General features: G+C 64.0%; 47 protein-coding genes and 2 pseudogenes (1 of these 49 running past the window's edge). 26 read left to right on the forward strand and 23 right to left on the reverse strand.

What is annotated here, in order from left to right:
• Positions 1–525 precede the first annotated feature (525 nt).
• Positions 526–1,776, reverse strand: a complete 1,251-nt coding sequence (locus AB4Y34_RS24035) for an acyltransferase family protein (RefSeq protein ID WP_368717419.1) — start codon at positions 1,774–1,776, stop codon at positions 526–528.
• A gap of 260 nt (positions 1,777–2,036) precedes the next feature.
• Between AB4Y34_RS24035 and AB4Y34_RS24040 the strand changes: the two genes are divergently transcribed.
• Together AB4Y34_RS24040 and galU are read left to right on the forward strand one after the other, a co-directional pair.
• Positions 2,037–2,180, forward strand: a complete 144-nt coding sequence (locus tag AB4Y34_RS24040; RefSeq protein ID WP_368717420.1) for a hypothetical protein — start codon at positions 2,037–2,039, stop codon at positions 2,178–2,180.
• A 289-nt stretch (positions 2,181–2,469) separates the two neighbouring features.
• The gene (gene galU / locus AB4Y34_RS24045; RefSeq protein WP_176377778.1) at positions 2,470–3,387 is read left to right on the forward strand and encodes a UTP--glucose-1-phosphate uridylyltransferase GalU; all 918 of its coding nucleotides are present in this window, start codon (positions 2,470–2,472) and stop codon (positions 3,385–3,387) included.
• 72 nt (positions 3,388–3,459) lie between these two features.
• Here the strand turns inward: galU and AB4Y34_RS24050 are convergent, their stop codons facing one another.
• Together AB4Y34_RS24050 and AB4Y34_RS24055 are read right to left on the reverse strand one after the other, a co-directional pair.
• On the reverse strand, positions 3,460–5,634 hold the full coding sequence (locus tag AB4Y34_RS24050) for a malate synthase G (RefSeq protein ID WP_368717421.1): 2,175 nt from the start codon (positions 5,632–5,634) through the stop codon (positions 3,460–3,462).
• 80 nt (positions 5,635–5,714) lie between these two features.
• Complete coding sequence (locus AB4Y34_RS24055; RefSeq protein WP_176108535.1) at positions 5,715–6,119, reverse strand: heme-binding protein; 405 nt, start codon at positions 6,117–6,119, stop codon at positions 5,715–5,717.
• A 260-nt stretch (positions 6,120–6,379) separates the two neighbouring features.
• On the opposite strand from AB4Y34_RS24055, the gene AB4Y34_RS24060 reads away from it, so the two are divergent.
• Positions 6,380–7,261, forward strand: a complete 882-nt coding sequence (locus tag AB4Y34_RS24060; protein ID WP_368717422.1) for an MOSC domain-containing protein — start codon at positions 6,380–6,382, stop codon at positions 7,259–7,261.
• A gap of 38 nt (positions 7,262–7,299) precedes the next feature.
• Here AB4Y34_RS24060 and cobA read toward each other — a convergent pair whose 3' ends face one another.
• Positions 7,300–8,103: a uroporphyrinogen-III C-methyltransferase gene (gene cobA / locus AB4Y34_RS24065; RefSeq protein WP_368717423.1), complete on the reverse strand. Its 804-nt coding sequence runs from the start codon at positions 8,101–8,103 to the stop codon at positions 7,300–7,302.
• Between the two features lie 589 nt (positions 8,104–8,692).
• Between cobA and nirB the strand changes: the two genes are divergently transcribed.
• The 6 genes from nirB (at position 8,693) to AB4Y34_RS24095 (ending at position 18,298) form a co-directional block, all read left to right on the forward strand.
• Positions 8,693–11,233 (forward strand): nitrite reductase large subunit NirB, encoded by a 2,541-nt coding sequence (nirB, locus tag AB4Y34_RS24070; protein ID WP_368717424.1) that lies wholly within the window; start codon positions 8,693–8,695, stop codon positions 11,231–11,233.
• Positions 11,234–11,272: 39 nt separating this feature from the next.
• Positions 11,273–11,638, forward strand: coding sequence for a nitrite reductase small subunit NirD (gene nirD / locus AB4Y34_RS24075; protein ID WP_176108531.1), 366 nt, complete (start codon positions 11,273–11,275; stop codon positions 11,636–11,638).
• A 50-nt stretch (positions 11,639–11,688) separates the two neighbouring features.
• Entirely contained in the window at positions 11,689–15,870 is a 4,182-nt protein-coding gene (locus AB4Y34_RS24080) for a molybdopterin-dependent oxidoreductase (protein ID WP_368717425.1), read from the forward strand.
• 170 nt (positions 15,871–16,040) lie between these two features.
• Positions 16,041–17,408 carry an MFS transporter gene (locus AB4Y34_RS24085; protein ID WP_368717426.1) on the forward strand — a complete coding sequence of 456 codons (1,368 nt, stop codon included), beginning with the start codon at positions 16,041–16,043 and terminating at the stop codon, positions 17,406–17,408.
• Positions 17,409–17,487: 79 nt separating this feature from the next.
• The gene (locus AB4Y34_RS24090) at positions 17,488–17,949 is read left to right on the forward strand and encodes an SRPBCC family protein (protein WP_176377771.1); all 462 of its coding nucleotides are present in this window, start codon (positions 17,488–17,490) and stop codon (positions 17,947–17,949) included.
• Positions 17,933–18,298, forward strand: a complete 366-nt coding sequence (locus AB4Y34_RS24095) for a helix-turn-helix transcriptional regulator (protein WP_176367277.1) — start codon at positions 17,933–17,935, stop codon at positions 18,296–18,298. The genes AB4Y34_RS24090 and AB4Y34_RS24095 overlap by 17 nt, the downstream gene beginning before the upstream one ends.
• A 179-nt stretch (positions 18,299–18,477) precedes the next feature.
• Here AB4Y34_RS24095 and AB4Y34_RS24100 read toward each other — a convergent pair whose 3' ends face one another.
• The gene (locus tag AB4Y34_RS24100; RefSeq protein WP_176108526.1) at positions 18,478–18,843 is read right to left on the reverse strand and encodes a hypothetical protein; all 366 of its coding nucleotides are present in this window, start codon (positions 18,841–18,843) and stop codon (positions 18,478–18,480) included.
• 249 nt (positions 18,844–19,092) lie between these two features.
• Positions 19,093–19,890 (reverse strand): trans-aconitate 2-methyltransferase, encoded by a 798-nt coding sequence (gene tam, locus AB4Y34_RS24105; RefSeq protein WP_176377770.1) that lies wholly within the window; start codon positions 19,888–19,890, stop codon positions 19,093–19,095.
• Between the two features lie 95 nt (positions 19,891–19,985).
• Between tam and AB4Y34_RS24110 the strand changes: the two genes are divergently transcribed.
• The 3 genes and pseudogenes from AB4Y34_RS24110 to AB4Y34_RS24120 all read left to right on the forward strand — a co-directional run bounded on the left by AB4Y34_RS24110 (position 19,986) and on the right by AB4Y34_RS24120 (position 22,096).
• Positions 19,986–20,885 (forward strand): LysR family transcriptional regulator, encoded by a 900-nt coding sequence (locus AB4Y34_RS24110; protein ID WP_176377769.1) that lies wholly within the window; start codon positions 19,986–19,988, stop codon positions 20,883–20,885.
• Between the two features lie 84 nt (positions 20,886–20,969).
• A pseudogene (locus AB4Y34_RS24115) lies at positions 20,970–21,593 on the forward strand (glutathione S-transferase family protein).
• Positions 21,594–21,817: 224 nt separating this feature from the next.
• Positions 21,818–22,096 carry a hypothetical protein gene (locus AB4Y34_RS24120; protein ID WP_246392042.1) on the forward strand — a complete coding sequence of 93 codons (279 nt, stop codon included), beginning with the start codon at positions 21,818–21,820 and terminating at the stop codon, positions 22,094–22,096.
• 86 nt (positions 22,097–22,182) lie between these two features.
• Here AB4Y34_RS24120 and fabV read toward each other — a convergent pair whose 3' ends face one another.
• Positions 22,183–23,379, reverse strand: coding sequence for an enoyl-ACP reductase FabV (gene fabV / locus AB4Y34_RS24125; RefSeq protein WP_368717427.1), 1,197 nt, complete (start codon positions 23,377–23,379; stop codon positions 22,183–22,185).
• 134 nt (positions 23,380–23,513) lie between these two features.
• On the opposite strand from fabV, the gene AB4Y34_RS24130 reads away from it, so the two are divergent.
• Entirely contained in the window at positions 23,514–26,045 is a 2,532-nt protein-coding gene (locus AB4Y34_RS24130; protein WP_368717428.1) for a penicillin-binding protein 1A, read from the forward strand.
• Positions 26,046–26,097: 52 nt separating this feature from the next.
• Here AB4Y34_RS24130 and AB4Y34_RS24135 read toward each other — a convergent pair whose 3' ends face one another.
• Positions 26,098–27,450, reverse strand: coding sequence for an MFS transporter (locus tag AB4Y34_RS24135; protein WP_368717429.1), 1,353 nt, complete (start codon positions 27,448–27,450; stop codon positions 26,098–26,100).
• Between the two features lie 295 nt (positions 27,451–27,745).
• On the opposite strand from AB4Y34_RS24135, the gene AB4Y34_RS24140 reads away from it, so the two are divergent.
• On the forward strand, positions 27,746–28,153 hold the full coding sequence (locus AB4Y34_RS24140) for a hypothetical protein (RefSeq protein ID WP_176377764.1): 408 nt from the start codon (positions 27,746–27,748) through the stop codon (positions 28,151–28,153).
• Between the two features lie 72 nt (positions 28,154–28,225).
• Here AB4Y34_RS24140 and AB4Y34_RS24145 read toward each other — a convergent pair whose 3' ends face one another.
• From AB4Y34_RS24145 to AB4Y34_RS24165, 5 genes are all read right to left on the reverse strand, one after another.
• A complete protein-coding gene (locus AB4Y34_RS24145) occupies positions 28,226–28,672 on the reverse strand; it encodes a cupin domain-containing protein (protein ID WP_368717430.1) in 447 nt (148 codons plus the stop codon).
• Positions 28,673–28,676: 4 nt separating this feature from the next.
• Positions 28,677–29,360 carry an FMN-dependent NADH-azoreductase gene (locus AB4Y34_RS24150; protein WP_176377762.1) on the reverse strand — a complete coding sequence of 228 codons (684 nt, stop codon included), beginning with the start codon at positions 29,358–29,360 and terminating at the stop codon, positions 28,677–28,679.
• 116 nt (positions 29,361–29,476) lie between these two features.
• The gene (locus AB4Y34_RS24155; protein WP_368717431.1) at positions 29,477–30,547 is read right to left on the reverse strand and encodes a DNA-binding protein; all 1,071 of its coding nucleotides are present in this window, start codon (positions 30,545–30,547) and stop codon (positions 29,477–29,479) included.
• 713 nt (positions 30,548–31,260) lie between these two features.
• Positions 31,261–31,434 carry a hypothetical protein gene (locus tag AB4Y34_RS24160; protein WP_176377760.1) on the reverse strand — a complete coding sequence of 58 codons (174 nt, stop codon included), beginning with the start codon at positions 31,432–31,434 and terminating at the stop codon, positions 31,261–31,263.
• Positions 31,435–32,020: 586 nt separating this feature from the next.
• Positions 32,021–32,554, reverse strand: a complete 534-nt coding sequence (locus AB4Y34_RS24165; protein ID WP_368717432.1) for an OsmC family protein — start codon at positions 32,552–32,554, stop codon at positions 32,021–32,023.
• Positions 32,555–32,710: 156 nt separating this feature from the next.
• Between AB4Y34_RS24165 and AB4Y34_RS24170 the strand changes: the two genes are divergently transcribed.
• The 4 genes and pseudogenes from AB4Y34_RS24170 to AB4Y34_RS24185 all read left to right on the forward strand — a co-directional run bounded on the left by AB4Y34_RS24170 (position 32,711) and on the right by AB4Y34_RS24185 (position 36,966).
• Positions 32,711–33,703, forward strand: a complete 993-nt coding sequence (locus AB4Y34_RS24170; protein ID WP_368717433.1) for an acyl-CoA dehydrogenase family protein — start codon at positions 32,711–32,713, stop codon at positions 33,701–33,703.
• Positions 33,704–34,031: 328 nt separating this feature from the next.
• Positions 34,032–35,240 (forward strand): LLM class flavin-dependent oxidoreductase, encoded by a 1,209-nt coding sequence (locus AB4Y34_RS24175; RefSeq protein WP_368717492.1) that lies wholly within the window; start codon positions 34,032–34,034, stop codon positions 35,238–35,240.
• Between the two features lie 65 nt (positions 35,241–35,305).
• A pseudogene (locus AB4Y34_RS24180) lies at positions 35,306–35,878 on the forward strand (ABC transporter substrate-binding protein); the annotation flags it as partial.
• Between the two features lie 38 nt (positions 35,879–35,916).
• The gene (locus tag AB4Y34_RS24185; RefSeq protein WP_368717434.1) at positions 35,917–36,966 is read left to right on the forward strand and encodes an aldo/keto reductase; all 1,050 of its coding nucleotides are present in this window, start codon (positions 35,917–35,919) and stop codon (positions 36,964–36,966) included.
• A 32-nt stretch (positions 36,967–36,998) separates the two neighbouring features.
• Here AB4Y34_RS24185 and AB4Y34_RS24190 read toward each other — a convergent pair whose 3' ends face one another.
• From AB4Y34_RS24190 to AB4Y34_RS24205, 4 genes are read right to left on the reverse strand one after another with little or no spacing between them, the layout of a single operon-like run.
• Positions 36,999–38,735, reverse strand: a complete 1,737-nt coding sequence (locus AB4Y34_RS24190; RefSeq protein ID WP_368717435.1) for a dipeptide ABC transporter ATP-binding protein — start codon at positions 38,733–38,735, stop codon at positions 36,999–37,001.
• 45 nt (positions 38,736–38,780) lie between these two features.
• The gene (locus tag AB4Y34_RS24195; protein WP_368717436.1) at positions 38,781–39,761 is read right to left on the reverse strand and encodes an ABC transporter permease; all 981 of its coding nucleotides are present in this window, start codon (positions 39,759–39,761) and stop codon (positions 38,781–38,783) included.
• Positions 39,762–39,796: 35 nt separating this feature from the next.
• Positions 39,797–40,777, reverse strand: a complete 981-nt coding sequence (locus AB4Y34_RS24200; RefSeq protein ID WP_368717437.1) for an ABC transporter permease — start codon at positions 40,775–40,777, stop codon at positions 39,797–39,799.
• Between the two features lie 13 nt (positions 40,778–40,790).
• Positions 40,791–42,398 (reverse strand): ABC transporter substrate-binding protein, encoded by a 1,608-nt coding sequence (locus tag AB4Y34_RS24205; protein WP_368717438.1) that lies wholly within the window; start codon positions 42,396–42,398, stop codon positions 40,791–40,793.
• Positions 42,399–42,693: 295 nt separating this feature from the next.
• Here AB4Y34_RS24205 and AB4Y34_RS24210 point away from each other — a divergent pair, with 295 nt between their 5' ends.
• Complete coding sequence (locus AB4Y34_RS24210; protein WP_368717439.1) at positions 42,694–43,524, forward strand: VOC family protein; 831 nt, start codon at positions 42,694–42,696, stop codon at positions 43,522–43,524.
• Positions 43,525–43,564: 40 nt separating this feature from the next.
• Here the strand turns inward: AB4Y34_RS24210 and AB4Y34_RS24215 are convergent, their stop codons facing one another.
• The 4 genes from AB4Y34_RS24215 to AB4Y34_RS24230 are packed head-to-tail and all read right to left on the reverse strand — an operon-like array spanning position 43,565 to position 48,241.
• On the reverse strand, positions 43,565–44,365 hold the full coding sequence (locus AB4Y34_RS24215; protein ID WP_368717440.1) for an ABC transporter ATP-binding protein: 801 nt from the start codon (positions 44,363–44,365) through the stop codon (positions 43,565–43,567).
• Positions 44,362–45,231: an ABC transporter ATP-binding protein gene (locus tag AB4Y34_RS24220; RefSeq protein ID WP_368717441.1), complete on the reverse strand. Its 870-nt coding sequence runs from the start codon at positions 45,229–45,231 to the stop codon at positions 44,362–44,364. The genes AB4Y34_RS24215 and AB4Y34_RS24220 overlap by 4 nt, the downstream gene beginning before the upstream one ends.
• An 11-nt stretch (positions 45,232–45,242) precedes the next feature.
• The gene (locus tag AB4Y34_RS24225) at positions 45,243–47,066 is read right to left on the reverse strand and encodes an ABC transporter permease (protein WP_368717442.1); all 1,824 of its coding nucleotides are present in this window, start codon (positions 47,064–47,066) and stop codon (positions 45,243–45,245) included.
• Entirely contained in the window at positions 47,063–48,241 is a 1,179-nt protein-coding gene (locus AB4Y34_RS24230; protein ID WP_176377755.1) for an ABC transporter substrate-binding protein, read from the reverse strand. The genes AB4Y34_RS24225 and AB4Y34_RS24230 overlap by 4 nt, the downstream gene beginning before the upstream one ends.
• Before the next feature lie 337 nt (positions 48,242–48,578).
• Between AB4Y34_RS24230 and AB4Y34_RS24235 the strand changes: the two genes are divergently transcribed.
• The 5 genes from AB4Y34_RS24235 to AB4Y34_RS24255 all read left to right on the forward strand — a co-directional run bounded on the left by AB4Y34_RS24235 (position 48,579) and on the right by AB4Y34_RS24255 (position 53,548).
• Positions 48,579–49,589: a LysR family transcriptional regulator gene (locus tag AB4Y34_RS24235; protein ID WP_368717443.1), complete on the forward strand. Its 1,011-nt coding sequence runs from the start codon at positions 48,579–48,581 to the stop codon at positions 49,587–49,589.
• Positions 49,586–51,091: an NAD(P)-binding domain-containing protein gene (locus AB4Y34_RS24240; protein WP_176377753.1), complete on the forward strand. Its 1,506-nt coding sequence runs from the start codon at positions 49,586–49,588 to the stop codon at positions 51,089–51,091. Before AB4Y34_RS24235 ends, AB4Y34_RS24240 begins: the two co-directional genes overlap by 4 nt.
• Before the next feature lie 14 nt (positions 51,092–51,105).
• Positions 51,106–51,672, forward strand: coding sequence for a CMD domain-containing protein (locus tag AB4Y34_RS24245; protein ID WP_176377752.1), 567 nt, complete (start codon positions 51,106–51,108; stop codon positions 51,670–51,672).
• The gene (locus AB4Y34_RS24250; protein WP_176377751.1) at positions 51,669–52,244 is read left to right on the forward strand and encodes a peroxidase-related enzyme; all 576 of its coding nucleotides are present in this window, start codon (positions 51,669–51,671) and stop codon (positions 52,242–52,244) included. The genes AB4Y34_RS24245 and AB4Y34_RS24250 overlap by 4 nt, the downstream gene beginning before the upstream one ends.
• 128 nt (positions 52,245–52,372) lie before the next feature.
• Positions 52,373–53,548, forward strand: coding sequence for an ABC transporter substrate-binding protein (locus AB4Y34_RS24255; protein WP_176377750.1), 1,176 nt, complete (start codon positions 52,373–52,375; stop codon positions 53,546–53,548).
• Between the two features lie 53 nt (positions 53,549–53,601).
• Here AB4Y34_RS24255 and AB4Y34_RS24260 read toward each other — a convergent pair whose 3' ends face one another.
• On the reverse strand, positions 53,602–54,924 hold the full coding sequence (locus tag AB4Y34_RS24260) for an LLM class flavin-dependent oxidoreductase (protein WP_368717444.1): 1,323 nt from the start codon (positions 54,922–54,924) through the stop codon (positions 53,602–53,604).
• Between the two features lie 290 nt (positions 54,925–55,214).
• Here AB4Y34_RS24260 and AB4Y34_RS24265 point away from each other — a divergent pair, with 290 nt between their 5' ends.
• The gene (locus AB4Y34_RS24265; RefSeq protein ID WP_368717445.1) at positions 55,215–55,505 is read left to right on the forward strand and encodes a co-chaperone GroES; all 291 of its coding nucleotides are present in this window, start codon (positions 55,215–55,217) and stop codon (positions 55,503–55,505) included.
• A gap of 13 nt (positions 55,506–55,518) precedes the next feature.
• Complete coding sequence (gene groL / locus AB4Y34_RS24270; protein WP_368717446.1) at positions 55,519–57,159, forward strand: chaperonin GroEL; 1,641 nt, start codon at positions 55,519–55,521, stop codon at positions 57,157–57,159.
• A gap of 132 nt (positions 57,160–57,291) precedes the next feature.
• Here groL and AB4Y34_RS24275 read toward each other — a convergent pair whose 3' ends face one another.
• A protein-coding gene (locus AB4Y34_RS24275) for an LLM class flavin-dependent oxidoreductase (protein WP_368717447.1) crosses the window boundary here: on the reverse strand, positions 57,292–57,671 show its 3' end. Its footprint extends 976 nt past the window's final position; 380 of the gene's 1,356 nt are visible here — the last part of the coding sequence; the start codon falls outside the window, past its right edge — the gene reads right to left on this strand; the stop codon is at positions 57,292–57,294.

Consider the following 57,671-nt stretch of genomic DNA (forward strand, 5'->3'; position numbering starts at 1 on the left):
TGGCGTGAGTTTCATTTGAAGCCTCCGGTTGGTTTGGCCTATGAACCCTCATGATCCGCCAGATGAGAATCCGCCGTCCTTCTTTGTTTCCACCGCCATCTCCGGCGGGAGGCGTTCATTCCATTTTCCGGTGTCCTCTGGAGTTATTGGGCTGCCACGCTAGCAGGCAACTACAGGGAGATCGAATGGGCGACGGATGATTTTATTGGCTCAAAATGAGACACCCGGAAACAATCGTGAACATTTGTCAAAAAGTCTTAATCTCAAATTAAAGATGTTGACGAAAAACATTTGAAGATTAATTCGTTGGGTGTTTTCTGGAAAATCAGAATGGGTCGCATGGAAAAAACCGAAACAGGGCAATGCCGTGGACGAGCTCCGACTATCTGATAGCGACAGGAGCCAAGGCATACCGATGAGAGTCACTCCGATACTGTTGGCGGCTTTGGCCGCCCTATCGGGCAGCGCACATGCCGACCACTCCTACGACAGCTATGAAGCCTTCTACACTCCGATGTCAAAGTTCTATCGGCGCCGTCCAGGCTTGAAACTCGCCGACCACTTCATCGCAGGCAACTCAACCAGCCGATAGAACACATAGGCGGCGGGCACGGCGACCAGCATATAACCAAACGACGGCCAGATAGACATCTGCAGCGTCGAACGAAACAGCCACGCCGACAGCAGCACGAAGATCGGCAGATGGATCAGATACAGCGAGAAGCTGAAGTCGCCGACGCGCGACAGCATGCGCGCTACCGCATCCGACCCGGCACGAAGCATTGCGCGCACGCCGCCCGTTTCTCGCCGGGGGGCGTGACGCCCATCGAGCGCCTTGTACAGATAGCACGCGAAGCCAAGCGCCCAGATCTGGAACGCACCATACTGCCCGAAATGAAACACGACGCAGCCTGCCGCGATCAATCCCGCCGCGAGAACGTACAGCAATGCGGGCGCGCGCGCCTCTCGCGCGTTGCGCGCCCTGACATCGGCGATCCACGCACCGAGCATCCACGAGAACCAGTACGACGTGAAGAACTGCAGATCATGTCGTTCCAGCCCATACGCGGACGCAACGTTGATCAGCGCGACGAGCGCGAGCACGGCGTTCATGCCGATGCGCCGCCGCAGCGCGAACAGCAGCGGATAGATCGCATAGAACTGCACTTCGAGCGACAGCGTCCACAGCGCACCGTTCGAGCCATACGTTTTGCCTGCCACACCCTGAAGCGAAAACAGATTGACCAGAAACGGCTGCCAGCCGATCTCGCGAATCTTGTGACTGACGGGCGGCAATTGCAGGCTCAGCGAATCGAGCGCGAAGGTCAGTACCAGCGCCGCGAGCAGCACCGGATAGATGCGCGCGAAGCGGCGCAGCCAGAAGTTGCCTGCATCGAGCCGGTAAGCGGGATTGCCCGCGAGCCGCAGCGCGCCGCCGCGATGGATGCAGTAGCCGCTGATCACGAAGAACATCGGCACGCCGGCCGAGCCCCATGCGATCGGAAATGTCAGATACGCAGCGAGACTGCCGGGACTCAACGAATGTCCGACGCTCTGATGAAACGCCTGCATGCCGACCCACACGATCTGGCGGCAATGAAAATAGGCGACCAGCAGCGCGGCGAAACCTCGCATCGCGTCGATCACATGCTCCTTGCCGACGCTATCGGTACGCGCGTCGCCGCGAGCGTGCGCCGCGGCCGGGTTTTTCTCGGGGCGCGGCAGCGGGGAGAGGGGCAGGGATGAGCCGGCGGCATCCAATGCTGGGTCGCTCATACGCGGTCCTTATCTGAAGCGGGAAAGAGAAAAAATCGACGCGGAATCGGGCCTTCGAGCGGGCGTCCTTGCGCACTCCGCGACGCATCCATGCTAGAGCACCACAATCCCACAAAATGATTAAAAAATTGCGTTTTGAATTGAATCGGCATCTATTTTGTGACGAATTGTAATTACGCAGCGATGTATGGAGCGTCGAATTATTTATCGCTTTTGTCGTGCTAATTTAGATCAAGGATTCTCTGACCCGAGGTGAAGTCATGAACCTGCATTTACTGGCCGGCATCGCCGTCCTGCTGATCCTGGTGGCCGCCTCCGCCTACCGCGATGCCTTGCGCAACGAGCCGATCCGTCGCTACAGAATGAACCCAGGCAAGCTGCCGCCCGTTGACGACCAGGACTGACGTGCTGCCGAAACCGGTCGCCAGATCGCCAGACGGGCCACGCCAGGGGTTGTCCGAAAGCTAAGACTTTCGGATTTTGTCATTCGCCTCCTGGCAAATATATGCGTAACAATTTGCTCTCAATTTTTCGCAATATCGCATTGCGATCAATGCATGAATTATCCGAATTAAATCGGAGAAAGACCGTTTCCGTGAACCTCGCAGATTGTTCTGCTAGTCTTGCGCCGACATCGATGGGCCGCCAGGTCCGCGAACACACCAACTTCTAACCGATGTGGGAATGCCTACCATGCTGAAAGTCACCAAAGCCGTGTTTCCCGTAGCGGGCCTCGGGACACGATTCCTGCCGGCTACCAAAGCAAGTCCGAAGGAAATGCTGCCGATCGTCGACAAGCCGCTGATCCAGTACGCGGTCGAAGAAGCGATCGCCGCCGGCATCACCGAGATGATCTTCGTGACGGGCCGCAGCAAGCGCGCGATCGAAGATCACTTCGATAAATCCTATGAGATCGAGTCCGAACTCGAAGCGCGCAACAAGCAGAAACTGCTCGATCTGGTTCGCAGCATCAAACCGGCCAACGTCGACTGCTTTTACGTTCGTCAGGCCGAAGCGCTCGGTCTCGGCCATGCGGTGCTGTGCGCCGAAAAACTGGTGGGCGACAGCCCGTTCGCGGTGATACTCGCCGACGACCTGCTGCATAGCTCGAAGCCTGTGATGAGCCAGTTGGTCGATACCTTCAATCACTATCACAGCTCGGTGATCGGCGTCGAAACGATCGCACGCGAGGACAGCCGCTCGTACGGCGTCGTCGACGGCCGCGAGTGGGAAGACAACGTGATCAAACTGTCGGGCATCGTCGAGAAGCCGGCGCCGGAGCAGGCGCCGTCGAATCTCGGCGTGGTAGGGCGCTACGTGCTGATGCCGACGATCTTCAAGCATATCCGCGCGCTCAAGCCGGGCGCGGGCGGCGAGCTGCAACTGACGGACGCGGTGCAGTCGCTGCTGACCGAAGAGCAGGTGCTCGCGTATCGCTACTTCGGCACGCGCTTCGATTGCGGCAGCAAGCTCGGCTATCTGAAGGCGACCGTCGAATTCGCGCTGCGCCACCCAGAGGTGAAGGCTGAATTCGAGGCGTATTTGCAGGCGTATATGCAGAACGAAGCGCCAGCCGGCGAGGCGGGGCAGTTGACGGCCGAAGCCGCGTGAACTGACGAGGCCCTGAAATAAACAACGGGCGCCGCGTTGCGCGGCGCCCATTGTCGTTTCAGCAGGACGGCCTCAACCTTGCTGCTTCACCTCGAGCCGGAACTTGTGCAGCAACGGCTCGGTATAACCGCTCGGCTGCCGGCGCCCCTCGAATACGAGCGCTTGCGCGGCCCTGAACGCAATCGTGTCGAAGCCCGGCGCCATCGGCTGGTAGAGCGGATCACCGGCGTTCTGCGCGTCCACGACCTTGGCCATGCGCTTGAACGTCTCCTCGACGAGCTCGCGTTCGATCACGCCGTGATACAGCCAGTTGGCGATGTGCTGGCTCGAAATACGCAGCGTCGCGCGGTCTTCCATCAGGCCGACGTTGTGAATGTCCGGCACCTTCGAGCAGCCGACGCCCTGATCGATCCAGCGCACCACGTAGCCGAGAATGCCTTGCGTGTTGTTGTCGACCTCGGCGCGGATTTCTTCGTCGCTCCATTGCGCCTTTTCGACGACCGGAATCGTCAGCAGGCCATCGAGCAGTTCGTCGTACACCTTCGCGTAGTCGGTGCGTTCGAGTTCCTGCTGGACCGCCTGCACGTCGACCTGGTGATAGTGCAGCGCGTGCAGCGTCGCCGCGGTAGGCGAGGGCACCCACGCGGTATTCGCGCCAGCCTTCGGATGGCCGATCTTCTGCTCGAGCATCGCGTGCATCAGGTCGGGCATCGCCCACATGCCCTTACCGATCTGCGAGCGCCCGCGCAGGCCCCCGCTCAAACCGACCAGCACGTTGCTGCGCTCGTACGACGTGATCCACTTGCTCGACTTCATGTCGCCCTTGCGGATCATCGGGCCTGCTTCCATCGCGGAGTGCATCTCGTCGCCGGTGCGATCGAGGAAGCCCGTGTTGATGAACGCGACGCGCGCCGACGCTTCGGCGATACACGCCAGCAGGTTGACGCTGGTGCGGCGCTCCTCGTCCATGATGCCCATCTTGAGCGTGTTGCGCGGCAGCTTCAGCAGGTCTTCGACGCGCGCGAACAGCTCGCTCGCGAACGCGACTTCGGCCGGGCCGTGCATCTTCGGCTTCACGATATAGATCGAGCCGGTGCGCGAGTTTAGCTTGTTCTGACGGTCTCGCAGCGCGCACAGCGTCGTGATTACCGCGTCGAGAATGCCTTCGGGAATCTCGTGGCCGTCTTTGGTCAATACGGCCGGGTTGGTCATCAGGTGGCCGACGTTGCGGATGAACAGCAGCGAGCGGCCATGCAGCTTGAGCTGCGACTTGCCGTCCGCGCCGGTGTACTCGCGATCCGCGTTGAGCCGGCGCGTGAAGGTCTTGCCGTTCTTCGTGACCTGTTCGGTCAGGTCGCCGTTCATCAGGCCGAGCCAGTTGCGATAGAGCTGCACTTTGTCGTCGGCGTCGACGGCCGCGACCGAGTCCTCGCAGTCGATGATCGTCGTGACGGCCGCTTCGACAACGACGTCCTTCACATGCGCCGCGTCGGTCTTGCCGACCGGATCGTTCGCATCGATCTGGATCTCGACGTGCAGGCCGTTGTGCTTGAGCAGCACCGCCGACGGCGCGCTCGCGTCGCCCTGATAGCCGACCAGTTGCGCGGGTGTCTTGAGCGCGGTAGTGCCGTTCTTCAGCGCGACCAAGAGCTGGCCGTTCTCGACGCTATAGCGCGTCGCATCCGCGTGCGAGCCGTTCGCGAGCGGCGCGGCCTGATCGAGGAACTTGCGCGCATACGCAATCACCGCGGCGCCGCGCACCGGGTTGTAACCCTTCTGCTTTTCAGTGCCATCCGTTTCGGGGATCGCATCGGTGCCGTACAGCGCGTCGTAAAGGCTGCCCCAGCGCGCGTTCGCGGCGTTCAGCGCGTAGCGCTGGTTCGACAGCGGCACGACGAGCTGCGGGCCGGCCTGCTCCGAGATTTCGCTGTCCACGTGGTCGGTCGTGGCCTGGACGCTGGCGGGCACGGGCACGATGTAGCCGATGCCTTCGAGAAACGCACGATACTCGCGCAGATCCCGCACCGGGCCGGGATGGCTCCGATGCCAATTGTCGAGTTCGCTTTGCAGGCGGTCGCGCTCGGCGAGCAACGCCCGATTTTTTGGCGCCAGCTCGTGCACGAGGGCGTCGAAACCCGACCAGAAGGCGGCGCTGTCGATTCCGGTGCCGGGCAGGGCTTCGGTTTCGACGAACTGGTCGAGGTTGGCGGCGACCTGCAGTCCGCCGCGCGGGTTCATCTGAGTCATCGACTGCTCCATCTGTTATGGGACCGATGAGGGGGCATCGGTCCGCGTTGAGCCACGGGATTGCTGTGACGCGCGGCGCCTTAAACGCCGAGCGCCTGAATGCCGGCCTTCGCGATCTGCGCATCCTGCTCCGACTTGACGCCCGACACGCCGACCGCGCCGACTACATGGCCGTCGACGATCACCGGCACGCCGCCTTCGAGCGTGCCCTGCAACGGTGCGCTGAGGAATGCGGTGCGGCCGTTGTTGATCATGTCTTCATACACCTTGGTTTCGCGCCGGCCGAGCGCCGCGGTGCGCGCTTTCTCGGTCGCGATATACGAGGTGGCCGGCGCCGCGCCGTCCAGACGCAGCACCGCGAGCGGATGGCCGCCGTCGTCCACGACCACGATCGCGACGGGCCACCTGTTCTTCTCGGCTTCCGCGCGCGCGGCATCGACGATGCGGGTCGTCTCGGCGACGGTCAACACGGGTTTGGTCAGCATAATGAATGTCCTGTCTCGGTGAGGGGAAGGTGGCGTCTTCGGCTTCTCTCGGTAACGGGTCGATGCGGCGCCTGCGCGCGCGTTTCGCAGCTCTGTCGCATGCCGGATGCCGCGCGCCGGCGCCTGCCTGATCTGAAGATTCTACTTCCCGCCGCCCCAGCGCGGAACGGCAGCTTCCCTGGTCGCCATCACCGATACACGCGGAGCGCTTTACAATCGCGTCTCAACCTGAAAAACGCGCTTCCCCGAGACCTAAGACCATGCCAACCATCAGCGAACTCTTCGTCTATCCGATCAAATCCTGCGCGGGCATCCCGCTCGATGCGGCGCGCCTGCTGGCGACCGGCCTCGAATACGACCGCAACTGGATGATCGTCGATCCCGAAGGCGCGATGTTCACGCAGCGCGCGTATCCGCGCATGGCCCTGATCAAGGTCGAACTCGGCGCCGAGGATCTGATCGTCAACGCGCCGGGTATGGGTGAGCTGCGCACGCCGCTCGATGCCGCGCGCCTGGCCGGCGCGACCCGGGTCGATACCGCGGTGTGGCGCGACGCCGCCTACGGACTCGATACCGGCGAAGCAACGGCGGCGTGGTTCACGGAGTTCCTCGGTCTGCCCGCGCGCTTGCTGCGCTTCGATCCGGAGCGTGAACGCATCGTCGATCCGGACTACACGGACAGCACCGGCGGTGCGACGACCTTTTTCGCCGATGGTTTTCCGCTGCTGGTGGCGGGCCAGGCCTCGCTCGACGATCTGAACGCGCGCCTGAACCGCAAAGGCGCGCCGTCGATCGGAATCGATCGCTTTCGGCCCAACATCGTGCTCACGGGCCTCGATGCCTATGAAGAGGACTATGTCGAGACGCTCGCCGTCGACCCGGATGCGGACTCGAGCGCGCGGGTCGAGTTGCGTCTCGTCAAGCTGTGCTCGCGCTGTCCGATGCCGACCGTCGATCAGGCGCGCGGCGCGCCCGATCCCGACTGGCCGAACGAGCCGACCGACACGATGCTCGGTTATCGCGTCAGCGAACGCTTCGACGGCGCGGTCACGTTCGGCAACAACGCGCTGGTCGCGAGCGGGGCGGGGGCGTGGCTGCGGGTCGGGCAGCAGGTCGATGCGGAGCTCGGGTTCGGCGATTGATTGGATGAAAGGCGGGCGAGGCCCGCTTCGATCGGATCTCAGGCCGCCCGCGCAATCGCCGGCGCGGGCAGCGTCTTTTCCCCACCTTGTTCGCCGCGACCTTCGCGTTCCCAGCAAGGCGCTTCGGCGCTCTCGCCAACCGCATCGCCCACCAGAATCACCGCCGGACTGCCGAAGCCCGCGCCGAGCGCGTCGGCGGCGAGCCGATCGAGCCGCGTCAACAGACGCCGCTCGTCGCGGCCGCCGGCCCACTGCGCGACCGCGGCCGGCGTGTCGGCCGGCAGGTGCGCGAGCAAGGCAGCGGCGATGCCGTCGATGCGCCGCATGCCCATATAGATCGCCAGCGTCGTGCGCGTCGCGGCGAGCGCGGCCCAGTCCGGCTCGCCGTGGTCTTCCGTGTGCGCGGTGACGAAGCTCACGCCGTGGCAGTGCCGCCGATGCGTGAGCGACATGCCGAGTCCCGCCGCGGCCGCGAAGCCCGACGAGATGCCGTTGACGATCTCCACCGCGAGGCCCGCGTCGCGCAACACCGCGAGCTCCTCGCCCGCACGGCCGAACAGCAGCGCTTCGCCGCCTTTGACGCGCACCACGTGCAGCCCCTTCAGCGCATAACGCCGCATCAGCCGCTCGATGAACGCCTGCGGCGTCGAGCGGCAGCCGCCGCGTTTGCCGACGCGGATCACGCGCGCCCGCGGCGCGAGCGTCACGATGTCTGGATTCGCGAGGTCGTCGAGCAGCACGACGTCGGCGGCCGCGAGCGTCTTGACGGCCTTCAGCGTCAGCAAGTCGAGGTCGCCTGGGCCCGCGCTCAGCAGCGTGACCTTGCCGGTGTTGGTGTTCATGTTGTGTCCTTGTGCCGTGGGTTTCTCGTGGCTCGAAACGAAAACGGCGTCCGCCCGTGAAGATCACGAGGGGACGCCGTTGTCCATTGCATTGCCGGTTGACGGTTGAGTCTGCGCATCGCGACGACGTTGCCGCGACGACGTTGCGGAGGACCAACGCAAGGACCGCGCCATCGATCGAATAGCGGCACGCAAGACGTTGCCACACGCTGCGATTCACGCGGAAAACAGCATCACGATCGCACCTGCGTGCACCTTGGTTTCGCACGTCCACAGTGCTGCGTCGCACCATCCCTGTGCCTTGCCGCATCAAAACGCGTCGCGCTCGGGGTGCGGGCCGAAGCCGAGCGAATTGCCGCAAAGCCCCGCCACACCGTGCTTTCCGGCGCATCTATCTAAATTGGCACAGCCTTTGCAATAAGCGTTGCCATCGGACCAACGTGGGTTCGTCGCGCTTGCAGCACAAAGCAGCGCCCCGCAGCAACCAACAGGACAACGGCGTCCCCCGGATTCAGCCTCGGCTGGATTCGCGGGACGCCGTTTTTATTTCCGCAATCGCTTTCGCCAAACACCAGAGGACAGCGCGCTCATGAAAATCATCGTTATCGGTCACGGGATGGTCGGCCACAAACTGGTCGAATGCCTGGCGCTTCAGGACGCGCACGATCTCGACATCACGGTGCTGGGCGAAGAATCGCGACCGGCCTACGATCGCGTGCATCTGTCCGAGTTCTTCTCGGGCAAGACCGCCGATGACCTGTCGCTCGTCGAGCCCGGTTTTTTCGAGCGCCACGGCGTGCAGCTGAAGCTGAACGCGCGGGCCGTCGCGGTCGATCGCGACGCGCGCACGGTGACGGTCGCGAGCGGCGAAACGCTGACGTACGACCGCCTCGTGTTCGCGACCGGCTCCTATCCGTTCGTGCCGCCGGTGCCGGGCCGTGAGCGCGGCGACTGCTTCGTCTACCGGACCATCGACGATCTCGAAGCGATGCGCGAATGCGGCGCTCGCTCGAAAACGGGCACGGTGGTCGGCGGCGGGCTGCTCGGTCTCGAATGCGCGAAGGCGCTGCGCGATATGGGCCTGCAAACGCATGTGGTCGAATTCGCGCCGCGCCTGATGGCGGTGCAGGTCGACGACGGCGGCGGCCGCGTATTGCGCGGCCGGATCGAAGAACTGGGCGTCACCGTGCATACGCACAAGAACACGACGGCGATCGTCGACGGCGAAGCGGGCACGCACCGCATGCAGTTCGCCGACGGCAGCCATCTCGACACCGACATGATCGTGTTCTCCGCGGGCATCCGTCCGCGCGACGATCTGGCCCGCGCATGCGGCCTCGAACTCGGCGCGCGCGGCGGCATCGTCATCGACGACGCGTGCCGCACCAGCGATCCGCACATCTACGCGATCGGCGAATGCGCGCTGTGGGGGGGGCAGTTGTTCGGCCTCGTCGCGCCCGGGTACGAGATGGCGCGCGTGGTCGCGAAACAGCTGCTGGGCGACTCGGCCGAATTCGCGGGTGCCGACATGAGCACCAAGCTGAAGCTGATGGGCGTCGATGTGGCCAGCATCGGAGACGCACACGGCAATACGCCCGGCAGCCGCACGTACCAGTTCAGCGACGAGCGCAAGCAGATCTACAAGAAGCTCGTCGTGTCCGATTGCGGCAAGTATCTGCTCGGCGGCGTGATGGTCGGCGACGCGAGCGAATACGGCACGCTGCTGCAGATGATGCTGAATCGCATCGAGCTGCCCGCGTCGCCCGAATTCCTGATCCTGCCGCAAGCGGACGGCAGCGCGAAGCCCGCGCTCGGCGTCGAGGCGCTGCCCGCGGCCGCGCAGATCTGCTCGTGCAACAACGTGTCGAAGGGCGAGCTGTGCGCGGCCGTCTGCGCGGGCGCGACCGACATCGGCGCATTGAAGAGCGCGACCGGCGCGGGCACTTCGTGCGGCGGCTGCGTGCCGCTCGTCACGCAAGTGATGAAGGCCGAGATGAAGAAGCAGGGCCTCGCGGTCGACAATCACGTCTGCGAGCACTTCCCGTATTCGCGCCAGGAGCTTTACCACCTCGTGCGCGTCGAGGGGCTGCGCAGTTTCGGCGCGCTGCTCGCGAAACATGGCCGCGGGCTCGGCTGCGACATCTGCAAGCCGGCGGTCGCCAGCATTCTCGCGTCGTGCTGGAACGAATTCGTGCTGAAGAAGGAGCACGCGTCGCTACAGGACACCAACGACTACTACCTCGCGAACATCCAGCGCGACGGCACCTATTCGGTCGTGCCGCGCATGCCGGGCGGCGAAGTGACGCCCGATGGCCTGATCGCGGTCGCGCAGGTCGCGAAGAAATACGGCCTCTACACGAAGATCACCGGCGGTCAGCGGGTCGATCTGTTCGGCGCGCGCGTCGAGCAATTGCCGTCGATCTGGGAAGAGCTGATCGCGGCCGGCTTCGAATCGGGCCACGCGTACGGCAAATCGCTGCGTACCGTGAAGTCGTGCGTCGGTTCGACGTGGTGCCGCTATGGCGTCGGCGATTCGGTCGGCCTCGCGGTCGAACTCGAGAATCGCTACAAGGGGCTGCGCACGCCGCACAAGATCAAGTTCGGCGTGTCGGGCTGCACCCGCGAATGCGCGGAAGCGCAGGGCAAGGATGTCGGCGTGATCGCCACCGAGAAGGGCTGGAATCTGTACGTGTGCGGCAACGGCGGCATGAAGCCGCGTCACGCGGAACTGCTCGCCGCGGACCTCGACCAGGAAACGCTGGTGCGCTACATCGACCGCTTCCTGATGTTCTACGTGCGCACCGCCGACCGGCTGCAACGCACCAGCGTGTGGCGCGACAACCTCGAAGGCGGTCTCGACTATCTGATCGACGTGGTCGTCAACGATCGCCTTGGCGTTGCCACCGAACTCGAAGCGGAGATGCAGCACGTGGTCGACACGTACGAGTGCGAATGGAAGAAGGCCGTCACCGATCCCGAAACACGCAAGCGCTTCCGCCATTTCGTCAACAGCGACGAGTCCGATAGCAACGTCGCGTTCGTCGAGGAGCGCGGACAGAGCCGGCCGGCCACGCCCGCCGAGCGGCAGGCGCCGCGCATCGAGATTCCCATTGTCGTCGAGACGGTTTGACCTCAACCGATTCCCGCTTAACTCAAAAGGAGCCCAGTCATGAAGAACGAACGCTTGCCCCGCGCCTGGACCGCGATCTGCGCACTCGACGACATCGTGCCGAACACCGGCGTTTGCGCGCTCGTCAACGGCGAGCAGGTGGCCGTGTTTCATGTCGAAGGCGGTGAAGTGGAGTCGCCCGCCGAGCCCACGGTGTACGCGATCGAAAACTTCGATCCGGGTTCGCACGCGGCGGTGCTGTCGCGCGGACTCGTCGGCAGCCTCGGCGAGCGCATCGTGGTCGCGTCGCCGATCTACAAGCATCACTTCGATCTGCGCACCGGCGAATGCCTCGAAACGCCGTCGTATTCGGTCAGCGCGTTTGCCACGCGCGTCGAAAACGGCCAGGTGTGGGTCGCGGTTTGACGGTAACAGCCTCGCTTCATCGTTCAGAGTTCTAACCAGATCATTCGCGCATGTCTGATACCAGCGTAAAGAGCGTATGTCCTTATTGCGGCGTCGGTTGCGGCATGGTGCTGCACGTCGAGGACGGCCAGGTCGTGAAGATCGCTGGCGACAAGGAGCATCCGGCCAACTTTGGCCGGCTCTGCACCAAGGGGCAGTCGGCTCACGTCGCGCTGCGCAAGTCGGGGCGTCTCGAAGGCGCGTTCGTGCGTCATGCGCGCGACGAAGACCCGGCGCCGCTGCCGATGGCCCAGGCGTTGAGCGACACCGCAGCGCGTCTGCGGCGTGTGATCGACGAGCATGGTCCCAATGCGGTGTCGTTTTACGTGTCGGGGCAGATGTCGCTCGAAGCGCAGTATCTGGTCAACAAGCTCGCGAAGGGCTTTATCGGCACGAACAATATCGAAGCGAATTCGCGCCTGTGCATGGCGAGCGCGGCGAGCGGCTACAAGCTGTCGCTCGGTGCGGACGGCCCGCCCGGCTCGTATGAAGACTTCGATCACGCGGATCTGTTTTTCGTCAGCGGCGCGAATATGGCCGACTGTCATCCGATCCTGTTCCTGCGCATGATGGATCGCGTGAAGGCGGGCGCGAAGCTGATCGTCGTCGATCCGCGCCGCAACACGACCGCCGAGAAAGCCGATCTGTTCCTGCAGATCAAACCCGGCACCGACCTCGCGTTGCTGAACGGTCTGCTCCATCTGCTGCACGAAAACGGCGCAACGGATACGGCTTTTATCGCCGAACACACCGAAGGCTGGGACGCGATGCCCGCGTTTCTGGCCGAGTACACGCCGGAGAACGTGGCACGCATCACGGGCCTTGCCGCCGGCGACATCCGTCGCGCCGCGCAGATGATCGCGTCGGCCAAAGACTGGATGAGCTGCTGGACGATGGGCCTGAACCAGAGCACGCACGGCACGTGGCACACCAATGCGCTGTGCAATCTGCATCTGGCGACGGGCCGTATCTGCCGGCGCGGCAGTGGACCGTTCTCGCTGACGGGCCAGCCGAACGCGATGGGCGGCCGCGAAATGGGCTACATGGGCCCCGGTTTGCCCGGTCAGCGTTCGGCGCTGGTCGCCGAAGATCGCGCGTTCATCGAAGCGCTGTGGGGCATCGCACCGGGCACGCTCAAAGCGGACGCGGGCAACGGCACGATTGACCTGTTCGCGCGCATGGCCGCGGGCGACATCAAGGCGTGCTGGATCATCTGCACGAATCCGGTCGCGACCGTCGCGAACCGGCAGACCGCGATCGCCGGATTGCGCGCGGCCGAACTCGTGATCGCGCAGGACGCGTTCCTCGACACCGAAACGAATCGCTACGCCGACGTGCTATTGCCCGGCGCTTTGTGGGCCGAAGCCGAAGGCGTGATGGTCAACTCCGAGCGCAATCTGACGCTGATGCAGCAGGCGATCCAACCGCCCGGCGCGGCGTTGCCCGACTGGCAGATCATCGCGCGCGTCGCATGTGAAATGGGCTTTGCCGATGCGTTCAGCTATGCGAGCGCCGACGAAGTGTTCGCCGAACTCACGCGCGCGGCGAACCCGGCGACCGGCTACGATCTGCGCGGCGCGAGTCATCGCCGCTTGAAGGACGCACCGCTGCAGTGGCCGATCGCGTCGGCGGATTCGTCCGAGCGCAATCCGCTTCGCTATCTGAATGACGGCGTGAGCCAAACGCTTAGGGAGGCTGAAGATGGCAGCCGCCCGAGCATCGCTTTTCCGACCGCGAGCGGCAAGGCGAAGTTTTTCGCGCGCGCGTATCAGCCCGCGGCCGAGTTGCCCGATCGCGAGTTTCCGATCGTGTTGAACACGGGCCGCGTGCAGCATCAATGGCACACGATGACCAAGACCGGCAAGGTCGCGATGCTAAACAAGCTGAACCCGGGACCCTTCGTCGAGATTCATCCGCACGATGCGGCCGAACTCGGCATTCGCGCGAAAGACGCGGTCGAGATCCGTTCACGGCGCGGCCGCGCGGTGTTGCCCGCCGTCGTCACCGAGCGGGTGATCGCGGGTCAGTGCTTCGCGCCGATGCACTGGAACGACGTGTTCGGCGACGAGCTTTGCATCAACGCGGTGACCAACGACGCGGTCGATCCGGTTTCATTGCAGCCCGAACTGAAAGTCTGCGCGGTCGCGCTGAGTCCGGTAACGGCCGATCGCATCGCGGATACACGCAACGACGACGCGCTCTCTACTCCCGCCGACGCAGCGGCTTTTGCGCCCAGCGCCAAGGATCAACCCATGCCTCGTATCGAAGCCCTCACGACTTTGCTGCAATTGCCGCCCGAGCCCGTACCGATGCCCGCGCTCAGCGATCCGGAGCGCGCGTATCTGGCCGGGTTCGTCAGCGGCCTGCGTTCGTCCGAAGCGCAAGGCCTCGACAACGTGCCGGTGCTGCCGCACAGCGCACCGTTCGATGCGGTGAAGCGGCTCTATGTCGATGGTCTGCTTGCCGGACTGTATAGCCGCAGCGCGACGACGGCCCGGGCTTCAGGCGCTGCATCGCCGCCGAATGCCGCGCAGGAAGAGGCCCGCGAATCGGGCGTGCGTATCGTGCGCACCCGGCCGAAGGTCACGCTGTTGTGGGCCTCGCAAACCGGCAACACCGAATCGCTGACCGAGCGTTACGCGACGCGTCTGATGGAATCGGGCTTCGAGATTCGCACCGCGTGCATGGCCGACTATCCGTTCGCGGCGCTCGCGAAGGCGCAGTACGTGTTGCTGATGACCAGCACGTTCGGCGACGGCGATGCGCCCGACAACGCGCAGGACTTCTGGACGCATCTGAACGCCGCCACGGCGCCGCGCCTCGACGGCGTGCGCTTCGCGGTGCTCGCGCTCGGCGATCGCAACTACGATCAGTTTTGCGGTCACGGCCGTCGGCTCGATGAACGGCTCGCCGCGCAGGGCGCGCTGCGTCTCACCGAGCGCGTCGATTGCGACATCGAATATCAGTCGAGCGCAGATGCATGGCTCGAACGCGTGATCGTCTGTATCAAGCAGGCGGATGCCGCGCTGCATGCGGTGCCGCCGGGCGGCATGATCAACGCGGTGGTGGGCGCGGTGCCGACCAAGGCCCGGCCTGCCGCGTCGCGCATCGTCGGCAATTTGCGGCTAAACCGGCAGGGCGCCGTGAAGGATACGCGCTACGTGTCGCTGCAAACGGGCGATTCGAACCTCGAGTACGAAGCGGGTGATGCGCTCGGCGTGTGGCCGAGCAACTGCCCCGAACTCGTCGACGAACTGATCACGCTGAGCGGCCTGCACGCTGACGCATCGGTGCACGTCGCGGGTATCGGCGACATGCGCCTCGCCGATGCGCTCACCAAACACTACGAGATCGCGCGGCCGAGCGCCGAAGCGCTTGCGCTGGTCGCCGCGCGCAGCCGCAACGGCGCGCTGGGCGATCTGCTCGCGCCCGAACGCAAGGCGGATCTGAAGCAATGGCTATGGGGACAGCAGCTCGCCGACGTATTGCACGAGTTTCCGGTGAGCCTCTCGGCCGCCGAACTCACCGGCATGCTGAAGCGCCTGCAGCCGCGCCTGTATTCGATCGCATCGAGCCCGAAGGCGCATCCGGGCGAGGTGCATCTGACGGTATCGGCGGTGCGTTACAGCAATGGGCGGCGGCACCGCAAGGGTGTGTCGTCGACGTTTCTCGCGGATCGCGCAAGCGACACCGACGTCCCCGTGTTCGTGCAGAAGTCCGCACACTTTCGTCCTCCTCATCAGTCGGACACGCCGATGATCATGGTCGGTCCCGGCACCGGCATCGCACCGTTTCGCGGCTTTCTGCACGAACGGCAGGCACGCGGCGAACGCGGACGCAACTGGCTGTTCTTCGGCGAACAACATGCCGCGACCGATTTCTACTATCGCGACGAGCTCGAAGCGATGCGCACGAGCGGTCTCTTGACCCGACTCGACGTCGCGTTCTCGCGCGACCAGGCCGACAAGATCTATGTGCAGGACCGCATGCGCGAGCACGGTGCGCAACTGTGGGCATGGCTCGAAGACGGTGCGCATTTCTATGTATGCGGCGACGCGAACCGGATGGCACGCGATGTCGATGCGGCGCTGAAGGACATCATCGCGACGCACGGTGGCATGAGCGAAGAGAAAGCACTCGAATACGTGAGCCGTCTGACGCGCGAAAAGCGCTATGCACGCGACGTGTATTGAGCCGCCGACGCGTTTCGAAAAAGGCCTTAAAAAAGGCCTCAAAACGCACAGCATGATGGCATGACGCTTGCATATCGAGTCCCGGTTAAAACTCCGGGCGACATGCCGGTGCAAAACACAAGTAACGCAGCAACCGGACTACCAGGCATTTTATTTACCGAGGATCTCTGATGAAAAACGTGATGCACTCCCTGCGAAGCGGCGATTGGCGCGCACTGGTCGCCTGCTTTCTGTATTTCGACACGGGCTTCACCGTCTGGGTGCTGTATGGGCCGCTCGCGCCGTTCATCAGCAAGAGCATCGCGATGACGCCCGCGCAGCAGGGTCTGCTGGTCGCGGTGCCGGTGTTGTCCGCGGCGATTCTGCGCGTGACGCTCGGCAATCTGTATCAGTCCGCGCATGGCAAACGCATTGCGTTGATGGGCGTGTTGCTATCGGCGGTACCGACGATCGTGCTGCCGTTGCTGCAATCGGTGCCGTCGTACGAAATGCTGCTGGTGCTCGGCGTGTTCCTCGGCGTCGGCGGCGCCAGCTTCGCGGTCGCGCTGCCGATGGCCGGCAGCAACTACCCGCCGAAGGTGCAGGGCCTCGTGCTGGGCCTGGCCGCGGCCGGCAACATCGGCGCGGTGCTCGACGGCTTCCTGTTCCCGCAACTGGCGACGCGCTATGGTTGGCAACTCGCCGCGGGCGGCGCCTTGCCGCTGCTCGCGATCGCCGCGATCACGCTGTACTTCTGGGCCAACGACGCGGGCGTCAAAACCGGCAGCGTGCTGCGCGCGTTCGGCAGCTTCGCGACGACGCTCGCCGGCCTGATCGTGCTCGTGCTGCTCGTCGAAGCGGGGCTGTTCGGTGCGGGCAAGACCGGCGTGCTGCTGTTGCCGGTGGTCGGAGCGCTGCTCGCGATCGCGGTGCTGCCGCAACGCTACCGCTCGGTGCTCGCCGAGCGCGATACGTGGGTCATCATGCTCGTCTATAGCATCACGTTCGGCGGTTTCGTCGGCATGTCCTCGTATGTGTCGCTGCTGCTGACCAACCTGTATCAACTGTCGAAGATCGACGCAGGTCTGTTCATGGCGCTGCTCGCCGCGACCGGCGCGATGGTGCGTCCGCTCGGCGGCCTGATTGCCGACCGCGTGTCGGGCGTGCGCGCGCTGACCGTGCTGCTCGCGATCATCGCGATTTGCGACTTCCTGTTCGCGACGGCGATGCCGTCGTTCGCGGGCGGCATCGCATTGCTGCTGTGCATGTACGTGGCGTTCGGCCTCGGCAATGGCGCGACGTTCCAGCTCGTGCCGCATCGCTGGGCCGGCCGCACCGGTCTGATGTCCGGCATCGTCGGCGCGGCGGGCGGCATCGGCGGCTTTTATCTGCCGGTCGTGATGGGCATCGCGAAGGAGAGCACCGGCAGCTATCAGATGGGCTTCGCGACGTTCGGCGCGCTGTCGGCGTGCGCGTTCTTTGCGATCGTCGCGCTGCGCCGGCCGTGGATGGCGTGGTCGATGCAGACGGGCGTCATGCATGCGCATGCGACGGAGTGAGGCACGGCGCTGACAAAAGCGCAGTCGAATGCTTGCATATCGGTCGCGGCGTTTCTAATATGCAGCCAGGAGGCTGCATATGAACTCATCGACCGATCGCATCGAAAAGCAGATTCTGTTGAAGGCGCCGCGCCCGCGCGTCTGGCACGCGCTGGCCAACGCCGAGGAATTCGGCAAATGGTTCGGCGTGGACCTCGCCGGCAAGCAGTTCGTCGCCGGGCAATCCACGCAGGGGCACATCACCTATCCGGGCTACGAACACCTGGTGATGGACGTGCTGGTCGAGCGTGTCGAGCCCGAGCATCATCTGTCGTGGCGCTGGCATCCGGCCGCGATCGACATCACGATCGACTACACGCCGGAGCCGACCACGCTCGTCGAATTCGATCTGAGCGAGGTCGAGTCCGGCACGCTGCTGCGGGTCGTCGAATCGGGCTTCGACCAGTTGCCGGTCGGGCGCCGCGCGGAAGCGTTCCGGCTGAACGACGGCGGCTGGGGACAGCAGATGGTCAATATCGAACGATATGTCGGCGCGAGTTAAAGCGGGCTCCGCGAAGGCGGGTCTCAAGGCGGCGACGCTGCGCAGTTCGGCGGCGGTGTTCGCCGCGCTCGGTGACGAGACGCGCCTGCGTCTCGTCGCGGCATTGTGTGCGGGCAGCGCGATGTCGATCGCGCAGCTGACGGCCGGCACCGACATCACGCGGCAGTCGGTCACGCAGCATCTGCAGGTGCTGGCCGACGCGGGGCTCGTCCACGATGTGAAGGTTGGACGCGAGCGCCTGTGGGCGTTCGAACCCGCGCATCTCGACGCGGCGCGCCGCGCGCTCGACGCGATTTCGCGGCAATGGGATCAGGCGCTGCTGAAGTTGAAGACGATGGTCGAGGAATAAAGGGCGGGGCGGTCGCGGCGATTGCGCGAACCGAATAAAGATGACGCGCGACGGCGCGTACCGCATTTTTTACCGACTGCAAGCGACGCATCCTGCCCGGCAAGGGCGGAACAACGCAAAAGGGGCCAATCATTGGCCCCCAAACCACCGCAAAAAAAGGAAGAAAAACCAGCCCGCGGCTAATCGGCGATCCGCTTGTCGGCCAGCGCGCTCTGGCAGTCGGCTATCACCTGCCGGACGAGCCGGGCTTGTGGGTCGAGTTCGTCGGTATCGAGAATTTCCTCGACCGCGTCGCGCGCCCAATCGGCATCGACGAAGCGCGCGTGGCGCCGCGCGATTTCGACGGCGGTGGCAGACAGCTTCGCAATGCACAGCCAGTCGGCTTCGCGCGCGCGGCGGTCGAGCCACTTGTGCGCGGACTGCACGTGAAACGCCGCGTCGGGCCAGTCTTCGTTCAGATAATAAGCGCCGAGGCTTCCGCATGTGAGCCAGCACAACAGCTCCAGGCGGTCACGGGGACTCAGATGTTGGCGTACATCACTCATGGCGACGCTCGCTGCAGTAAATGGCTTCCCGGTGAGGCCGGCGGGCGCCGTCCTCCGCTTTTTATAAACATTAGCATGCGGAATTCCCGGGCGGCAATTCCTGACCAACCCTAGCGTGCGGCACCGCAACAGGCGGGCTTTCGGGCGATGCATCCGCGACGTGCGCCGGCCGCCCCGATCGAGCTCGAAGCATCCGCCGGAGCCCGCCGCGCGGCGCTCAGCGGCTTGTGGCGGTTTCCGGGCGCGGACTCAGCGTTGGCCACGCGTCGCGACGATGAAAAGCCGCGGAAATGGCAGTAGCACCGTGCCATCGGCGAGCGCCGGGTAGGCTTTGGCGATTTCGTCGCGATAGCGTTGAAGAAACGCGCTGCGTTCGGCGTCGTCGAGCGCGGCCAGAAACGGCCGCAGCGCGCTGCCCTTGAACCATTCGACCACTGCGTCGGGGCCCGCGAGCGGGTGGTGATAGACCGTGCGCCACACGTCGACGCGCGCGCACAGCGGCTTGAGCAGCGCGTAGTACCAGTTCGCGTCGTGGCGCACGGTGCGCTCGACGCCCGTCAGCCTGGGCGCCCAAGGCCCGTCGGCGGCGATTTCGCGCAGCAGCCGGTGCGCCGGTTCGTCGAGATTGACGGGCATCTGCACGGCGAGGCTGCCGCCCGTGGCGAGTTTTGCGACCAGCGCGGGGAACAGCCGCTCGTGGTCGGGCACCCATTGGAGCACCGCGTTCGCGAGGATCACATCGAAGGGGCCGCGCGCGTCCCACGTCGACACGTCGCCGACGTCGAAGCGCAATTGCGGCAACCGCCGACGGGCCGCCGCGATCATGTCGGCCGAGCTGTCGATGCCGCTGACCGACGCGCCCGGCACGCGCTCGGCCAGCACCTCGGTCGAGTTGCCCGGTCCGCAGCCGATATCGACCGCGAGCCGCGCCCCGTCCAACGGCACCGCCGCAAGCAGATCGCGCACCGGCCGAGTGCGCTCGTTCTCGAATAGGGTGTACTGCTTCGCGTGCCAATCGCTGTGCTCGTTCGTGGTTTTGTCGGTCATCTTCTGGCTCCTTTGCAAGGTTCGTTGCGGCCATTCTCGGCCGCTACCAGTCCCGAGTAAAATGAATTTATGATTCCGATTACTTCATTTTTCTAATGAAAATCGACACGCTCGGCGTGCAGGCATTCGTCGCGATTGCCGATCGCGGCAGCTTCCAGGGCGCGGCGGATTCGCTGCACGTCACGCAAACGGCGATCACGCAACGGCTGCGCAAGCTCGAAACCTATCTCGGCGTCACGCTGATCGAGCGCACCACGCGGTCGATGGCGCTCACCGAAATCGGCCGCAGTTTTCTGCCGCAGGCGCGCCGGCTGCTCGGCGAACTGGCCGACGCGCTGGTCGAAATCCGCGAAACGGGGATCGCGCGACGCGGCGACGTGTCGATCGCGTGCGTGCCGACCGTCGGCGTGCAGTATCTGCCGCGCATCTTGCAGGCGTATTCGGCGCGCTATCCGCACAATCGCATCAAGATTCTCGATCATGCGTCGTCGGCGGTTGAGGAGGCCGTGTTGCGCAGGGAGGTCGAGTTCGGCATCAACATCGCGCGCGAGCATCATCCGGATCTCGCTACCGTGCCGCTCACCGAAGACCGCTATGTGCTGATCTGCCATGAAGACCATCCGCTCGCGAAGCGGCGGCGCATCGCGTGGCGGCAATTGCAGGCGTTCCCGCTGATTTTCGCCGGCGAGGTCAGCGGCAATCGCGCTCTGCTCGACGTCGCGTTGGCATCGAGCGAACTTGCGCTGCGGTCGTTCTACGAGGTACAGCGCAGTTCGACCGCGCTCGGGCTCGTCGCGCAGCGTGTCGGCGCGGCCGTGGTGCCCGCGCTCGCGCTGCAGAAGGGCGCGTATCCGAGCGTGCGCACGGTCGAGCTCACGCAGCCCACCGTGTCGCGCACATTGGTGCTGGTCGCGCGCAAGACCGCGCAGTTGTCGCCGGCCGCGCAGGCGCTGTACGACATGATCCGCGAACAGGCGACGCTGAAAAGCGGATGACGCCGCGCCGTGCGCAAGGCAAACTCACTGGCTGCTAAGTTTGATCCCTCCAACCCGTTCTACCGACGCGACACACAACAACCGATGCTGCAAATACTCGGCAAGACCACCTCGATCAACGTGCGCAAGGTGCTGTGGACCTGCGCGGAACTCGGACTTGCGTTCGAACAGGAAGACTGGGGCTCGGGCTTTCGCTCGACCGATGTCGCCGAATTCCGCGCGCTCAATCCGAACGCGATGGTCCCCGTGATTCGCGACGGCGACTTCGTGCTGTGGGAATCGAACTCGATCATCCGTTACCTCGCGAACCGTTATCGCGGTGACGCGCTGTATCCGGCCGATCCGGTCGAGCGCGCGCGCTGCGATCAATGGATCGACTGGCAGGCGAGCGAATTGAACCGCTCGTGGAGCTACGCGTTTCTCGCACTCGTGCGGCACTCGCCGGAGCATCAGGACCCGCGGCAGATCGCCGCGTCGTGTGCGAACTAGTCGAAGCATATGGCGATCGTCGAGCAGCAACTCGCGCGCACCGGCGCGTATATCGCGGGCGACGCGTTCTCGCTCGCCGATATTCCGATCGCGCTGTCCGCGAACCGCTGGCTCGAAACGCCGCAGCAGCACGACGATTTGCCGGCGCTGGCCGCGTATATGGCGCGCCTCGCCGAGCGCGACGGGTATCGCAGGTATTGCCGCAACGGCACGCCGTAATCGTTGATTCGCGCGCGCGTCGGCAAACCCGCCGATGCTGGCAGCTGCCGCCTTGAATGCTTACGTATTGCTTTCGAATTGCCGTGCTCGACGGCTTCTGCGCGGTGCACCCGCGTCGCCTACAATGGCGCCCATTTAGCGACATTGAAGGTCCAACGATGCGGGTAACTAAATTCGCGCTGGCTGCGCTGACGGCGTGTTTCACTCTGAATGCGAGTGCCGAGATGACTGCCGCCCAGTACAAGAAATGGGCGCACGCCGACAACAACTCGATCTATGCGGCGTACATCACCGGCACGATCAACGCGTTCGGCTGGGCGAACGGCGACCTGGTCTCGCGCAAACAGCGGCAGCTGTTCTGTCCGCCAGAAACTCTCGCGATCGGCAACCAGACGGTTTATCCGCTGCTCGATGCGTTCTTCGCGAACCACCCGGGCATTTCCGACGATTTTCCGATCGGGCTCGCGATTCTGCGCTCGTTGCAGGGCGCGTATCCGTGCTGACGTGTGGATGGAAGAAGTGAGGGGAGGGAGTCGAGCGGGGGTAACAGCAGGGGCGAACTCGCGATGCGGGGCCGCCCCTCGGGGGATCAAACCTGAACGAGATTCGGAATCTGCACGTCCGGATTGACGTCCGCGTCGTAATCGACGCCCTTCATTTCAAAGCCGAACAGACGCAGGAAATCGGTCTTGTAGCCGGCGAAATCGGTGAGTTCGTAGATGTTGTCGTTGCTCACCTGGTTCCACAGCTCCTGCACGCGGCCTTGCACCTGCGGATCGAGTTCCTTGTAGTCCGCGCGCAGACGGCCTTCGTCGTCCAGATGCGGCTGGCCGCCATAGAGGCTGTCCTTGTACAGGCCGTAGACCTGTTCGATGCAGCCTTCGTGCGTACCTTTTTCCTTCATCACCTTGAAGAGCAGCGACAGATACAGCGGCATCATCGGAATCGCCGAGCTTGCCTGCGTGACTACCGCCTTCAGCACCGCGACGCGCGCGTCGCCGCCGTTGGCCGCGAGCTTTGCGCGGATGCCGAGCACCTTCTGGTCGAGATCCTTCTTGGCCGCGCCGATCGAGCCGTTCCAATAGATGTCGTGCGTGATCTTCTCGCCGAGGTAGGTGAATGCGGTGGTCTTCGCGCCGTCGGCGAGCACGCCGGCTTCGCCCAGCGCGTCCATCCACATCTGCCAGTCCTCGCCGCCCATCACCGCGACCGTCTGCGCGATTTCTTCCGGCGTCGCCGGTTCGAGCACGGTTTCCTTGATCACTTCCTTGTCGGTGTCGATGCCGCGCAGGTTGACTGCCTTGCCGATTGGCTTCAGCACCGAGCTGAACACCTCACCGGTTTTCGGATGCTGGCGCTTCGGCGCCGCGAGGCTGTAGACGACCAGATCCACCTGGCCGAGATCGCGCTTGATTACTTCGATGGTGCGCGCCTTCACTTCGTCGGAGAACGCGTCGCCGTTGATGCTGGTCGCATACAGGCCCTCGGCGGTGGCGAACTTCTCGAACGCCGCGGTGTTGTACCAGCCGGCCGTGCCCGCCTTGGTTTCGCTGCCGGCGCGCTCGAAGAACACGCCGAGGGTCGACGCGCCCGAGCCGAACGCGGCGCTGATGCGCGCGGCGAGGCCATAGCCGGTAGACGCGCCGATCACGAGCACCTTCTTCGGCCCGTTGGCGATGGGGCCGTGTGCCTTCACATACTCGATCTGTTCCTTGACGTTGGCTTCGCAGCCGGTCGGATGGGTCGATACACAGATGAAGCCACGCACACGCGGTTTGATGATCATGAAGCACCTCTTGTCGGAATTGGCGACATTATAGTGGCCCCGCCGGGGCCGCACGCCATACCGCGAACGGGGCAAAAATCAGCGCACTCCCCACATCTTGATACGATTGCGCCTTTCCCAGCCGACGACAGCACGTGAAGCGCCTCTTTTCCTCCTTTCTGGCGGCCCTCGACAAAGGGCTGACCCTCGCGAACCCGCTATTCGCGAAGGCCGCGTGGCATCTGCGCCACCCGACCCGCCGCACGTTCGCGTGGGGGCTCGCCGCGCTGCCAGTGCTGTTCGTGCTGTACGTGCTGCTGCTGATTCCGTTCACGCCGAGCATCGGCGACATCCGCAAGGCGAAGATCGAGCAGCCCGCGCAGATCCTGTCGGCGGACGGCAAGCTGCTCGCCGAGTTCAAGCCGTCGAACCGCGAGTGGGTCAAGCTGACGGACATCTCGCCGAACGTCGTCAACGCGCTGATCGCGACCGAGGATCACCGCTTCTATCAGCATTTCGGGCTCGACTGGCGGCGCACCGCGTCGGCCGCGCTGCACACGTTCTCCGGCGACCGCCAGGGCGGCTCGACGATCACCCAGCAGCTCGCGCGCAATCTGTATCCCGACGAAATCGGCCGCGCACCGACTCTGACGCGCAAGCTGAAGGAAGCGATCACCGCACTGAAGATCGAGGCGTTCTACACGAAGGACGAGATCCTCGAAACCTACCTGAACACGGTGCCGTTCCTGTACAACGCGTACGGCATCGAAATGGCCGCGCGCACCTATTTCGACAAGTCCGCGTCCGAGCTGAACGTGCTCGAAGCGGCGACGCTGACCGGCATGCTGAAGGGCAACGCGTACTACAACCCGGTGCTGAACCCCGAGCGCGCATTGCAGCGGCGCAATACGGTGCTCGCGCAGCTGGTCAAGTACGGCAAGCTGACGCCCGCGCAGTACGACGGGCTCGCCCGCAAGCCGCTGCGTCTGGACTTCGAGCGCCAGATCGAGCCGCCCGGACCCGCGCCGCACTTCACGCAGCAACTGCGCAAATGGCTGGTCGCGTGGGCCGATCGCAACGACTACAACATCTATTCCGATGGGCTCGTCGTGCGCACGACGATCGACTCGCGCCTCCAGGCAATGGCGACCCAGGCGGTCACGCTGCAGGGCAACCAGTTGCAGAACATCGCGAACTCGGCGTGGGGCACGCGCGCCGGCTGCTCGGCCGACAAAGACCTGCTGCGCACGTTCCTGCGCGAGACGCCCGACTTCCGCGCGGCCAAAGATACGGGCCTGTCCGACGACGACGCGCTCAAACACCTGCTCGCCGATCGCAAGCTCGTGCAAAGCGTTTGCGATACGAAGACGCGCGTGCAGGCCGACTTCCTCGCGATGGACCCGCGTACCGGCGAGATCAAGGCGTGGGTCGGCAGCCGCGACTTTGGGGTTGATCCGTTCGACCACGTCCAGCAGGCGCGCCGTCAGCCGGGCTCGACGTTCAAGCCGTTCGTCTACGCGGCGGCCTTCGAGGCCGGCGCGAAGCCCGACGACAAACTGCCCGACAACCCGGTCCAGATTGAACTCGCCGGCGGCGAACTGTGGAAGCCGAACGACGAGGACGAGCCGAGCGGCCGCATGATCAGCCTGCGCGATGCGCTCGCATATTCGCGCAACCGCATTACCGCGCAGGTGATGGAGTCGGTCGGTCCGAACCGGGTCGCGAGGCTCGCGCGCGCGATGGGCGTGCGCGACAGCCTGCTCGACCCGGTGCCGTCGCTCGCGCTCGGCACGAGCCCGGTCACGCTGAAGGAAATGGTGTCGGCGTACGGCACGATCGCGAACCTCGGCGGCTACGTCGAGCCGCTGATGGTCACGCGCATCGAGGACCGCAACGGCAACCTGCTGGCCGAATTCAGCCCGGCCACCCCGAAGCGCGAGTTGCCCGCCGACGCGGCGCGCACGCTCGTCGACGTGATGCGCGACGTGGTCAGCCGCGGCACCGGCGCGAGCATCCGCACGCGCTTTGGCGTGCGCGGCGACGTCGCGGGCAAGACGGGCACGACCCAGGGCAACGCGGATGGCTGGTTCATCCTGATGCAGCCGCAACTGGTGGCGGGGGCGTGGGTCGGCTTCAACGACAGCCGCGTGACGCTGCGCAGTGACTACTGGGGGCAGGGCGCGCATAGCGCGCTGCCGATCGTCGGCGATTTCTTCCAGCGCGCGCAGCGCTCGCGGCTCCTCGACAGCCACATGAAGTTCGATACCGCGCAGCAGCCCGGCTGGTTCGCGGAGCGCGCCCAACGCTTGCGCAACTGGATCGAGAGTCTGTTCACGCGCACGCCGGCGCAGCCGGACAAGCAGGTCGTGGCGCGTGCTCCGGCGCGGCGCGCGCCGGTGGCGCCGGTGCAGCCATCGGCGTCCACCGTGGCTGCTCCGGCGGCGTCAGAGGCAGCGGGCGCGTCCGCGGTGCAGGGCGAGGCGCGCGAGTTGCCGCCGTTGCTGCCGGCGCCTTGGTCGGGGTCGGAAGGGGCTCCCACGACGCCGCCCGCTAATGCCGTCGACGGTGAAACGCATGGCGGCGGTGCGGCCGCGCTCGCGCCGACCCCGACGCCAGACGACGTCGTACCGCCCGACGCGGGCGGTCAGGGCGGCGCAGGGTCGAATAACGGCAGCGGGGCGAACTGAATGCGACCCGGGCGCGCTGCCCGGGTGCGAATCGAAGCGGGGAGCCAGAAGGCTAAGGCCTAGCGACGCCCGTTTCACCGGGCGGCCGCGCATGCGGATTGCCATGCGCCGTCTCGAGCGACGTGTCGTGATGCAGCAGCAACACCGCCGCCACACCGATCAGCCCCGCACCCGCGAGGCATAGCAGCCCGGCGCCGAAGCCGCCGGTGCTGTCCTTGATCCAGCCCATCGCGAACGGGCCGAAGAAACCCGCCAGATTGCCGAGCGAATTGATCGCGGCGATGCCGCCCGCGGCCGCGGCGCCCGACAGGAACGCGGCCGGCAAGGTCCAGATCACCGGCAGGCAACCGAAGATGCCGAAGCCGGCAATCGATAGCGCAATCATCTTCAGCACCGGATTGTCGAGTCCGGCCGAGACCGCGATGCCGCCCGCCGCAATGAACAGCGCAATCGCGACGTGCCAGCGGCGCTCGAGGTGGCGATCCGAATGCCGCCCCCACACGATCATGCCGATGAGCCCGACGACGTACGGCAGCGAAGTGACGAAACCCGTCTGCAGATTGGTCAGACCGAATGCTTTCACGATCTGCGGCAGGAAGAAGCTCAGGCCGTAGTTGGTCGCATTCGCGCCAAAATAGATCAGCGCGATGGCGAGCACGCGCGGATTGATCAGCGCTTCCTTCACGCTGAAGTGGCGCACCGCCTCGCGATGCTCGCGCTCCTGCTTCTGGCGCGCGATCAGCCATTCACGCTCCTCGGTGCTGAGCCAGGTGGCGTCGGCGGGCTTGTCGGTCAAATAGAGCAGCACTGCGACCGACAGCAATACTGCGGGCGCCGCCTCGATCAGATACAGCCACTGCCAGCCGCCGAGTCCACCGATGCCGTCGAGCGACAGCAGTGCGCCGGAGATCGGGCCGCCGATTACAGTCGACAGCGGAATCGCCGCCATGAAATAGCCGACCACCCGCCCGCGATACGCGGCCGGAAACCACAAGGTCAGCAGAAAAATGATGCCCGGGAAAAAACCGGCCTCGGCGACGCCAAGCAGAATGCGCAGGCCGAAAAACACGTGGGCGGGCGATAGTCCGGTGAAGCGCGAGATGTCCGGGATGAAGGCCATCGCGCCCGCGAGTATGCCCCACGAGAACATGATCCGCGCGATCCAGCGGCGTGCGCCGAATCGTTCGAGCAGCAGGTTCGACGGCACTTCGAAAAAGAAGTACGCGAGAAAGAAAACGCCCGCGCCGAAGCCGAACGCGCTCGCGGACAGATCGAGCGCCTTGTTCATCTGCAAGGCAGCGAAGCCGACGTTGACGCGATCCAGATAAGCGATGAAGTAGCAGAGCATCAGAAACGGTATGAGCCGCATCGTGACGCGATGAAGGGTACGTGATTCGAGATCCATATGTGTCTCCTCCGGTTCGGCGACCGGTGTATGCCGCTATGTGGTGGGGTCCGTCCGCGGTTCGATATGCCTGTCTGTCGAGCAGGCATCGCTACAGACTAAACGCTCACAAGGGATTCCGGAAGTCTTTTGTGAACCACACGGTCCGCTCATTGCCGATGTGGTCACGGCATTGTGGTCATGTCCATTGTTAAGAGCCGCGCAACAGTGTTTTCGGTTGTATCGGCTGATCTTGCGCGAACGATTCCGGATAATCACTGCCTGATTAATCGGTTAAAAATGCAGGTGATCCACGATGTTGAATCAGAGTTCGGACGGTCTTGCCGAAGCGTGCACAACGGTGCGCGTATGCGAAGCCGACGGCGTCGCGCGAGTGGCGAGCGCAGCAAGGAAGAGGGCGCCGCTGCTCACGCGTGTGCGCGGAGCGCTCGCGGTGGCGCTCGCGTGCGCGAGTCTCGTCGGCTGCGCGTCGAGCACGGATGTGGTCGCGAGCGACAAGCCCGGCAGCTACACGGTTGCCGCGAGCGCGACCGGAGGACGCATGGCCTGGGCGCGCGCGCACGAACTCGCGATGAACGAGGCGCGCGACTACTGCGATCGTCGCGGCATGCAAAGCAGCGTGAATAGGGAGACGGTCAGCGGTGTCAGCGCGATGACCGAACACGCGTCGTCGGTCAGCTTCGAGTGTCATCCGCGCTTCTGATGCCGCGTTGCGCGCAGCTCGTTGCACCTGCATCGATGCGCGCGGGCGGCGAGCGCCGCCGCCCGATGACGATTACTTTTTATCGAACGTCACCAGGTGCTGGTCGTTCGTATCCGCGACGAAAATCGCGAGCAGTTTTGCCGGCTCGGTCGTGCTCGCGTTCTCGCTGACCGTGTGATGCGCGCCAGGCTTCTCGGTCCACGATTCGCCCGCATGGTAGACGCGCTCCCCGCCGTTATCGACACGGCTGCGGATCGCGCCCGACAGCACATAGCCCACCACGAACGCCTGGCCATGCCGATGCGGCGCCGACTTGCCGCCCGGCGCATAGTCGACGATGAGCGCGGTCATCATCTTGCCCGGCACGTTCGCGATCGGGACGGCGAAGGCGGGGGCGATGGTCTCGTGAGGGGCTGCGCTCGCCTCGGCGGTGTCGGCGGCATAGGCGGACTGCCACGTGCCCGTGATCGCGGCGCCGGCGAACAGCGCCGACGCGAATAGAGTGCGGATCGTGTTCATAGCTTCACTCCGCGTCAGCCTGGCACAACGCCTCGGCTTGCCGGTTTGCCACGCGTTCGCCTTGTGCCCACTGCACCGCAACCCCGGCCAATTCTCCACGCGCGCGTTCGAGCGCCGCGGCCCGCGCTTCGGGATTGGCGAACTGCAGCGGCTGCGCATCGACGAAAGTCGGCGCAGCGACGCCAAGAAAACCGAATGCAGCCTTCAGCGCCGGCGTCAGCGCATCCATCGATTCATACGGCGAGCCCGCGCGCAGATCCGCGCCGCGGCTCGTGATGAACACCACCTTGTGCCGGGCCAACTGCCCGACGATGCGACCGTCTTCCGCGTGCAGGTAGGTCACGCCGGTCCGCGTGACGCTATCGATGAACGCCTTGAACGCCGACGGCATCGACCAGTTGTACATCGGCATGGCGAACACCAGCGCGTCGGCGGCGAGCAGGCGCGCGCATAGCGCATCCGATGACGCCAGCGTCGCTTTCGTCGCCGCTGTGCGCTCTTGCGCGGCCGTGTAGGTGGCGATCGCGAACGCTTCGGAGACGTGCGGTGGTGTGTCGACTGTCACGTCCAGATAGTCGACGTCGAACTCGACGCGCTCTTCGCGCAGGCGCTCGAGAAAATAGCGGGCGAGCGCGCGGGAATTGGATCGCTCGCGCTTCGCGCTGGCGTCGACGTGCATGATCTTCATGGGGACCGTCCTTGCGGTGGGTTTAGCGTGAGCTCAGGTTAGACGGCCGACTGGCGTGGTGGAATAACCGGTTTTGTTGAATTCGAGGTGGCCACTTATGCCGCTTATGCGCGTTGTTACGACTCGCGTGATTTGGCCTTGGTCGAGCGTTTGACGAACGGTCCGCCTGAGAAACCCGCCGTTGCGCGGCCTTGCGCGGATGATTTTTCGCGGGCGCGGCGGGCAGGGCGCGCGGACGCTTTTTCTGTTCGCGCCGTCTCGATCTGCCGCGACAGCGTGTCGATGCGCTGGCGTAACTGGTCGGCCGCAGCCACGCGTTCAGCCAGCAACGCGTCCTTTTCCGCAAGCTGTCCGCGGGTCTCGGCATGCCGCGCAGCCGAGGCAGCCAGTTCCGCCTTTATTGCGGCCAACTCGTTGCGCAGCGCGTCGCGCTCGGTTCGCGATTCGGCTTCGAGCGTCGCCGCCCGCTCGTGACTCGCCTGAAGCTCCTTGCGCAGACGTTGCGCCGCGGCCCGTTCACCGTCGATTTCGAGCAATGCGCGCTTTTCCGCAGCGGCGAGCCGCTGCTCGTTCTGCTCGTGCGAACGGCGCAGCTTTGCGAGTTCGTCGGCGAAATCCCGGCGGGCAGCGGCGAGCGCGGCGGCGCCTGCCGCGATTTCTTCCTTCGATGCCGTCAGCTGCGCCGTCAACATATCGTTGGCGGTCTGCAGTTCGACGATGCGCGCCTCGAGCCCGGCGAACCGCGCGCGCAGGGTCGCGGCGTCGTTGGCCGACTTTTCGGCCTGCTCGACGGCTTCCTGACGCTGCCTGTCTAGTTGCTCGGCCTGTTTTTGCGCCGCGGAGATTTGGGCGTCGGCGTCCTGCCTGAACACGTCGAGCGCAGCGTTCGCGGCGTCGCTCGACAGACGCCACAGCTGCGCCGCGAACTCGCCGGCGGCCGTTGCGACCTCGGCCGGCAAATCCGGACGACCGACATCGACACGCGTTCTATCACGCACGTCGGTCCAGAAATCGCGCAACGCCTTGGCCGGCGCGCTCATGCTGCCTTTACGCACCAGTTGATACAGGCGGTTCGCGGTCGGCGTTTCGCCGTAGCGGAAAAACAGCAACGCGCAGACTTCGCGATAAAGCGTCTGCGTGTCGGACGCATTTTGGCGGGCGACTTCGATGTCGGCTTCGAGGGTCATGGTGGTACCGGCCGGAAATATGGATTGCGTTGATAATACAACGTAAAACGCAAGACACGCTACGCACCCATGCCAGAAACACGACATTAGTACTATAATGTCGTGTGTACCTTTATTGAACTTTGTCGAAATTTGTCAGGTTCTCTAACCGGTGATAACGGCCTTCGAATCCACAGCCGGAGAACCTTAACTTCAATTTTGCGCCTCAAGGCAGTTTTGCACTTCGATAGTGCATTACTTGAGCGAGTTGACGAGTTGCGTCCGGGAATTGCCTCCCCGCGAGAATGCTGCACTTTTGCGTCCGGCAACACATAACCTCAAATGGTCTTCCAGTCAAATAACTCAAAAATGCATTAACTTTGGAGCGTGTCGAATCTCGCGGTCGAGCGGCCCGACTTACGGTGATTGGCGACTTTTGAGTGGGACATCTCGAGGTTGTACAAGCCGGAGATGTCTGAGACGACGCGGCGTAGCAGCGACAACAACCAACGTGCAAACACGGCGGCACCCGCGGTGGCGGGCAGACCGTTGCCGTTTGAAGAGCTCGCTGAAGCATCAACTCGCGCTTACGAGAAGGACCCGCACGGCTACAACCGCACCCCTTCTCGAATGTGCACGCTCGATGATGCACTAACCGACGTGAACGCTCTCAACGCTTGGCTTCGCACCTATGACGAGGGGTCTCGTGGTGCGGCAAGCGCAACGGGCGGCGGTCAAAAGGTGACTGGCACCCGTTCGAAGGTCCGCTGTCTGAGCGCAGCAGGTCGTATGCCCGCAGGGTCATCGGTGGTTTCTTTGGATGGCTCGTCGCGATAGGTAACCTCGTCAGAGATCCGTTTGTTGTCAGTGCCCAGCATCACCGACAGAAGAATGATGCGGTCCGCCATGAAGCGGCATCCACCACGAGCGTTCTAACCCTATCTACGTTTCGCAGATTCGCGAACGTCATCCGCTTTGCAGGACACGACTATTCCGGCAGGAGCGTATTCTCTATCAAACGCTGACCCGCGCTACAGCCCGCCATAAGTGCAGTCGCTTCCGTCCCGAAAGGCTTCCAGGTGTCTTTCATCAGGCGGATAGGTGATATCAGCGAAGTTGGCACCCCGTTAGCGCCAACGGATACGATTGCGACAAACCCCCTCGGCGGTGACAGCACAGCGCTGCCTGACGCCTCCCACACGGGCTCAAGTTCGACGGTTATTTCGAAACCTTTGTACGGGTAAGTCCTTTGCATACGGTGCGGCGGATTGGTTCTTCGGCGGGCTGGAGCATACGCATTATGTGTCTCTCTAACCTGAAGAGAGCCTTAAGAAACAGATCCACAGAAATACGTGAAGAACTCTCTTTCAGCGCGCAGGTCCGGTTTGTGACGATATGATGCATTGCTGGTGCGCTCGATACCTCACACCCCAATAAGTATGGCTACTCGCGCAAAATACTGGGCTCCGCTCGTTGCCCCGCACCGAACGATTGCTACGCCGCGCTAACGTGCCGCAATTCACCGACGATCGTCTGTGGGTTCTTCAGCAGGTTGTAGATCGGGCAAACCGCCTCTACCGCTTCATGCAGTGCGCGAATCGCTTCGGGTGGTTCTGGCGACACGATATCTAGCGTGTAGCGGATGTTATGCGGAAAGATCGGCACATGCTCGAAGCCCGGTTGCTGTGCGAGCGGATGCTGGTCACCGGTCACCTCCACTTCGATCGAATCTATCCGCAATTGCCGCTCGGCGGCCTGAATCAGCGTGATATGCGTCAGGCAACTCCCCAGCACCCCGAGCTGTAATTCAGGCGATGCTGGTCCGAGGTTGTAACCGGCGAAATCGGTGGGACTGTCGCTGATGACCTGAAAGTCGCGGATACGGATTTCGCGTACGCCGCTGCGTCCCAAGGCTCGCACATTGGCTTTCAGCTGGTTAGCCTTGATATTCGGGTCGTTGCGCGCCGCTTCGCGTTTGGCGAGCCATGCAATGCGTTTCTGCTGAAGGTACTCGTTTAGCGTCGTCATGAATGAATGGTTCGGTCGGTCGTCGAAACTGCGAGTGAGGATTCGGCGCACAGCATAGCCGGCTACCGTGGATCCACGAACGAAGCGATTCTGCTTTGCTTAAATCCATCCGTCAGTTTCGGCGGCCCCAACCAACGCGCATAAGAATATAAGTTATTGTTTGTTGTCCAATTGATTTATTCACCGGTACATTTTTTCGATCGCGCAGCCACACAAAGTTGCTGCTCTCAATCGAACTCTGTACGTCAAAGCATCGGCTATGTCCGTAAATGCCGATTTTCTTCGGCCACGTGCGTGCAACGAAGTCATGCAGCGCCGATACGTTCCAACGATTTGCTGGCGTCGTGCGGCTTCACCGTTTGCAATGTTGTTTGCCTGGCAAATTGCATGTTGGGGCTTCCGCTTGTCCGGCACCAAACTTTATTCGACCGGCGCGCTTTTCGCCGACTATATGTCGACCATTGGCCAGGACCAGGAGGAAGTCGCCGGACTGTGGCGGCGGTGCCGGCCGGTCACCCAGGTATGAAGATCATCGATGACTGGCAAAGCTTCGGGCAGAAAACCACGGCAAGCGGGACTGTGATTTTCGACGATGTGTGGGTGCCCTCGCTCAACGTGCTACCGATCCACCAAAGCTACGAGCACTGGCCGCAAAACGCGGTCACGCAGATCAGCCATGTCGGCATCGACGCGGGCATTGCGCGCGCCGCGATCGACGCGACGATCGCCTTTATTCGCGAACGCGACGCGGCTTCGTCGTCGAGCGCCGCCCTGCCCCTCGGCGCCGATCCGTATGTGATCCATCAGCTTGGCGAATTGACGACGCGTCTGCACGCTGCCGAAGCGATGATGGAACGCGCCGGCCGCGAGATCGATCGCTGCCTCGCCGATATCGGGCCGGACTCGATTGCGGCCGCGTCGATCGCCGTAGCGCAAGCCAAGGCATTGACCACCGAAATCGCGATCGAAGCGAGCAGCAAGTTGTTCGAATTGGCCGGAACCCGCTCGACGCAACCGTCGTTCAATCTCGACCGGCACTGGCGCAACGCTCGGGTTCACACCGTGCACGATCCGGTGCGCTGGAAATACGCCGCTGTTGGGAACTTCTATCTCAACGGCGTGCGCCCTTCACCCAGCGGTCAGACCTGAAACGCGCACGCGCCTCTGAAGCGATTATCAGCTTTCGCGCTGCGTGCGGCATGCGGGCGGCGATGCAGGGGTGATCTGGGATCCATACTTCACGAGAACAGAACTGACTGACGTTTGCCGAGCAGTGCAACGCCTCGTATGAAAAGAAGAAATCATTGTTTTGCGTCGCAAACTTTGCGTGATCTACTGCGTTGACGCGATTCCTGATGGCCTGTCCTCAGGTGTGGTCCCGACGCTTTGCGCCAACCACCTTGCAAGACAGCCGAGCGCCTGAAAGAACAGGCGCCTCTTACGTTAAACGGCACGGACAACGACTGTAACCCAGTCCATTTCCGACTCTCATCCGCAAGCGTCGGCGCACTCCTCGGGCAGCACGCGCGACGCCACTGCGTTCGTCCCCGTGCGCTCGCCCGTCGAATTCAACGATAGTCCGGTTGCCCGCGCGCTCGAGCAGCCGTTGCTGCTCGGGCTGTTCCTGCCGATCCAGGCGGGTGGCTGGAGCGCCTCGACCTTGCCTCGCACCACCGACTGGAACTTCGACTACAACCTGGCGCTCGTGCAAAAGGCCGAGAGCCTCGGCTTCGATCTGGTGTTCGCGCTGTCCCAGTGGCTGCCGAAAGGCGGCTATGGTGGCGTGTTCAACGGTCAGGCCCTCGACTCGTTCATGTCGCTTGCAGCGATGACCGCGCGCACCGAACGCATCATTCTTGTCGCTACCAGCCACGTGCTTTATGGCCCGTGGCATCCGTTGCATTTCGCGAAGTTCTCCGCCACGCTCGATCACATTTCAAAGGGGCGCTGGGGCATCAATGTCGTGACCGGCCATCGCGCGGTCGAGCACGAAATGTTCGGTTGGCAGCGCATCGAACATGACCGCCGCTATGAACTGGCGGGCGAATTTCTCGACGCGGTGCAACAGCTATGGTCACAACCGGAGAACTTCAGCTTCGTGCCCGAGCTGTCGACGTGGAAGCTCGACAAGGCGTTCGTCACGCCAAAGCCGCAATACGGGCGCCCGCTGCTCGTGAATGCGACGGGATCGGATGCAGGGATCGACTTCGCCGCGCGTTACTCGGACGTCGTGTTCATCACCAGCCCCGCTGGCTCTGAAATCGAAGCCGCGCTGGCGGCGTTGCCGGCCCACACGGCACGCGTGAAGGCAACGGCCGCGAAGTACGGACGCAAAGTCCGCACTCTGATTAACCCGATGGTGATTTGCCGCCAGACCGAAGCCGAAGCGCTCGCCTATCGCGACGCAATCGTCGCGCACGGCGACGAAGGGAGCTTCCATCGCTTCGAAAGTGACGCCCACGCATGGCGAGGCAACGCCGAGCAGCGAAACCAGGCGGCCGCCCGGGCAGTCGGCGGCAATATCTCGATGGTCGGCTCGCCGCAGCAGATTGCCGAATACATCGTGCGCCTGTATCACGCGAGTATCGACGGCGTGCAGTTGAGCTTCTTCGACTTCCAGCCGGACCTCGAATTCTTTGGCGCGCGCGTACTCCCGCTGCTACGTGAAGCGGGCCTGCGCCTCTGACTGCCCCGCCATCTCCGAATTCAATGGTGATTGAATGAGCCGACTCTGGTACACCCGCTACGCCGTATCCGTTCAACGTAGAGCGCGCCAACGCGCTGCTCGACGAAGCCGGCTATCCGCGCAAGGCGGACGGTACGCGTTTCGCGCTGACCGTCGACCCGCTGCCGATCGGCGATCTGCCCACGCGCACCGCCGCTTATGTGAAATCCGCGCTGGCGCGGGTCGGCATTGCGGTCACCGTGCGCAGCCAGGATTTGCCCGCGTATCTGAAACGTATCTATACCGACCGCGACTTCGACTTTTCGATCAACGGCATGAGCAACCTGTTCGATCCGGTGGTCGGCGTAGCGCGGCTCTATACGAGCAACAACTTCCGGCGCGGCGTGCCGTTCACGAACGGTTCGCACTATAGCAACCCACAGATCGACCTGCTGTTCACGCAGGTCGCCGAGGAAACCGATGAAGGCAGACGCAAGCAGCTCTTCTCGCAGATTCAGCGCATTCTCGAACACGATCTTCCGGACATCAACCTGGTGTCGCCGCAATACCTGACCGTGTACTCGCGCGCTGTCCACAACCATACGACGGGCCCGGACGGCGTGTCGGCGAGTTTCGCCGACGTCTGGCTGCAACGCTAAATCGCATTTGACTCAAACTCTCACGGAATTCGACTCTCATGGAATACAGACAACTCGGTCGCAGCGGCATCAAGGTCTCGACACTGACTCCGGGCACGATGATGTTCGGCGGCCCCACCGACGAGGCCACCGCTGCACGTATCATCGAACAGGCGCTGGAACAGGGTGTCAATTCGATCGACACCGCCGACGTCTACGTCAAAGGCGAATCGGAACGCGTGGTCGGCCGCGCGATTTCCGCGCAACGCGAGCGCCTGGTGCTGGCGACTAAATTCGCCAATCCGCTCGATGAGCGCGACGTCAATGCGCGAGGTGCGTCGCGCAAACATATCGCGCGCGCCGTCAATGCGAGCCTGGAGCGGCTCGGCACCGACTACATCGACCTGCTGTACATCCATCGCGAAGATCATCAGACGCCGGTCGAAGAAACCGTGCGCGCGCTCAACGAGCTGATCCGCGCTGGCAAGCTGCGCTACTACGGACTGTCCAATCATCGCGCGTGGAAGATCGCCGAGTTCAGCCATACCGCCCAGGCGCTCGGACTCGACGCGCCTGTCGCAAGCCAGCCGCTCTACAACATCGCGAACCGCCAGGCCGAAGCCGAACAATTGACGGCGGCACATCGTTACGGGCTCGGCGTCATTTCGTACAGCCCGCTCGCGCGTGGGGTGCTGACGGGCAAATACGAACCGGGCGCCACGCCCGGCGCCGACACCCGCGCGGGGCGTAGCGACCGCCGCTTGCAGCAGACCGAGTGGCGCCCCGAATCTCTCGAACTGGCGCGGCGCGTGCGTGAGCATGCGCAGGCCCGCGGTCTTTCTGCCGGTCAATTCGCGCTCGCGTGGGTGCTCAATAGCCGTTACATCAGTTCCACGATCGCCGGACCTCGCACCGAAGCGCAGTGGCAGGACTATCTGCCCGCGCTCGCGTACCGCCTGAACGCTGAAGACGAAGCGTTCGTCGATTCGCTCGTGACGAGCGGACATCCGTCCACGCCGGGTTTCAACGATCCAGGCCATCCATTCTTTGGGCGCCTCGTGCGTCATGGCGAGGCCCAACCGGACCAGACGCCGCTTCACCTGCGATAGCCCCGCGTTCCGACACACGCTGCGCGCGCGAGTCAAGCCGCCTGCGCGTCGTCGAAGGTCTTGCCCGGAATCGCGTCGAGCAACGTACGGGTGTAGGGAAGTTGCGGCGCACGCAAGATATCGCGGTGGTCTCCGCTTTCGACGATCCGGCCCGCCTGCATCACGTGCACCCGGTCGGCGATGTAGCGCACCACGGACAGGTCATGCGAGATGAACAGGTACGCGAGCCCGAGGTCGCGCTTCAGATCGACCAGCAGATTGAGAATCTGCGCCTGAATCGACACGTCGAGTGCGGAAACCGGTTCATCGCAGATCAGCAGATCCGGTTCGAGGACCAGTGCTCGCGCAATGCCGATGCGCTGCCGCTGCCCGCCGGAGAATTCGTGCGGATAGCGGCCCAGCGCCGAACTGGGCAAGCCGACGCGGTCCAGCATCGCGGCGATGCGTGTGCGGCGCTGCCGGGCGTTACCGATCCGATTCACCACGAGCACGGTGTCGAGAATCTCGGCCACCGTGCGGCGCGGATTGATCGACGAATACGGGTCCTGAAACACCATTTGCACATGGCGCCTCAACGGCCGCAATTCGCGTTCGCCTAGCGGCGCGAGATCCGTACCTCGCAAGCGGATCGCGCCCGCGGCAGCCGGTACGAGCCGCAGGATCGCTTTAGACAGCGTCGATTTCCCGCAACCGGATTCGCCCACCAGTCCCACCGTCTCGCCGCGCGCGATCGTCAGCGACACGCCATCGACCGCGTGCAGCGCGGGTTGGCCACGCCGCTGTGGATAGTCGACGCGCAGGTCCTGCAATTCGAGCAACGGCGTGGCGCTCACTGCGTTGCCTTCCGATGACGCATTGCTGTGCGCGTCCGCTTTGACATCCGCCACATGGAGCCCTGGGCGCGGCGAGCGCGGCAGCACGATAAAGGAAGGCACGCCGTCTTCGGCGATGCCATGACGGATTTCCGGCAGCTTCCAGCCGCGATAGTGCAGATCGTCCGCGAGATTCAGCGACGCGCCGAGCAGACCCCGCGTGTAAGGATGCTGCGGCTGCGTGAAGAGCCGCGCGACCGGCGCTTCTTCGACCTTCTCCCCCGCCAGCATCACGGCCACGCGATCCGCATGCTTGGCGACGACGCCCAGGTCGTGCGTGATCAGCAGCAAGGACATCGACAGCTCACGACGCAAACCGTCGAGCAGTTCGAGAATGTGCGCCTGAATCGTGACGTCGAGCGCTGTGGTCGGCTCATCCGCGATCAGCAGACGCGGGCGGCATGCCACCGCCATCGCGATCATCACCCGCTGCCGCTGCCCGCCGGACAACTCGTGGGGATAATCGAACACCCGGCGTTGCGGCTCGGGGATCTGCACGAGTTCGAGCAATTCGACAGCGCGCTTTGACGCCGCCGCCGTGGACAGATCCTCATGCTGACGCAAGGCTTCGACGATTTGCGCGCCAATCGACAGCACCGGATTGAGCGACGTCATCGGCTCCTGGAAAATCATCGAAATCTGCTGGCCGCGGACCTGGCGGATTTCGCGCGGCGACAGGTCGAGCAGCTCATGGCCATCGAAGCGCAAGCTCCCCGTCACGCGTCCCGGCGCGGGCACGAGGCGCATCAGCGACAGCGCCGTTGCCGATTTGCCGCAACCGGATTCGCCGACAAGCGCCAGCGTCTCCCCTTGCGCAATGTCGAAACTCAGGCCGCGCACCGCTTCGTGCGTGCCGAAACTGACGCGCAGATCGCGTACTTCAAGCAGGTTTGCCACAGAGCGTCCTCGATTACATTGTGAGCCGCGTGAGCCGCGGGCTCTTCAAGCTCGTTCCCGCAGGCGCGGATTGAGCGCGTCGTTCAGACCGTCGCCGAGCAGGTTCAGCGCGAGCACCGCCAGAACAATCGCAGCACCGGGCACGGCCGTCAGATACCAGGCGGTACGCAACGAGTCACGGCCCGCGCCGATCATGCCGCCCCAGCTGACCACGTTCGGGTCTCCCATGCCGAGAAACGACAGCGACGACTCGATCAGGATCGCACTCGCCACCATCACGGACGCGGTCACGATCACCGGTGGCAACGCGTTCGGCAGAATCTCGCCGAAAATGATGCGAGCGTTGCTGAAGCCCTGGCTGCGCGCAGCAAGCACGAAGTCCGATCGACGCAGGCTGCGAAATTCGGCCCGCACGATCCGCGCAACGGTGGGCCATGACGCAATGCCGATCGCGAGCGCGATGATCGTCACGCTCGGATGACCAATCGCGACGATCACGATGACCAGCAGAAAAGACGGTATGGTTTGAAAGAGTTCGGTGATGCGCACCAGCACATCGTCGATCACCCCGCCGAAGAAGCCTCCCGTCGCACCAACCAGCGTGCCGATCACGAGCCCGATGCTGGCCGCGCTCGCGCCGATCAGCAGCGACACGCGCGCGCCGTGCGCAATGCCGGCGGCCACGTCGCGTCCGAGCGAATCCGTGCCGAGCCAGTATTGCGGATCGGTGCCCGGCCATACGAACGGCGCCGCCACCATGTCGAGCGGATCGCCCGGAAACAGATGTCCCGCGCCCAGCGCAAGCGCGATGAACGCCGCGAGCAGCGCGAAACCCCCGAGCGCCGAGCGATTGCGCAGCAGCGCGCGCCACACGCCGAGCCCTGCCGCACCGTGCGGAGCGTCGTTCGTGGCAGTCGCCGCGCCGTCGCGGCGGAAACCGAAGAGCGCGCCGCCAAGCTGACGCCGCCAAGTGGAAGCACGGGGTTCGGGCGGCGTGGAAACCAGATTGGAAGAGTCGGAAGCCATGTATGCCTTGGGGGAGAAATCGCCGGTGCGTGCGATCACGCGACGCGCGGATCGAGCCAGGCCTGCAAAAGATCGACCAGCACATTCGCCAGGATCACGAGCATCGACGACAGCAGCAGCACGCCGAGCAGCACGCTGAAGTCACGCGCCATCACCGCATCGAGCGCGAGGCGGCCCAGTCCTGGCCAACTGAACACCGTTTCGGTCACCGCGGCGCCACCCAGCAAGGTGCCAAAGTGAATGCCGACCATCGTCGTCAGCGGCATCAGCGCGTTGCGCAGGACATGCCGCACCGTCACACGCCACGGATGCAAGCCCTTGGCCTGCGCGGTCCGCACGAAGTCCTGGCGCTGCACTTCGAGCATCGCCGCGCGCGTAAGCCGTGCGTAGATCGCGATGAAGAACGTCGCCAGCGTCGCGGCAGGCAGCAGCACGTGCTTCAGTGCATCGATCACGCAGGCGGCGCCGTGAAGCTGCACGCCGAGCGTGATATTGCCGCCGCTCGGCAACCAGCCCAGATGCACCGAGAACAGCACGATCGCGAGCAGACCGATCCAGAAGCCGGGTGTCGAGTAGAACAGCATGGCCACGACGGACAGCACGCGATCGGGCCACCTGCCAGCCCAATGCGCCATCACCACGCCGAGCACTACGCCCACGACGATCGCGACCGATAGCGCGACGCCCATCAGCAGCAGCGTATTGGGCAGGCGCGAGAGGATCAGTTGCATCACCGGCATGTCGTAGCGCGGCGAATAGCCGAGGCTGAAGCGCGACAGATGAGCGAGGTACGACCACAACTGGTGCAGCACCGGTTGATCGAGGCCGAACTTCGCGCGCAATACCTGCATCGTTTCCACCGTCGCCGAGCCGGCTTCGCCGGCCAGCACATCCGCGGCGTCGCCCGGCATCAGCTTCAGCAGGAAAAAATTCAGGATCACGATACCGATCACCGTCGGAAGCGCCTGCCACGCGGTACGCCGCGCGATCGCGGCAAAACGCAAACCCCTGCTCATCGTGTCGCTCCTGTCATGCGCTCAGATAGACGTCGGCCAGATTGGCTTCGAGGCCTTGCGCGGACACGGTGTGGTTGTGAACGCGCCGGTTCGCGAGCGTGACCATGCGAGGTGCGACGAGGTTGAGAATCGGCAGGTCGCGATAGACGATTTGCTGGAATTGTTGATAAAGCGCGACGCGCTTGCTTTCGTCGGTTTCGATCGCGGCGCTCTCGAGCAGGTGATCGACCTCGGCATTGCTGTAGTGCGGCGCGTTGGAGAACGGCACGCCCGGCCGAATGTTCTGCGACCAGTAGAGACGTTGCACGCCGACGCTCGGATCGAATAGCGTATTCACGCCGATGCTGGTGAAATCGAACTGGCGGTCGGCATACACGCGCTTCAGAAACGCGGGTAGGTCCTGAGAGCGCACCGTCACGTCGATCCCCACGCGAGAGAGTGCCGATTTCACGTAATCCGCCTGGCGGCGGTACATGTCGCCGTACGGCAGGAAATCATGCGTGAGACCAAAGCGCACGCCGCCCGACTTGCGCGGATAACCGGCCGCGTCGAGCAGTTTTTCGGCGGCGGCGGTATCGAACGGGTACGGTGCGAGTTTGCCGTCGTGATAGGGCGAGCCCGGCGTGATCGGTGTCGGCGACAAGTCGGCGTAGCCATACGCGACCGTGCGCAGCACCACTTGCGGATTGATTGCATGCGCGATCGCCTGGCGCACCCGCAGGTCACTGAGGATCGGATGTTGCAGATTGAAGTCGATCTCGGACAGCGGTTCGAGGAACCGATAGCCACGCGTTTCGACAACCAGCTGCGGTAATTGAGTGAGGCGCGGCAAATCGGTGAGCGGTACGGGATTTTCGCCGCCCAGATCGAGCGCGCCCGTCTCGAACGCGGCGGATCGCGCGGCAGCGTCGGGAATCACCTTCAGTACGAGACTGTCGATGTAGGGTTTGCCGGCATCCCAGTAGTCCGGATTGCGTTCATAGACGATGCTGGCACCGCGCGTCCACGACTTGAAGCGAAACGGCCCGGTGCCGATTGGCGCGTTATTGTGCGGGTTGGACAGCGGATCGCCCGACGCATACAGATGCTTTGGAACGATTGGGGATTCACCGGCCGACAGTGCCTTCAACAGATAGGGCGCCGGCTTCGACAATTCGATCACCGCGGTCCGGGCGTCCGGCGTCGATACGCGCGTGACATTGGCGAAAGTGCTGCGTCCGCGCGGATGCACCGTCTTCAACAATTCGATCGAGAACGCTACGTCCGTCGACGTGAATGGCTGCCCGTCATGCCATTTGACGTTCTCGCGTAGTGTGAAGCTGTACTTCAAGCCGTCAGGACTGACTGCCCACGCGGTTGCCAATTGCGGCCGTGGACGCAGATCGAAGTCGTATGCGAGCAAGCCTTCGAGCACCTTGGAGCTCGCGACCAGAGCAGGCCCGGTGGTCTGAAAGATCGACACCAGCACTGGCGGTTCCGGATTGATCAGCATATTCAGCGTGCCGCCCCGCTTCGGCACCGATGCTGCGCTGCCTTGTGCGAACACGCGTGCCGGCATGCCGGCGGCCGCGAGAGCAGCGCCTGAGGAAATCAGAAAGTCGCGTCGATTCAGCCGTGCCATGTAATTCATATCCTGGTGCTTCGGCCGAGTCACGTTGGCCGCGTCAAAGTACCGAGCGGCTTGCCGCTCGCGCAGCGCTTACGATAAAGCCGCAGTCGCAGTAAAAGAACCAATCGTTCGGCATATGCAAAGCACGCCACCGAAGAAAGACGGATTCCTCATCGAGCAGTCCCGATCGTATCTTGCGGGACGGAGCCTAATCCAGTTGCGGCGCTATGCAATCGACAATCCATTACTAGCGTTTTGGCGGCAGGCTTCGCATACTCGGACCACCCTACTGTGGACCTCGCTCGTTATGTCTCTTTCAATCGACCACATCGTGATCCGCGTGCAGGATCTCGAGCAGACCATCGCCGATTTCACTACGCTTGGCTTCACCGTGCAACGCGGCGGCACGCACGCCGACGGCGCCACACATAACGCGCTGATCGGTTTCGCCGATGGCAGCTACATCGAACTCATCGCCTTTCTGCGCGACGCACCGGAGCATCGCTGGTGGGACGCTAGCCGTCGCATAGGAGATGGTTTCGTCGACTACGCGCTGCTGCCGCAATCGGTTGCCAGCACCATCGCCGCGGCACGCGAACGAGGTCTCTCTTACGACGGCCCCCTAGCCGGCGGACGTCTGCGTCCCGATGGCGAGCGCCTCGAATGGCAGATCGGCAAGCCGTCGAGCGCGGATCTGCCGTTCCTGTGCGGCGACGTGACGCCGCGCCACCTGCGCGTGGCCGAAGGCGACGTTCGCCATCATGCGAACGGGGCGCACGGCGTCGCGAACATTACGCTCGCGGTGCACGACCTGGATGCGAGCCTCGCACGATATCGCGCGCTGCTCGGAGAACCCGACGTGCAGCGCGCGCCGCTGCCTGGTTACGACGTCGCATTGGCGATCCTGTCGCTTGGCGCGACGACGCTCACGCTTGCAAGCCCGGCCCGCGAAACCCGTCCGCCAGCCGAAGGTCTTGCCGCTGACCTTCGGCACCACCTCGCCTCGCGCGGCGAAGGGGTTTTCGCGGTCGCCCTGGAGACGTACGTCGATGGCGCCGCGCGGCGCCTCGAGCGTACGCTCGCTCATGGCGCCATCATCGAACTGGTAGCAAACCCGTCGATCCGACGCGACCGATAGCGTCGCGCGGCGAGCGAAACACCAGGCGATCCGGCGCCGCTCACGACGCCGTCTGCGCCGCCAGCGATCCGCCGAGATAAGCGTCGCGAATGCGCTGGTCGCCGAGCAATTCGCTCGCGGTGCCGGACAACACCATGCGCCCCGTCTGCAGCACGTAGCCACGATGCGCGATCTGCAGCGCGAGGCTCGCGTTCTGCTCGACCATGAAGAAGGTGATGCCCTGCCGGTTGATGGTCTGGATCAGGTCGAGCACCTTGTCGACGTATAACGGCGACAGGCCCATCGTCGGCTCGTCCATGCAGACCAGCGCGGGGCGGCTCATCAACGCGCGCGCCATCGCCAGCATCTGCTGTTCACCGCCGGAAAGCGTGCCGGCCCGTTGGGTCAGCCGCTCTTTCACGCGCGGAAACAGTTCGAGCATGCGTTCGTAGTCCTCGCCGATGCCCGCGCGGTCGTTGCGCGTGAAAGCGCCCATCAGCAAGTTTTCGCGCACGGTCATGTCGCCGAAAAGCCGCCGGGCCTCCGGCACCGAAGCGATGCCTCGCCGCACGATCTGCGAAGTCGGCAGACCGTTCAACGGCTTACCGTCGAAGCTGATGGTGCCGGCTCGCGGTTTGTGCAGTCCAAGAATCACCTTCATCGCCGTCGATTTGCCGCTCGCATTGCCGCCCAGCAGGCTGACGATCTCGCCGCGCCCGATGCTGAGATTCACGCCGAAGTGCACCTGGATCTGTCCGTAGAACGTGTCGATCTGTTCGAGTTTCAGCAGCGGCTCGGTCATGGCGGCTTGTGTGGAGGCTAATGGGTTCGGCGCAAGCAGATGCAGATTTGATGTCTTCATGCTGCCGCCGTTTCGTTGCGGCCGGCAGCCGCGCCGACCTGACGGTGTCCAAGGTAGGCCTCGATCACAGCGGGGTCGTCGCGCACCTCGGCCGGCAGGCCGGAAGCGATCTTGCGGCCGTCTTCGAGCACGAGCACGCGATCGGAAAGCTGCATCACCAGGTCCAGCTTGTGTTCGATAAGCAGGATGGTGAGCCCATCGCGCTTGAGTTCGAGTATCAGTTCGAGCATTTCGGCGGTTTCGGACTCGTTCATGCCGGCGGTCGGTTCGTCGAGCAGAAGGATGCGCGGCCGCAGCGCTAGCGCACGCGCTATCTCGACGCGCCGGCGGTTCGCATAGGACAGGCTGTGCGCCGGCTGATCGACTCGCGGCGACAGGCGCGTACCGAAGCGGGCCAACAGCGTCGTCACTTCTTCACGCAGCGCGGCGTTTTCGCGACGTACCGATGCAGGCCCGACCAGCGCGCGCAACGCTTCCGCGAATGCCCCCACCACCGGCCAGCCGCAGCGCGTCATCGCAAGCCTTGCGTGCGCGCCGATCAGCACGTTATCGAGCACGCTCAGATTGCCGAATACCCGTCCATGCTGGAACGTGCGGGCGACGCCGCGCGCGGCAAGCTGCTCGGGCGCCATGCCGGTCACGTCTTCGCCGGCGAATCTCACCTCGCCGGCGTCCGGCGCGTCGATACCGGTCAGCAGATTGAACAGTGTGGATTTGCCGGCGCCGTTCGGACCGATCACGCTCACGCATTCGCCGCGCGCAACCGACAGGCTCACCTCGTCGACAGCCACGAGACCGCCGAAACGGCGTGTGACGCGCCGCACGTCGAACACGATATCCTTGCCGCGTGGCAAAGAAGATGTCATGGTCGCCTCCGTCATACCGAACCGAACAGCCCTTGCGGCCGGAAGCGCACGAGCAGCAGCAAGATCACGCCGTAAATCAGCATTCGGTAGTCGGCGGCAAAACGGAACAGTTCCGGCAGGCTGATCAGCGCCACCGCACCCGCCACCGCGCCGATCACGCTGCCGAGACCGCCGAGAATGACCATCGTCAGCGCAAGGATCGACACTTGCGAGTCGAAGGTCTGATAGTTGATATAGCTGTACAGGTGCGCGGCGATCCCGCCGCCGATGCCAGCCGCGAGGCCGCCGCAGGCGAACGCGATCGCCTTGTAGCGATTGGGGCGGATGCCATACGCGCGCGCCGCCACGTCGTCCTCGCGGATCGCGCGCCACGTGCGGCCCAGGTGCGAGTTCAGGAGCCGCGCCTGCAGCAGTGCGAGCAGCACGAGCACCGCGAGCGTGAACCAGTAGACGGCGCGCACGCCCGTCAACTGCCACCCGAACAGCGACAGCGGGGCAATGCCGGTGATGCCCACCGGACCGCGCGTCAGGCTGTCCCAGTTGAGCACCACGAGGCCGATGATTTCACCGATGCCAAGCGTCGCAATCGACACATAGTGGCCGCGCAGCCTGAACGACGGGTAAATCAGCACCGTGCCAATCGCCGCGGTGATGAGGCCGGCGAGCGGAATCGTCAAAGCCGGCGACCAGCCCAGATTGACGGACAGCAGCGCCGACGCATAGGCGCCGATCAGCAGCAGCGCCGCATGCCCTAATGAAATCTGCCCGACCGTGCCCGCGACGAGCGTCAGACTGAGCGCCAACAGCCCATAGATCCAGCCGTTGGTCAGCGTCTGCAGCACGTACGACGACGGCACGACGAGCGGCAGCACGAAGGCGAGCGCCACTAGTGCCACGATCGTGCGAAGCGGAACGTGCAGCGCGCGGCGGTTCGACAGAAACGTGCCGGTCAGCGGCTCGGGCGGCAACCGGCGGCTCGCGCTGAAGAGACCATTTGGCCGCCACACGAGAAACACCAGCAGCAGCACGAACGCGAACAGGTCGCGATAGCTGGTGCCGAACAACGCGACCCCGTAACTCTCGACCAGACCGAGCAGCAAGCTGCCGGCGATCGCGCCGGGCACGTTCCCCAAGCCGCCGATCAGCAAGGCGACGACGCCTTTCAACGTCGCCTGAAAGCCCATCGCCGGATCGATGCTGTTGTAGTACATGCCGACGAGCAAGCCGCTCAAGCCGCCGAGCCCGCAGGCGATCGCAAACACGGCCTGATTCACGGCATTCACATTGACACCCATCTGCTGCGCGGCATCGCGATCCTGCGCGGTCGCGCGTACCGCCCAGCCGAGCCTCGTGAAGCGTAGGAACATGTACAGCACGCCCGCCGCGCCGATGCCGATTGCCGCAATCAGCAGATCGAGCGAGCCGATGGCGGCCCCGCCGAGCGACAGCGTCCAGTCGGGCAGCGAACTCGGCACAGGACGTGGATCGGGCCCGAACACGATCTGCGCGAGCTGGTCGAGTACGAAGCTGATACCGATGGTGGCGAGCAGCGGCGCAATACGGGCCGCGCCTTGCAGCGGCCTCAGGCCGAGCCGCTCGATCATAATGCCGAGCAGCGCGCAGCCCGCGACCGTCGCGAGCAGCGCCACGGGCAGCGGCAAACCGAGCCGCGTCAGACACAGCCAGCCGATGAAGCCGCCCACCATATACACGGAGCCGTGCGCGAAATTGATCAGATGCGATACGCCAAAGATCAGCGCGAGGCCGACCGCGAGCAGCGCATAGATATTGCCGACGATCAGGCCATTGATCGTGTAGTCGAACCACGCAGTCATGGCGTATGCACGGCGCTCGCGCCGTCCCACAGAGCGAATTTGCCGTCCTTCACGACGAGCTCGAGATTCTTCGCGCCAGCCACGCGGCGCGTCTGCGGATCGAACCTGAACTTGCCGAAGATCACGCTCGGTACATCGCTGATCTTCGCAAAGCCGTCGTGCACGGCCGCGCGATCGGCACCGTAGCGGCGAATCACTTCGCCCGACAGAATCATCGCGTCGTACGCGCGCGCGGCGAAGGTATCCGGATCGGCGCCGTATCTGGCGCGGTAGCGCTGCACGAAGCTTTGTACTTCAGGACGCGGATCGCCGGGGAAGAAGTTCGATTCGGTGTAGACGCCGTTCACCGCAGGGCCGCCAAGATCGAGAAACTTCGGTGAATACACCGAGCCGACCGCCGCGATTGGCGTGCTCACACCGCCCGCTCGCGCCTGGCGAACGATCTGGGCACCGTCGGAATAGTAGGAGATCAGCACGATCGAATCCGGCTGTTCGCTTCGCACGCGCGTGAGCGTCGCGCGAAAATCCTTTTCGTTCGGTTGATACGCTTCCGCCGCGACGACCTGCGCGCCGTCCGCGGTCGCGGCCTTCGCGAAGATGTCCTTGCTGGTGCGGCCCCAGTCCGTGTTCAGATAGAGCACGGCGATTTTCCTGAAGCCGAGTCCTTTGGTCACATAGTGCGCGAGCAGCGGCTGTTCCTCGGCCTGGCTGATCGCAGTACTCCACATATAGTCGCCGCCCTTCGTGAAGTCGGGATGGGAATTCGTGAAACCGAACTGCACGAGACCCGCGCGCTGATACACCGGCGACGCGGCCATCGAGGCACCGCTCGACAGATCTCCCAATTCCAGCAGGATGCGTTTGTCGTCGGCGAACTTCTGTGCGATGGCTACGGCCTGACGCGGATCGCTGCGGCTGTCCTCGAACTCATAGCTGAGCGGATGGCCGTTGATCCCGCCGTTGCCGTTGATCTGATCGAGCGCGAGATCGAAGCCGCGCTTCCATTGCTCGCCGTACTGCGCATCCTGGCCGCTCAGCGGTCCGGTCACGCCGACCCAGTAAGGATCGGCCGCGTGCGCCACGGGCATCACGCCGCAGGTTGCAAGCGCCAGCGCGCCGGCCAGGTGAAGCAGTGTGCGGGTCGCACCACGCTTGTTGTTCCACAGAATCGACATACAGGTCTCACGCCTTCGAATCGAGTGAGGCCATGTAACCATGTCGCGCGGACGCGGGCCAACGAAGATACGCGACGAAGCTTATTCCGTTGCATCAGCAAAGCTTTTGACGACGAATGCCGAAGCACTTCAGAAGCGCACTCGGCACAGCATCGGATGACGAAGACGCCTTGTTTCAAGCGCTTTTCCACGATCGATGATCGTAGTGAACCAACCGCTACGGCACACATAGGCGTCGGCGATCCGTCGTTTTCGTCAATTACATAGCGGAATTTATTATAAGAACTGCGCATTCAAGCGCTCCTAAAATGCACCCATCACATGGATGAGGCATTGCATGGAGTTGCATCAACTCGAAGCATTCTCGGCAGTCATGTCGACGGGCAGCATGACCGGGGCCGCTCGTATGCTTGGCCGCTCGCAACCCGGCATCACTAGAACGATCCAGGATCTCGAACAGGAGATCGGCTACGCGTTGTTCGACCGTAAAGGACCTCGCGTCACGCCGACGAGCCGCGCGTTCCGGCTATATGGCGAAGTCGAGCGCTCGCTGATCGGCCTGGCCGCTATCGAGGCCAGCGCGCGGGCGATCGGCCGCGACGAGGCAATGCCATTGCGCGTCGTTGCGACACCCGCGCTCGCCGCGACATTGGTGCCACGCGCAATCTCGAAGCTCGCGCAGGCAAGCGCACGCGTCGACACGCAATTGCGCAGTGCGTCCGCCGAGCAGGTCGTCGAGGCGTTGCTGTCACGTTCCGCCGACATCGGCATCGCGACATTGCCGCTGGATCATGCGGCGCTTGACGTGCACTACATCATCGAGGCGCCCTGCGTCGCGGTGCTGCACCGAAACGATCCGCTCGCGCGCGATGCCGTGCTGCGACTCGCGCGGCTCGCGGGCAAGCCGGTCGCCACGCTGGCGAACCGTTATCGTCTGCGCAGCCGCATTGATCGCGCATTCGACGAGGCCGGCGTCGCGCTTCACGTTGCACTCGAAACCAATGCGTCGCTGAATGCGATGATGGCCGCGCAACAGCAGATCGGCGTCGCGATCGTCGATCCGGTGACCGCGTTCGGCATGCGCGTCGCGGACGTCGAGGTCAAAGCGCTCGATGTGCCCATTCCGTTTTTGTATGGCGTCGTCACACTTTCCGGCCGTCCCCGCAGCGACGCCGTCAACGCAATGATCGATACGCTCGCGGAGGTATCGCACGGGCTGCTGCCCGGGGCCATGCGTCACGCAGCGTCACGGCATGGCGCGCTGGTTGCCCACGACCAGGCGGATGGAGCGGAAACCGCCGCCCAATCGCCCACTTTTACTCTCCGCGACATCGGGACCACTGCATGAGCGCCACGACTCCTTTCCACGCCGCTGGCGGACTGACCGCGCTCGAAGCGCGGCTTCGCGAGGATCTTGCCTGGCTGGAGCTTCCCGCGCCTTCGTGGGTGCCCGCGCGGACATCCGCCGGCCAACCTGTGCTCGATGTCGCCATCATCGGCGCTGGCATGGCCGGGCTGACCGCGAGCGCCGAATTGCGCCTGCTCGGCATCGACAATCAGCGGCTCTTCGATCAGGCGCGGGCCGGTCAGGAAGGACCTTGGATCACCTACGCGCGGATGCAGACGCTACGCTCGCCCAAGCAACTGACGGGGCCCGCACTGCGCTTGCCCGCGTTGACGTTTCGCGCGTGGTACGAGGCCCAGTTCGGCCGCGAACAATGGCGCGCGCTCCATAAGATTCCACGCGTGCAATGGATGGACTACCTGCGCTGGTATCGGCGCGTGCTCGATCTGCCGGTCTCCAATGACACGCGCGTCGAGAAACTGCAGACGCGCGGCGACGGTCTGATAGAGCTTGTGCTGCTGCGCGGAGCGGTCAACGACCGCAAAGATGCGCGGCGCGAAACCGTGCTTGCTCGTCATGTCGTGCTCGCGACCGGCCGTGAAGGGCTTGGCGGCCCGTACGTTCCCGACGTGGCCCGCGACATTCCGCGGCACTTGCGCGCGCACTCATCGGACCCGATCGACTTTGCCGCGCTGCGCGGCAAACGTGTCGGTGTGGTCGGCGCGAGCGCATCCGCGTTCGACAACGCCGCGAGCGCTCTTGAAGCGGGGGCCGGGCGAGTCGATCTATTCGTGCGGCGCGCCGCGCTGCCCCGTATCAACAAACTGACCGGCATCGGTAGCCCCGGCCTCGTTCACGGGTTCGCGAATCTGCCCGACGCCTGGAAGTGGCGCTTCCTGCACTATTCGGCGCAAACGCAGGCTCCACCGCCGCGCGACAGCGTGCTGCGGGTCGCCGCTCACGCGCAGGCTAACCTGCACCTGGCCAGTCCGCTGACGGGTTTGCGCCACGAAGGCGACACGATCGTCGTCGACACGCCCCGAGGGCAATACACCCTCGACTACCTGATCTTCGCGACCGGCTTTCACTCGGAAATCGACACGCGCGACGAATTTGCGCTCATCGCGCCGCACGTGCGCCGCTGGCGCGACCGCTTTACACCGGGGGCGGAATTGCCTAACGAAGAACTCGCCAGCTCGCCGGACCTCGACCGCAACTTCGCCTTCCAGGAACGCGTTCCCGGGGCCTGCCCAGCGCTCGCGCGCATTCACTGCTTCAATCACGCAGCCAGTCTGACGCACGGCAAGGTCGCCGGCGACATCCCCGCGATCAGTGACGGCGCGCAGCGGCTCGCGCGCGCGATCGCCGCAATGCTGTTCGACGCCGACCGCGATACGCACTACGCGGCGCTGCAAGCCTTCGACACCGCCGAACTCGCGGGAGACGAATGGGACGACGCCGATGCCACTGCCGACACGATGCCCGCCGACAACGCTGCCCTCTAATGGACCCACATCTGATGTCTTCATCCGCTGATTCCCGATCGGCTCCCGTGGCCGATGACTTCGTCGCGCAACTCGCGGGATTGGCGCCCGACGGCGCGACCGCGGCTCTGCGCGCGTTTCGCGGCGACGCGACCCGTTATACGCAAGGCAGCCACGACGCGCTGTTCTCGACCGATGTCGCCGATCTGACGCTTCGCGAACGTCTCTTTGCGGCGTGGTATGCGGCGCTGTTGTCGAATGCGGAGCAGACGGCACTCGCATATCGCGAGCGTCTGCTGACACTGGCGGCCGCGGCTGACGCGCAAACTGAAACCACGAGGTCGCTCCTCGATGCAATCGCCGCGCAGCGCGCGGTTCCTGTCGCGTCGATGGCGACGACGGACCAGCGGCTGGCCGCGATCCTGCGTCACACGCAAGCCTTGACGCTGCGTCCCGCCGCGACCGGCAAGCCGGCGCTCGGAACACTGCAGGCTGCCGGCCTCACGACGCGCGCCATCGTCGCGCTATCGCAGCTCGTCGCGTTCGTCACGTATCAAGTGCGGGTCGTCGCCGCGTTGCGCGCATTGGAGGCACGAGCATGAGTGCGGATCACGGCTTTACGACGCAAACCCTCGGCTGGTCCGCATGGCTCGATACGGTCGCGCTCGAACAGGCATCGCCCGAGCAGACTGCGGTACTCGAAGCGAGCCACCCGCAAGCGAAGACTTCCGATTACTACCTGTTGCTGGTCCACGAAGCGGAAATCCTGCGGCAACGATCAGGCGCGTTCAATAGCATCATGTATGCGCCGGGCGGTTTGTCGCGAGCGGAGCGCGAGCTCGCGAGCACGGTGGTCTCGCGTGTCAACGGATGCGTGTATTGCGCGTCGGTGCATGCGCAGCGTTTCCAGCAACTCGCGAAGCGCGAGGACGTCATCCAGCAGATCTTCGCCGCTCCTGAAACGGCGGGTACGACAGAACGGGAGCGCGCGATCGTTCGATACGCGATCGATCTCACGTTGCAGCCGCAGGCGCTCACGCCGGAATCGCTCGATGCGCTTCGCCGCGCGGGACTCGACGATGCACAGATTCTCGATCTTAGCCACGCGATTGCGATCTTTGCCTGGGCCAACCGTTTGATGCTGACGCTGGGCGAACCGATGTTTCCGGCCTGACCGGGAGCGCCGCCGCATCGACTTCGCAGTAGTGCGGTGCCCAGCGAATGGATATGACAATCGCTTCGTTGCCGCACGATGCGATGCGTTAGAGACTTGCAGTCCCACTCACTCCGAGAGAATCCGTCATGTACGCCTCGCGTTTCTCCGCGCTGCACCGGCGACTTTTCACGCTCGCCGGCGCGGTAATTGCCTTCTCTCTTTCCGCCGTTTCTTCTGCGGCGCCTGCCAGCGGCGAGCCGGTTTTCTTCGGTGTCAGCGGACCGCTGACGGGTCCGAACGCGCAATACGGGGCACAGTGGAAAGCCGGCTTCGACCTCGCGCTCGATGAAATCAACCGCGACGGCGGCATTAACGGCCATCCGCTGCAGTACGTGTTCGAAGACAGCCAGAGTGATCCGCGCCAGGCGGTCGCGATCGCGCAGAAGTTCGTCGACGACAAGCGCATCCTGATCGAACTCGGCGACTTTTCGAGCCCCGCTTCGATGGCGGCCTCGCCGATCTATCAACGCACGGGCCTCGTCCAGTTGGGCTTTACCAACTCGCACCCGGACTTCACGAAAGGCGGCGACTTCATCTGGAGTCCGTCGGTCAGCCAGGCGGATGCGCAACCGCTGCTCGCGGATCTGGCCGTCAAGCAGGGCTTCAGGCGAGTCGCCGTGCTGTTCCAGAACACCGACTGGGGCCGTGCGAGCAAGGACGTGTTCGTGAAGGCAGCCGCCGCGCGGGGGGCGCAAGTGATCGCGACCGAAGGTTATCAGCCCACCGACAAGGACTTTCGCGCAACGCTGCTGCGTGTGCGCGATACCAAGCCCGACGCGCTCGTGCTGATTTCGTACTACTCGGACGGCGCGCAGATCGTGCGTCAGGCCCGCACGGGCGGCATCACGCTGCCGATCGTCGCAGCGAGTTCGGTGTACTCGCCGAAATTCATGGAACTCGGCGGCGATGCCGTAAACGGCGTGACCACCAACACGAGCTTTTTCCCCGGCGACCGGAGCCCCGAAGTCCAGCGCTTCGTTCGCGACTTCGAAGCGAAATATCATCACGAGCCCGACGCGTTCAACGCGTTCGCCTACGACGCCACGATCATTGCCGCGTATGCGTTGCGCACGGGCGGACTCGATCGACGCGGCGTGCGCGATGCGCTGCCGAGGCTGCATGACGTGCCGAGCGTCGTCTTCGGCAAGGCGACGTTCGATCCGGCGACTCGACGCGTGAACGGTGTGAAAAGCGTCAATCTCGTCGTCGAGAATGGGCAGTGGGCGCTGCTTGGCAGCAAGCCCGCACTGGCGGCCAGGTAGCGGCAGGCACATTCGCGCGGGCCGCCTGCCGATGCGGCCGGGCGCGATTCGCCTTATGCGGAAAAGAACCGGTTCTCAGGCCGTGGCAGCCCAAGATTCTGGCGCAGGGTCTTGCCTTCGTACTCGCGCCGGAAGAGCCCCCGCTTCTGCAACTCGGGAATGACTTTGTCGACGAAGTCGTCGAGGCCGGCCGGAAGATGCGAGAACATCACGTTGAACCCGTCCGAGCCCTCTTCCAGCAACCACTGCTCCATCTGATCTGCAATCATGCGGGCGGTGCCGATCATCTCCAGCCCGGAGTATCCGCCGATGCGCTGCGCGAGCTGACGGATTGTCAATCCATCGCGCTGCGCCCATTCCACGACTCGTTGCCGCGCGGTACGGCTTGCGTTGGTCTCAGGAATTTCCGGCAACGGGCCGTCCGGATCGAGACCGGATACATCATGCCCCAACGCGATCGACAACGAAGCGATGCCGCTCTCGTAGTGGACGAATGTATCGAGCCGCTCACGCGTTTCGAGCGCCTCTTCGAGCGTATCGCCCACCACGACGAAAGCCGCCGGCAAAATCTTCATGTGATCGCGCGAGCGGCCGAGTTTCTCCATGCGGCTTTTTACGTCGGCGTAGAAACGCTTCCCGTCTGCCAGCGTGGTTTGCGCGGTGAACACGACTTCGGCCGTTTCCGCGGCAATCTGCCGTCCCGCCTCCGATGAGCCCGCCTGCACGATCACGGGCCAGCCCTGAATCGGCCGGGCAATATTCAACGGACCGCGCACCGAGAAGTTCGCGCTTTTGTAGTTCAGCACGTGCAGCTTTTGCGGGTCGAAGAATGTTCCGCTCGCCGTGTCGCGGATAAAAGCGTCGTCGGCCCAGCTATCCCACAGACCTGTGACCACGTCGAAGAACTCGCGGGCGCGCCGGTAGCGCTCGTCGTGTTCGACGTGCTCGTCGAGGCCGAAATTGAGCGCCGCGTCTGGATTCGATGTCGTCACGAGATTCCATCCAGCGCGGCCACCGCTGATATGGTCGAGCGAGGCGAACCGCCTTGCGACGTGATACGGCGCGTCGAATGTCGTGGACGCGGTCGCGACGAGACCCAGCCGCTCGGTGACCGCCGCGAGCGCGGGCAGCAGCGTGAGCGGCTCGAACGAGGTGACCGTGTGGCTGTGCCTGAGGGCGTCGAGCGGCATGTTGAGCACCGCGAGGTGGTCGGCCATGAAGAACGCATCGAAGCGGCCACGCTCGAGCGTCTGCGCAAAACGCTTCAGATGCCCAAAATTGAAGTTGGCATCAGGATAGGCGCCAGGGTACCGCCATGCACCGGTGTGGATCGTCGTGGGGCGCATGAAGGCGCCGAGGCGAAGCTGACGTGACATGAATCGACCTCAATCGAGAACAGGGTCGCGCCAGTGTAATGCGGCCGCGCTGACGCTGCCTGGCGGCAACTCGATTTCGATTTGCAGACCGACAGCAGCGACGTTCAATGTCCGCCGTATGCAGGCGCTTTATGCCTGACGCGCTGCGCACGGACGAATCGATTTCCTTCCTCGAGTGCTTTTCATATGCGCAAACATTGGTTGGATTTGCGCTGGCGCCGACTTACCGTCCTGAATCTGGCGCCGTGGAGCGCACTGTCAACAGTTACCTATCAGGAAGGAAATAACAGATGAGCCTACGCCCTTTACATGATCGAGTGATCGTCAAGCGTCTCGGTCAGGAGACCCGCACCGCGTCTGGCATCGTGATCCCCGACAGCGCCGCGGAAAAGCCCGACCAGGGCGAGATCCTCGCTGTCGGTCCCGGCCGCCGCGGTGACGATGGCAAGCGTGTCGAACCGGACCTGCAGGTCGGCGATCGCGTGCTGTTCGGCAAGTACGCGGGCCACGCGGTAAAGGTCGACGGCGACGAATTGCTGGTGCTGCGCGAGGAAGATATCGTCGCAGTCGTTCAAATTTGAGGAGAAAGCAAACATGGCAGCCAAAGAAGTCGCTTTCAGCGACAACGCGCGTTCCAAACTGGTTGAAGGCGTCAACCTGCTCGCCAATGCGGTGAAAGTGACGCTCGGGCCGAAGGGCCGCAACGTCGTGCTCGAACGCAGTTTCGGCAGCCCGGTCGTGACGAAGGACGGTGTGTCCGTCGCCAAGGAAATCGAGCTGGCCGACAAGGTGCAAAACATCGGCGCGCAGCTCGTCAAGGAAGTCGCGTCCAAGACCAGCGACGCCGCGGGCGACGGCACGACCACCGCGACCGTGCTCGCACAGGCGATCGTGCGCGAAGGCCAGAAATACGTCGCGGCGGGCCTCAATCCTCTCGATCTGAAGCGCGGCATCGACAAGGCCGTCGCCGCGGCCGTCGACGAACTGAAGAAGATCAGCAAGCCCACGACCACCAGCAAGGAGATCGCCCAGGTTGCGACGATCTCGGCGAACGGTGAAGAATCGATCGGCCAGCGCATCGCCGAAGCGATCGACCGGGTCGGCAAGGAAGGCGTGATCACCGTCGAAGACGGCAAGTCGCTCGCGGACGAACTCGACGTTGTGGAAGGCCTGCAGTTCGACCGAGGGTATCTTTCGCCCTACTTCATCAACAACCAGGACCGGCAGCTCGCCGCACTCGAACAACCATTCGTGCTTCTGCACGACAAGAAGATCGCGAACATTCGCGATCTTCTGCCGATACTGGAACAGGTCGCAAAGTCCGGCCGGCCGCTTCTGATCATCGCGGAAGACGTCGAAGGCGAAGCACTCGCGACGCTCGTCGTGAACAATATTCGCGGCATTCTGAAAACGGTCGCGGTGAAGGCGCCAGGCTTCGGCGATCGGCGCAGGGCGCTGCTCGAAGACATCGCGATCCTCACCGGCGGCCAGGTCATCGCTGAGGAAACCGGTTTGACGCTCGAGAAAGCGACGCTCGCCGAACTCGGCGAGGCCGCGCGCATCGAGGTCGACAAAGAAAACACCACGGTTATCGACGGCGGCGGAGAGAAGGCCAGCATCGAAGCTCGCGTCAAGCAGATTCGCGCGCAGATGGCGGAAGCAACCTCGGATTACGACCGTGAAAAGCTGCAGGAACGTGTAGCCAAGCTCGCCGGCGGCGTCGCCGTCATCAAGGTGGGCGGCGCGACGGAAGTCGAGGTGAAGGAGAAGAAAGACCGCGTCGATGATGCGTTGCACGCGACACGCGCCGCTGTCGAAGAAGGCATCGTGCCGGGCGGCGGTGTCGCGCTGATTCGAGTGAAGCAGGCGATCGCCGCACTTCAGGGCGCGAACGCGGATCAGAACGCCGGCATCAACATCGTGCGTCGCGCGCTCGAAGAACCGTTGCGCCAGATCGTCGCCAATGCGGGCGAGGAACCGAGCGTGATCGTCGCCAGGGTGGCCGAAGGCAGCGGCAACTATGGCTACAACGCGGCCACGGGCGAATACGGCGACCTCGTCGAAACCGGCGTGGTCGATCCGACAAAAGTCACGCGTACGGCCTTGCAGAACGCAGCCTCCGTGGCGAGCCTGCTGTTGACGACCGACGCCACCGTGCACGAAGCGCCGAAAGACGCGGCAGCGGCTACATCGCCGGCGGGACCTGGAGCCGGCGGTCCTGGCTTCGACTACTAATCGAACTGCTCGAGCCTGCTGACGCCGTGAGGCGTCGGCGCAACGCGCCGCGCATCGCGACCGTCGATGCGCGGCGCTTTGTTTTGAGGGGCCAAGCTGCAACCGCTTCGTGTGCCCTGCCCCGATCCGGATTCAATCCGTCACGGCTTCACGCTGGTAGCGCGACACCGGCTGTCGCAAGCCGAGATGCTCGCGCAGCGTGCGGCCTTCGTATTCGTGGCGAAACAGGCCTCTGCGCCGCAATTCCGGCAGCACGAGCCGGATGAAGTCATCGAGACTGTTGGGAAGCAACGCCGGCATCACGTTGTAGCCGTCGGCGCCGTAGTTGACGAAACGCTCCTCGAGCGCATCAGCTATCTGCTGCGGCGTGCCGACCAGTTGCCAGTGCCCGCGTGCCCCAGCCACGCGCAGATAAAGCTCGCGGATCGTCAGGTTCTCGCGCCGCGCCAGTTCGAGGGTCAGCGACTGGCGGCTCTTGCTCGCGTTGGTTTCGGGTAGTTCGGGGATCGGCC

Source organism: Paraburkholderia sp. BR10954 (genome assembly GCF_040965775.1).
In the GTDB taxonomy this organism is placed as follows: domain Bacteria; phylum Pseudomonadota; class Gammaproteobacteria; order Burkholderiales; family Burkholderiaceae; genus Paraburkholderia; species Paraburkholderia youngii.

Coding starts and splice junctions, on each gene's coding strand:
- AB4Y34_RS24210 (WP_368717439.1), top strand. CDS start 42,694: ATGTCTCTTTCAATCGACCACATCGTGATCCGCGTGCAGGATCTCGAG.
- AB4Y34_RS24120 (WP_246392042.1), top strand. CDS start 21,818: ATGACTGCCGCCCAGTACAAGAAATGGGCGCACGCCGACAACAACTCG.
- AB4Y34_RS24110 (WP_176377769.1), top strand. CDS start 19,986: ATGAAAATCGACACGCTCGGCGTGCAGGCATTCGTCGCGATTGCCGAT.
- AB4Y34_RS24265 (WP_368717445.1), top strand. CDS start 55,215: ATGAGCCTACGCCCTTTACATGATCGAGTGATCGTCAAGCGTCTCGGT.
- AB4Y34_RS24135 (WP_368717429.1), bottom strand. CDS start 27,450: ATGGATCTCGAATCACGTACCCTTCATCGCGTCACGATGCGGCTCATA.
- AB4Y34_RS24215 (WP_368717440.1), bottom strand. CDS start 44,365: ATGAAGACATCAAATCTGCATCTGCTTGCGCCGAACCCATTAGCCTCC.
- AB4Y34_RS24090 (WP_176377771.1), top strand. CDS start 17,488: ATGAACTCATCGACCGATCGCATCGAAAAGCAGATTCTGTTGAAGGCG.
- AB4Y34_RS24165 (WP_368717432.1), bottom strand. CDS start 32,554: ATGACGACGCTAAACGAGTACCTTCAGCAGAAACGCATTGCATGGCTC.
- fabV (WP_368717427.1), bottom strand. CDS start 23,379: ATGATCATCAAACCGCGTGTGCGTGGCTTCATCTGTGTATCGACCCAT.
- groL (WP_368717446.1), top strand. CDS start 55,519: ATGGCAGCCAAAGAAGTCGCTTTCAGCGACAACGCGCGTTCCAAACTG.
- AB4Y34_RS24195 (WP_368717436.1), bottom strand. CDS start 39,761: ATGGCTTCCGACTCTTCCAATCTGGTTTCCACGCCGCCCGAACCCCGT.
- nirD (WP_176108531.1), top strand. CDS start 11,273: ATGAAGAACGAACGCTTGCCCCGCGCCTGGACCGCGATCTGCGCACTC.
- AB4Y34_RS24245 (WP_176377752.1), top strand. CDS start 51,106: ATGTCTTCATCCGCTGATTCCCGATCGGCTCCCGTGGCCGATGACTTC.
- AB4Y34_RS24260 (WP_368717444.1), bottom strand. CDS start 54,924: ATGTCACGTCAGCTTCGCCTCGGCGCCTTCATGCGCCCCACGACGATC.
- AB4Y34_RS24035 (WP_368717419.1), bottom strand. CDS start 1,776: ATGAGCGACCCAGCATTGGATGCCGCCGGCTCATCCCTGCCCCTCTCC.
- AB4Y34_RS24230 (WP_176377755.1), bottom strand. CDS start 48,241: ATGTCGATTCTGTGGAACAACAAGCGTGGTGCGACCCGCACACTGCTT.
- AB4Y34_RS24040 (WP_368717420.1), top strand. CDS start 2,037: ATGAACCTGCATTTACTGGCCGGCATCGCCGTCCTGCTGATCCTGGTG.
- AB4Y34_RS24145 (WP_368717430.1), bottom strand. CDS start 28,672: ATGAACACGATCCGCACTCTATTCGCGTCGGCGCTGTTCGCCGGCGCC.
- AB4Y34_RS24140 (WP_176377764.1), top strand. CDS start 27,746: ATGTTGAATCAGAGTTCGGACGGTCTTGCCGAAGCGTGCACAACGGTG.
- tam (WP_176377770.1), bottom strand. CDS start 19,890: ATGACCGACAAAACCACGAACGAGCACAGCGATTGGCACGCGAAGCAG.
- AB4Y34_RS24220 (WP_368717441.1), bottom strand. CDS start 45,231: ATGACATCTTCTTTGCCACGCGGCAAGGATATCGTGTTCGACGTGCGG.
- AB4Y34_RS24160 (WP_176377760.1), bottom strand. CDS start 31,434: ATGGCGGACCGCATCATTCTTCTGTCGGTGATGCTGGGCACTGACAAC.
- AB4Y34_RS24225 (WP_368717442.1), bottom strand. CDS start 47,066: ATGACTGCGTGGTTCGACTACACGATCAATGGCCTGATCGTCGGCAAT.
- AB4Y34_RS24155 (WP_368717431.1), bottom strand. CDS start 30,547: ATGACCCTCGAAGCCGACATCGAAGTCGCCCGCCAAAATGCGTCCGAC.
- AB4Y34_RS24240 (WP_176377753.1), top strand. CDS start 49,586: ATGAGCGCCACGACTCCTTTCCACGCCGCTGGCGGACTGACCGCGCTC.
- galU (WP_176377778.1), top strand. CDS start 2,470: ATGCTGAAAGTCACCAAAGCCGTGTTTCCCGTAGCGGGCCTCGGGACA.
- AB4Y34_RS24150 (WP_176377762.1), bottom strand. CDS start 29,360: ATGAAGATCATGCACGTCGACGCCAGCGCGAAGCGCGAGCGATCCAAT.
- AB4Y34_RS24235 (WP_368717443.1), top strand. CDS start 48,579: ATGGAGTTGCATCAACTCGAAGCATTCTCGGCAGTCATGTCGACGGGC.
- AB4Y34_RS24085 (WP_368717426.1), top strand. CDS start 16,041: ATGAAAAACGTGATGCACTCCCTGCGAAGCGGCGATTGGCGCGCACTG.
- AB4Y34_RS24205 (WP_368717438.1), bottom strand. CDS start 42,398: ATGGCACGGCTGAATCGACGCGACTTTCTGATTTCCTCAGGCGCTGCT.
- AB4Y34_RS24050 (WP_368717421.1), bottom strand. CDS start 5,634: ATGACTCAGATGAACCCGCGCGGCGGACTGCAGGTCGCCGCCAACCTC.
- AB4Y34_RS24080 (WP_368717425.1), top strand. CDS start 11,689: ATGTCTGATACCAGCGTAAAGAGCGTATGTCCTTATTGCGGCGTCGGT.
- AB4Y34_RS24255 (WP_176377750.1), top strand. CDS start 52,373: ATGTACGCCTCGCGTTTCTCCGCGCTGCACCGGCGACTTTTCACGCTC.
- cobA (WP_368717423.1), bottom strand. CDS start 8,103: ATGAACACCAACACCGGCAAGGTCACGCTGCTGAGCGCGGGCCCAGGC.
- AB4Y34_RS24200 (WP_368717437.1), bottom strand. CDS start 40,777: ATGAGCAGGGGTTTGCGTTTTGCCGCGATCGCGCGGCGTACCGCGTGG.
- nirB (WP_368717424.1), top strand. CDS start 8,693: ATGAAAATCATCGTTATCGGTCACGGGATGGTCGGCCACAAACTGGTC.
- AB4Y34_RS24095 (WP_176367277.1), top strand. CDS start 17,933: ATGTCGGCGCGAGTTAAAGCGGGCTCCGCGAAGGCGGGTCTCAAGGCG.
- AB4Y34_RS24100 (WP_176108526.1), bottom strand. CDS start 18,843: ATGAGTGATGTACGCCAACATCTGAGTCCCCGTGACCGCCTGGAGCTG.
- AB4Y34_RS24250 (WP_176377751.1), top strand. CDS start 51,669: ATGAGTGCGGATCACGGCTTTACGACGCAAACCCTCGGCTGGTCCGCA.
- AB4Y34_RS24055 (WP_176108535.1), bottom strand. CDS start 6,119: ATGCTGACCAAACCCGTGTTGACCGTCGCCGAGACGACCCGCATCGTC.
- AB4Y34_RS24185 (WP_368717434.1), top strand. CDS start 35,917: ATGGAATACAGACAACTCGGTCGCAGCGGCATCAAGGTCTCGACACTG.
- AB4Y34_RS24060 (WP_368717422.1), top strand. CDS start 6,380: ATGCCAACCATCAGCGAACTCTTCGTCTATCCGATCAAATCCTGCGCG.